The 57472-nt window shown below is 57.8% G+C and carries 57 protein-coding genes (1 of these 57 running past the window's edge); 50 read left to right on the top strand and 7 right to left on the bottom strand.

Going from position 1 to position 57472, the window contains the following annotated elements; translation table 11 throughout:
- The 7 genes in view from lpxD to BLU39_RS18390 are tightly spaced (at most 37 nt apart) and all read left to right on the top strand, a layout consistent with a single transcriptional unit that may run on beyond the window.
- Positions 1-734: the 3' portion of a UDP-3-O-(3-hydroxymyristoyl)glucosamine N-acyltransferase gene (lpxD, locus tag BLU39_RS18420; RefSeq protein WP_092715559.1), read on the top strand. It extends 322 nt beyond the left edge of the window; only the last 734 of its 1056 coding nucleotides appear in the window; the start codon falls outside the window, past its left edge; the stop codon is at positions 732-734.
- Positions 731-1225, top strand: a complete 495-nt coding sequence (fabZ, locus tag BLU39_RS18415) for a 3-hydroxyacyl-ACP dehydratase FabZ (protein ID WP_092715557.1) — start codon at positions 731-733, stop codon at positions 1223-1225. Before lpxD ends, fabZ begins: the two co-directional genes overlap by 4 nt.
- 1 nt (position 1226) lies before the next feature.
- On the top strand, positions 1227-2018 hold the full coding sequence (gene lpxA, locus BLU39_RS18410; RefSeq protein ID WP_092715555.1) for an acyl-ACP--UDP-N-acetylglucosamine O-acyltransferase: 792 nt from the start codon (positions 1227-1229) through the stop codon (positions 2016-2018).
- Complete coding sequence (gene lpxB / locus BLU39_RS18405; RefSeq protein WP_092715553.1) at positions 2002-3177, top strand: lipid-A-disaccharide synthase; 1176 nt, start codon at positions 2002-2004, stop codon at positions 3175-3177. The genes lpxA and lpxB overlap by 17 nt, the downstream gene beginning before the upstream one ends.
- Before the next feature lie 37 nt (positions 3178-3214).
- Entirely contained in the window at positions 3215-3853 is a 639-nt protein-coding gene (gene rnhB, locus BLU39_RS18400) for a ribonuclease HII (RefSeq protein ID WP_070304017.1), read from the top strand.
- Complete coding sequence (locus tag BLU39_RS18395) at positions 3850-4635, top strand: TrmH family RNA methyltransferase (protein WP_092715551.1); 786 nt, start codon at positions 3850-3852, stop codon at positions 4633-4635. The genes rnhB and BLU39_RS18395 overlap by 4 nt, the downstream gene beginning before the upstream one ends.
- 11 nt (positions 4636-4646) lie before the next feature.
- On the top strand, positions 4647-5864 hold the full coding sequence (locus tag BLU39_RS18390) for an aminotransferase class V-fold PLP-dependent enzyme (RefSeq protein WP_092715548.1): 1218 nt from the start codon (positions 4647-4649) through the stop codon (positions 5862-5864).
- Between the two features lie 37 nt (positions 5865-5901).
- On the opposite strand, the gene BLU39_RS18385 is transcribed toward BLU39_RS18390, so the two are convergent.
- Positions 5902-6750 (bottom strand): posphoenolpyruvate synthetase regulatory kinase/phosphorylase PpsR, encoded by an 849-nt coding sequence (locus BLU39_RS18385; protein ID WP_092715546.1) that lies wholly within the window; start codon positions 6748-6750, stop codon positions 5902-5904.
- Positions 6751-6902: 152 nt separating this feature from the next.
- Here BLU39_RS18385 and ppsA point away from each other — a divergent pair, with 152 nt between their 5' ends.
- The 5 genes from ppsA to BLU39_RS18360 all read left to right on the top strand — a co-directional run bounded on the left by ppsA (position 6903) and on the right by BLU39_RS18360 (position 12439).
- On the top strand, positions 6903-9332 hold the full coding sequence (gene ppsA, locus BLU39_RS18380; protein WP_092715773.1) for a phosphoenolpyruvate synthase: 2430 nt from the start codon (positions 6903-6905) through the stop codon (positions 9330-9332).
- A gap of 145 nt (positions 9333-9477) precedes the next feature.
- Positions 9478-9975, top strand: a complete 498-nt coding sequence (locus BLU39_RS18375) for a Dps family protein (protein ID WP_046684974.1) — start codon at positions 9478-9480, stop codon at positions 9973-9975.
- Positions 9976-10151: 176 nt separating this feature from the next.
- Entirely contained in the window at positions 10152-10568 is a 417-nt protein-coding gene (locus BLU39_RS18370) for an NfeD family protein (protein ID WP_092715544.1), read from the top strand.
- 15 nt (positions 10569-10583) lie between these two features.
- Positions 10584-11528 (top strand): SPFH domain-containing protein, encoded by a 945-nt coding sequence (locus BLU39_RS18365; protein WP_092715542.1) that lies wholly within the window; start codon positions 10584-10586, stop codon positions 11526-11528.
- 602 nt (positions 11529-12130) lie between these two features.
- On the top strand, positions 12131-12439 hold the full coding sequence (locus tag BLU39_RS18360) for an H-NS histone family protein (RefSeq protein WP_010397665.1): 309 nt from the start codon (positions 12131-12133) through the stop codon (positions 12437-12439).
- Positions 12440-12746: 307 nt separating this feature from the next.
- On the opposite strand, the gene smpB is transcribed toward BLU39_RS18360, so the two are convergent.
- A complete protein-coding gene (gene smpB / locus BLU39_RS18355; protein WP_034752217.1) occupies positions 12747-13196 on the bottom strand; it encodes an SsrA-binding protein SmpB in 450 nt (149 codons plus the stop codon).
- A 93-nt stretch (positions 13197-13289) separates the two neighbouring features.
- On the opposite strand from smpB, the gene BLU39_RS18350 reads away from it, so the two are divergent.
- The 5 genes from BLU39_RS18350 to BLU39_RS18330 all read left to right on the top strand — a co-directional run bounded on the left by BLU39_RS18350 (position 13290) and on the right by BLU39_RS18330 (position 18879).
- Entirely contained in the window at positions 13290-13721 is a 432-nt protein-coding gene (locus BLU39_RS18350; RefSeq protein WP_035818194.1) for a type II toxin-antitoxin system RatA family toxin, read from the top strand.
- Positions 13714-14019 (top strand): RnfH family protein, encoded by a 306-nt coding sequence (locus BLU39_RS18345; RefSeq protein WP_092715540.1) that lies wholly within the window; start codon positions 13714-13716, stop codon positions 14017-14019. Before BLU39_RS18350 ends, BLU39_RS18345 begins: the two co-directional genes overlap by 8 nt.
- A gap of 124 nt (positions 14020-14143) precedes the next feature.
- Complete coding sequence (gene guaB, locus BLU39_RS18340; protein WP_092715538.1) at positions 14144-15604, top strand: IMP dehydrogenase; 1461 nt, start codon at positions 14144-14146, stop codon at positions 15602-15604.
- Between the two features lie 70 nt (positions 15605-15674).
- The gene (guaA, locus tag BLU39_RS18335; protein ID WP_092715535.1) at positions 15675-17285 is read left to right on the top strand and encodes a glutamine-hydrolyzing GMP synthase; all 1611 of its coding nucleotides are present in this window, start codon (positions 15675-15677) and stop codon (positions 17283-17285) included.
- Between the two features lie 397 nt (positions 17286-17682).
- Entirely contained in the window at positions 17683-18879 is a 1197-nt protein-coding gene (locus BLU39_RS18330; RefSeq protein ID WP_092715771.1) for a tyrosine-type recombinase/integrase, read from the top strand.
- Positions 18880-18883: 4 nt separating this feature from the next.
- Here BLU39_RS18330 and BLU39_RS18325 read toward each other — a convergent pair whose 3' ends face one another.
- Entirely contained in the window at positions 18884-19285 is a 402-nt protein-coding gene (locus BLU39_RS18325) for a helix-turn-helix transcriptional regulator (protein ID WP_254789007.1), read from the bottom strand.
- Positions 19286-20099: 814 nt separating this feature from the next.
- On the bottom strand, positions 20100-20885 hold the full coding sequence (locus BLU39_RS18320) for a DUF1845 domain-containing protein (protein ID WP_139178364.1): 786 nt from the start codon (positions 20883-20885) through the stop codon (positions 20100-20102).
- A gap of 670 nt (positions 20886-21555) precedes the next feature.
- Between BLU39_RS18320 and BLU39_RS18315 the strand changes: the two genes are divergently transcribed.
- From BLU39_RS18315 to BLU39_RS18300, 3 genes are all read left to right on the top strand, one after another.
- Complete coding sequence (locus BLU39_RS18315) at positions 21556-22095, top strand: hypothetical protein (RefSeq protein ID WP_139178362.1); 540 nt, start codon at positions 21556-21558, stop codon at positions 22093-22095.
- Between the two features lie 342 nt (positions 22096-22437).
- Positions 22438-23460, top strand: a complete 1023-nt coding sequence (locus BLU39_RS18305) for a DUF7146 domain-containing protein (RefSeq protein WP_092715526.1) — start codon at positions 22438-22440, stop codon at positions 23458-23460.
- A 166-nt stretch (positions 23461-23626) separates the two neighbouring features.
- Entirely contained in the window at positions 23627-24688 is a 1062-nt protein-coding gene (locus BLU39_RS18300; RefSeq protein WP_092715767.1) for a DUF932 domain-containing protein, read from the top strand.
- A gap of 195 nt (positions 24689-24883) precedes the next feature.
- On the opposite strand, the gene BLU39_RS18295 is transcribed toward BLU39_RS18300, so the two are convergent.
- Positions 24884-25465 (bottom strand): hypothetical protein, encoded by a 582-nt coding sequence (locus BLU39_RS18295; protein ID WP_092715524.1) that lies wholly within the window; start codon positions 25463-25465, stop codon positions 24884-24886.
- Positions 25466-25540: 75 nt separating this feature from the next.
- Positions 25541-26239 carry a S24 family peptidase gene (locus BLU39_RS18290; RefSeq protein WP_092715522.1) on the bottom strand — a complete coding sequence of 233 codons (699 nt, stop codon included), beginning with the start codon at positions 26237-26239 and terminating at the stop codon, positions 25541-25543.
- A 301-nt stretch (positions 26240-26540) separates the two neighbouring features.
- Here BLU39_RS18290 and BLU39_RS18285 point away from each other — a divergent pair, with 301 nt between their 5' ends.
- The 27 genes from BLU39_RS18285 to BLU39_RS18155 all read left to right on the top strand — a co-directional run bounded on the left by BLU39_RS18285 (position 26541) and on the right by BLU39_RS18155 (position 53511).
- Entirely contained in the window at positions 26541-26933 is a 393-nt protein-coding gene (locus BLU39_RS18285; RefSeq protein WP_092715520.1) for a hypothetical protein, read from the top strand.
- A 7-nt stretch (positions 26934-26940) separates the two neighbouring features.
- Entirely contained in the window at positions 26941-27555 is a 615-nt protein-coding gene (locus tag BLU39_RS18280; RefSeq protein WP_092715518.1) for a FlhC family transcriptional regulator, read from the top strand.
- Positions 27556-27930: 375 nt separating this feature from the next.
- The gene (locus BLU39_RS18275) at positions 27931-28500 is read left to right on the top strand and encodes a hypothetical protein (RefSeq protein WP_092715516.1); all 570 of its coding nucleotides are present in this window, start codon (positions 27931-27933) and stop codon (positions 28498-28500) included.
- A 636-nt stretch (positions 28501-29136) separates the two neighbouring features.
- Positions 29137-30951 carry a MobH family relaxase gene (gene mobH / locus BLU39_RS18270; RefSeq protein WP_139178360.1) on the top strand — a complete coding sequence of 605 codons (1815 nt, stop codon included), beginning with the start codon at positions 29137-29139 and terminating at the stop codon, positions 30949-30951.
- 2 nt (positions 30952-30953) lie between these two features.
- Positions 30954-32867: a conjugative transfer system coupling protein TraD gene (gene traD, locus BLU39_RS18265; RefSeq protein ID WP_092715512.1), complete on the top strand. Its 1914-nt coding sequence runs from the start codon at positions 30954-30956 to the stop codon at positions 32865-32867.
- The gene (locus BLU39_RS18260) at positions 32861-33475 is read left to right on the top strand and encodes an IncC plasmid conjugative DNA transfer DtrJ family protein (RefSeq protein WP_092715510.1); all 615 of its coding nucleotides are present in this window, start codon (positions 32861-32863) and stop codon (positions 33473-33475) included. Before traD ends, BLU39_RS18260 begins: the two co-directional genes overlap by 7 nt.
- 154 nt (positions 33476-33629) lie before the next feature.
- Positions 33630-34136, top strand: a complete 507-nt coding sequence (locus BLU39_RS18255; protein ID WP_139178358.1) for a hypothetical protein — start codon at positions 33630-33632, stop codon at positions 34134-34136.
- Between the two features lie 89 nt (positions 34137-34225).
- Complete coding sequence (locus BLU39_RS18250) at positions 34226-34849, top strand: lytic transglycosylase domain-containing protein (RefSeq protein WP_092715506.1); 624 nt, start codon at positions 34226-34228, stop codon at positions 34847-34849.
- 137 nt (positions 34850-34986) lie between these two features.
- Positions 34987-35556, top strand: a complete 570-nt coding sequence (locus BLU39_RS18245; protein WP_175539355.1) for an OmpA family protein — start codon at positions 34987-34989, stop codon at positions 35554-35556.
- Between the two features lie 171 nt (positions 35557-35727).
- Positions 35728-36108: a hypothetical protein gene (locus BLU39_RS18240; RefSeq protein WP_254789006.1), complete on the top strand. Its 381-nt coding sequence runs from the start codon at positions 35728-35730 to the stop codon at positions 36106-36108.
- A gap of 44 nt (positions 36109-36152) precedes the next feature.
- Positions 36153-36452, top strand: coding sequence for a type IV conjugative transfer system protein TraL (traL, locus tag BLU39_RS18235; RefSeq protein WP_092715502.1), 300 nt, complete (start codon positions 36153-36155; stop codon positions 36450-36452).
- Positions 36453-36469: 17 nt separating this feature from the next.
- A complete protein-coding gene (traE, locus tag BLU39_RS18230) occupies positions 36470-37072 on the top strand; it encodes a type IV conjugative transfer system protein TraE (protein WP_175539354.1) in 603 nt (200 codons plus the stop codon).
- Entirely contained in the window at positions 37023-37829 is an 807-nt protein-coding gene (locus BLU39_RS18225) for a type-F conjugative transfer system secretin TraK (protein WP_217635090.1), read from the top strand. Before traE ends, BLU39_RS18225 begins: the two co-directional genes overlap by 50 nt.
- A 6-nt stretch (positions 37830-37835) precedes the next feature.
- On the top strand, positions 37836-39218 hold the full coding sequence (locus tag BLU39_RS18220; RefSeq protein WP_139178356.1) for a TraB/TrbI/VirB10 family type IV secretion system protein: 1383 nt from the start codon (positions 37836-37838) through the stop codon (positions 39216-39218).
- Positions 39202-39978, top strand: a complete 777-nt coding sequence (locus BLU39_RS18215; RefSeq protein ID WP_092715469.1) for a DsbC family protein — start codon at positions 39202-39204, stop codon at positions 39976-39978. The genes BLU39_RS18220 and BLU39_RS18215 overlap by 17 nt, the downstream gene beginning before the upstream one ends.
- A 2-nt stretch (positions 39979-39980) precedes the next feature.
- On the top strand, positions 39981-40652 hold the full coding sequence (locus BLU39_RS18210; protein WP_092715467.1) for a TraV family lipoprotein: 672 nt from the start codon (positions 39981-39983) through the stop codon (positions 40650-40652).
- Between the two features lie 27 nt (positions 40653-40679).
- On the top strand, positions 40680-43247 hold the full coding sequence (gene traC, locus BLU39_RS18205) for a type IV secretion system protein TraC (protein ID WP_254789005.1): 2568 nt from the start codon (positions 40680-40682) through the stop codon (positions 43245-43247).
- Positions 43248-43252: 5 nt separating this feature from the next.
- Positions 43253-43597 (top strand): hypothetical protein, encoded by a 345-nt coding sequence (locus BLU39_RS18200; RefSeq protein WP_254789004.1) that lies wholly within the window; start codon positions 43253-43255, stop codon positions 43595-43597.
- Positions 43594-44118, top strand: coding sequence for a conjugative transfer signal peptidase TraF (gene traF / locus BLU39_RS18195; RefSeq protein WP_254789003.1), 525 nt, complete (start codon positions 43594-43596; stop codon positions 44116-44118). The genes BLU39_RS18200 and traF (BLU39_RS18195) overlap by 4 nt, the downstream gene beginning before the upstream one ends.
- Before the next feature lie 12 nt (positions 44119-44130).
- Complete coding sequence (traW, locus tag BLU39_RS18190; protein ID WP_254789002.1) at positions 44131-44823, top strand: type-F conjugative transfer system protein TraW; 693 nt, start codon at positions 44131-44133, stop codon at positions 44821-44823.
- Positions 44820-45827 (top strand): TraU family protein, encoded by a 1008-nt coding sequence (locus tag BLU39_RS18185; protein ID WP_092715461.1) that lies wholly within the window; start codon positions 44820-44822, stop codon positions 45825-45827. Before traW ends, BLU39_RS18185 begins: the two co-directional genes overlap by 4 nt.
- Positions 45828-45876: 49 nt before the next feature.
- Complete coding sequence (gene trbC, locus BLU39_RS18180; protein ID WP_092715459.1) at positions 45877-46590, top strand: type-F conjugative transfer system pilin assembly protein TrbC; 714 nt, start codon at positions 45877-45879, stop codon at positions 46588-46590.
- A gap of 2 nt (positions 46591-46592) precedes the next feature.
- Positions 46593-47906: a conjugal transfer protein TraN gene (traN, locus tag BLU39_RS18175; RefSeq protein ID WP_092715457.1), complete on the top strand. Its 1314-nt coding sequence runs from the start codon at positions 46593-46595 to the stop codon at positions 47904-47906.
- Positions 47900-48313 (top strand): hypothetical protein, encoded by a 414-nt coding sequence (locus BLU39_RS18170; protein ID WP_254789001.1) that lies wholly within the window; start codon positions 47900-47902, stop codon positions 48311-48313. The genes traN and BLU39_RS18170 overlap by 7 nt, the downstream gene beginning before the upstream one ends.
- Positions 48310-49164 (top strand): conjugal transfer protein TraF, encoded by an 855-nt coding sequence (gene traF, locus BLU39_RS18165; protein WP_092715452.1) that lies wholly within the window; start codon positions 48310-48312, stop codon positions 49162-49164. The genes BLU39_RS18170 and traF (BLU39_RS18165) overlap by 4 nt, the downstream gene beginning before the upstream one ends.
- 10 nt (positions 49165-49174) lie before the next feature.
- A complete protein-coding gene (locus BLU39_RS18160; RefSeq protein WP_092715450.1) occupies positions 49175-50596 on the top strand; it encodes a conjugal transfer protein TraH in 1422 nt (473 codons plus the stop codon).
- A gap of 41 nt (positions 50597-50637) precedes the next feature.
- The gene (locus tag BLU39_RS18155) at positions 50638-53511 is read left to right on the top strand and encodes a conjugal transfer protein TraG N-terminal domain-containing protein (RefSeq protein WP_092715448.1); all 2874 of its coding nucleotides are present in this window, start codon (positions 50638-50640) and stop codon (positions 53509-53511) included.
- Between the two features lie 2 nt (positions 53512-53513).
- Here the strand turns inward: BLU39_RS18155 and BLU39_RS28295 are convergent, their stop codons facing one another.
- Positions 53514-53846, bottom strand: a complete 333-nt coding sequence (locus BLU39_RS28295) for a hypothetical protein (RefSeq protein WP_139178354.1) — start codon at positions 53844-53846, stop codon at positions 53514-53516.
- A gap of 152 nt (positions 53847-53998) precedes the next feature.
- On the opposite strand from BLU39_RS28295, the gene BLU39_RS28290 reads away from it, so the two are divergent.
- From BLU39_RS28290 to BLU39_RS18145, 3 genes are all read left to right on the top strand, one after another.
- Positions 53999-54568 (top strand): hypothetical protein, encoded by a 570-nt coding sequence (locus tag BLU39_RS28290; RefSeq protein WP_139178352.1) that lies wholly within the window; start codon positions 53999-54001, stop codon positions 54566-54568.
- Between the two features lie 32 nt (positions 54569-54600).
- Positions 54601-55599 (top strand): S49 family peptidase, encoded by a 999-nt coding sequence (locus BLU39_RS18150; protein WP_092715446.1) that lies wholly within the window; start codon positions 54601-54603, stop codon positions 55597-55599.
- A gap of 122 nt (positions 55600-55721) precedes the next feature.
- Positions 55722-56963, top strand: coding sequence for an RNA-guided endonuclease InsQ/TnpB family protein (locus BLU39_RS18145; protein WP_092715444.1), 1242 nt, complete (start codon positions 55722-55724; stop codon positions 56961-56963).
- The last annotated feature ends 509 nt before the right edge of the window (positions 56964-57472 follow it).

Below are 57472 nucleotides of genomic sequence, written 5' to 3'. Positions count from 1 at the left end.
GCGCCATCGTCGATGATGGCGCGCAGGTCGACGCCACTGCCTCGGTCGGGCCGCGCGCCGTGATCGAAGCGGGCGCCGTGATTGGTGCCGGCTGCGTCATCGGGCCTGGTTGCGTGATTGGCCGCGATGCCGTCATCGGCGCCGGCACCCAACTGTTCGCCAACGTGACCTTCCACGCGCGCTGCGTGATCGGCCAGCGCGGCATCATCCATTCGGGCGCCGTGATCGGCACCGACGGATTCGGCTTCGCCAACGAAGGCGGCGTATATATCAAGATTCCGCAGACGGGCAGGGTGGTGATCGGTGACGATGTCGACATCGGCGCCAACACCACCATCGACCGCGGCGCGCTGGCCGACACCATCATCGAAGATGGCGTCAAGCTCGATAACCAGATCCAGATCGGCCACAACTGCCACATCGGCGCGCACACGGCCATGGCCGGCTGCGTCGGCGTGGCCGGCAGCGCCATCATCGGCAAGTACTGCACCTTTGGCGGCGCCGCCATGGTGCTGGGCCATCTGACCATCGCCGACCGCGTCCATGTGGGCTCGGGCAGCATGGTCTCGCGTTCGATCGCGGAGCCGGGCCAGTACACGGGTTTTTATCCGCTGGCCAAGAACGCCGACTGGGAAAAGAGCGCCGCCATCGTGCGCAACCTGTCAAGCATGCGCGAGAAGATCCGCGCGCTTGAAAAAACAATTAAAACACTGACCACGCAAGACGAAAAATGACTACTGAAAAAAAGACCCTCGACATCCTCGCCATCAAATCGCTGCTGCCGCATCGCTACCCGCTGCTGCTGGTCGACCGCGTGCTGGACTGGGAAGCCGATAAAACCATCACCGCCATCAAGAACGTGACGGTCAACGAAGAGTTCTTCCAGGGCCATTTCCCGCACAAGCCGGTCATGCCCGGCGTGCTGATGATCGAAGCGCTGGCGCAGACGGCGGCCTTGTTGTCGTTCCTGTCGATGGGCGTGAAACCGGATGAAAATTCGGTCGTGTACTTTGTCGGCATCGACAATGCACGCTTCAAGCGTCCAGTCGAGCCGGGCGACCAGCTGAAGATGGACGTGGAAATCCTGCGCGTATCGCGTGGCATCTGGAAATACAAGGCCGTCGGTACGGTCGACGGCAAGCTGGCGGTGGAAGCGGAACTGATGTGCACCATCCGCAGCGCCCAGGATGCGAGCCAATCTGCGAGCCATCCAGCGGGGCAGTAACATGGCGGCCATCCACTCCACGGCAGTCATCGATCCGAAGGCCGAGCTCGACAGCTCGGTCGAGGTGGGTCCGTACACCATCATCGGTCCGCACGTGCGCATCGGCGCCGGCACCAAGGTTGGCCCGCACGTGGTCATCGACGGCCACACGACGATCGGCAGCGACAACCACCTGTTCCAGTTTTCTTCCATCGGCGCACAGCCGCAGGATAAAAAATGGGCGGGCGAGGCGACGCGCCTGGAAATCGGCGACCGCAACACGATCCGCGAATTTTGCACCTTCAACACGGGCACCGTGCAGGGCGGCGGCGTCACGCGCCTGGGCAATGACAACTGGATCTCGGCGTACGTGCACCTGGCGCACGACTGCCTGGTGGGCAACAACACCATCTTTTCGAACAATGCCCAGATGGCGGGCCACGTGGAGATCGGCGACTGGGTCATCATGAGCGGCTTCGCCAACGTGCACCAGTTCTGCAAGATCGGCGCACACGCCTTTGTCGGCATGAGCACCAGCCTGACGCAGGACGTGCCGCCTTTCGTGCTCCTGAACGGCAATCCGGCGCAGGCGCATGGCGTCAATATCGAAGGCTTGAAACGCCGCGGCTTTACGCGCGAGCAGATCAACGGCATCCGTACCGCGTATAAACTCATCTACCGCTCGGGACTGACCCTAGAAGAATCCAAGGCAGCCCTGTTTGAAGAAGAAGCGGCATCGTCGCCCGAGGTGGCGCAACACATTCGCGCCATGCGTGAATTCCTTGGCGTGGCCTCGCGTGGCATCGTCCGCTGACCATTCCAGCGACCTGTCGGTCGCCATCGTCGCCGGCGAGGTGTCGGGCGACTTGCTGGCCAGCCGGCTGCTGTCCGGCCTCGTGCCGCAGCTGCCCGGCGCGCGCTTCCATGGCATCGGCGGCGAGCACATGGCAAAACACGGGTTTGTGTCCGACTGGCCGCTCGAGAAGCTGACCGTGCGCGGCCTGTTCGAGATCATTCCCCGCTACCGCGAGATCAAGGGCATCCAGAACGCGCTGCGCGACCGGCTGCTGGCCGAGCGTCCCGCCGTCTTCATCGGCGCCGACTATCCGGGTTTTAACCTGGGACTGGAACAGCAGCTCAAGGAAGGCGGCATCCCCACCGTGCACTACATCGGGCCGCAGATATGGGCCTGGCGCGGCGGGCGCATCAAGAAAATCATCAAGGCCGTCTCGCACATGCTGGTGATCTTCCCGTTCGAGGAAGAAATCTACCGCAAGGCGGGCGTGCCCGTCACCTATGTCGGCCATCCGCTGGCCGAAATGATCCCCCTGCAGCCCGACGAAGCGGCCGCGCGCCGCACCCTGGGCTTGCCCGAGGATGCCAATGTGGTGACCCTGATGCCGGGCAGCCGCATGGGCGAACTCAAATACAATACGGCGGCCTTTGTCGGCGCCTGCAAGCTGCTGCTGGCGCGCGACCGCTCGCTGCGTTTCGTCGCGCCCATGGCCGGCGAAAAACAGCGCCAGTACTTCCTGCAATTGATCGCGGAAGCGGGCCTGAAGGACGTCGAGATACTGCTCACGGACGGCGGCTCGCACACGGCCATCTGCGCCGCCGATGCGGTGCTGGTGGCGTCAGGCACGGCGTCGCTGGAAGTGGCGCTGTACAAGAAGCCGATGGTCATCGCCTACAAGATGATGCGCGCATCGTGGGAAATCATGCGCCACATGGGCTACCAGCCGTGGATCGGCCTGCCCAATATCCTGGCGCGCGACTACCTGGTGCCCGAACTGCTGCAGAACGCGGCCAGCCCGGAAGCGCTGGCCGAAGCGATGTGGCAGCAGCTGAGCGACGTGCCGGGCCGTTTGCGCCTGGTGCAGCGCTTCACGGACATGCATCACAGCCTGCTGCGCGACAGCGCGCAGGAAAGCGCGAATGCCGTCATGCAGGTCATCGCCGCCAACCGCAAGTAAGCACCGTTTCAATCGCAGTTCCTACCAAAGATTCAACGTGAAAAATATCTATCCCGGCCTGTTTGACGACTTGCCATTCTCGCTCGATGAAATCATCTGCGGCGTCGACGAGGCAGGCCGCGGTCCGCTGGCCGGCCCCGTGTTCGCCGCCGCCGTGATCCTCGACCCGAACCAGCCGATCGACGGCTTGCGCGATTCGAAAAAACTCAGCGAAGCGAAACGCGATTTGCTGGCGCCGCAGATCAAGGCCAAGGCCCTGGCCTGGGCCATCGCCGAAGCGTCGGAAGAAGAGATCGACCGCCTGAACATCCTGCAGGCGTCGATGCTGGCCATGCGCCGCGCCGTCGAGGCTTTGGCGACCGTGCCGACCCTGGCCCTGATCGACGGCAACCGCTGTCCTGTGATGCCGATACGCGGCATGGCCATCGTCGGTGGCGACGACAAGGTCGATTCGATTTCCGCCGCCTCGATCCTGGCCAAGACGGCGCGCGACGCGGCCCTCGTGCACCTGCATGCGGCCTATCCCGAATACTGCTTCGACCAGCACAAGGGCTATGGCACCAAGCTGCACCTCGAGCGATTGCACCTGCACGGCGCCTCGCCCGTGCACCGGCGCTCGTTCGCGCCCGTGCGCAACGTGATCGCCCTGTTTGGCGGACAGGAGGTGGCGGCATGAAGACGATCACTTCGCGCGACAATGCGCAATACAAGGATTTGCTGAAACTGGCGGGCAGTTCGCAGGCGCGCCGCAAGTCGGGCCGCACCTTGCTCGACGGCGTGCATCTGTGCCAGTCGTACCTGCAGCTGCGGGGCATGCCGGAACAGTGCATCGTCAGCGAAAGCGCCTTGCAGAACCCGGAAGTGGCGGACATCGTCGGCCAGCTGGAAAGCCAGCGCGCGCACGTACTGGGCTTGCCCGACGCGCTGTACCACGCGGTGAGCCAGGTCGAACACGGCGTGGGCGTAATGTTCCTCATCGAGACGCCGGAACGGGCCGTCACGCAGCCGCTGAGCGTGTCGGCCGTGCTGCTCGATAACCTGCAAGACCCGGGCAACGTGGGGTCGATTTTGCGCAGCGCGGCCGCCGCCGGCATCACGCAGGTCTACTGCAGCGCCGGCACGGCCTTCTGCTGGTCGCCGAAGGTGCTGCGCGCGGCGATGGGCGCGCACTTCGTGCTCGATATCTTTGAAAACGTCGACCTGGCGGCGTTGGTCTCGGAGGCCAAGGTGGCGACCCTGGCCACCAGCGGCTACGCCACGAAGCGGTTGTACGACGTCGACCTGCGCCAGCCCGTCGCCTGGCTGTTCGGCCATGAAGGGCAGGGCGTGGCCGACGATTTATTGTCGATGGCCACGCACCAGGTGGTCATTCCCCACCTGGGCCAGATCGAATCGCTGAACGTGGCCGCCTGCGCCGCCGTCTGCTTCTTCGAGCAGCTGCGCCAGGGCCAGTCCTGAACGGGGTAACCATGTCTTTTCCTCCGCTTGCCGATGGTGCCGTACGTGACGAGGCCTGGTGGCGCCAGGTCGCCGCGTTTTATCCCGCGCCGCCTGACGCCATCGTCAATCTCGAACATGGCTATTTCGGCGCCATGGCCAGCCCGGTGCACGCGGCGTTCGAACAGGCCGTGCGCTACACCAACGAGCAATTAAGTCCCTTCGTGCGCGGCGAATTCACGCGCACGCACGTGGACATTCTGCGCCAGCGCGTCGCCGCGCTGATCGGTGCGCAGCCGCACGAAATCCTGTTGACCCGCAGCGGCACCGAGTCCATGCAGGTGCTGATCACGCAGTACCACGGCCTGGCGCCCGGCGATACGGTGCTGTGGAGTAATCTCGACTTTCCTGCCATGCGCACGGCCATGCGCTGGCTGGCGCAGCGCCGCGGCGTCACCAGCACGCAAGTTCAATTGAGCTTGCCCATCGGCGACGACGAGATCATCGCCAGCTACGCGCAAGCCATGCGCCAGGCAGTCAAGCCCAAGTTGCTGCTGCTGTCGCAGGTGACGCCGGCCAACGGCCAGCAACTGCCGCTCAATGAGATCATGGCGCTGGCGCGCGAACACGGCATCGACGTGCTGCTCGACAGCGCCCATGCGCTGGGACAGGTCGACGTGGACGTGCAGGCCATGGGCATCGATTTCGCCGGTTTCAACCTGCATAAATGGCTGGGGGCGCCGGCGGGACTCGGTGTCGTGTATATCCGCGCGTCGCAGCTGCACAAGATCGAGCCGCACTATGGCGACGATGACTATCCGCTGGACGATATCCGCAGCCGCCTGCACATGGGCATGCCGCCGATCGGCGCCATCCTGGCCGCACCGGCCGCGCTGGACTTCCATGCGCGCCTGGGCGGCACGCCGGCCAAGAATGAACGCCTGGCCTGGCTGCGCGACTATTGGGTCAGCCGCGCCGCGCAACTGCCCGGCGTGCGCATGTTGTCTCCGCTCGATGCCAGGCGCGGCACGGCGCTGGTCGCCTTTGCCGTCGATGGCATGAGCGCGCGCGAACTGCAGCAAGCCTTGCTGCAGCGCTTTGGCGTATTTACCGTGCAGCGCAATATCGGCGATACCGATGTCGTGCGCGCCACGGTGGCCGCCACGACCACCACCGGTGAACTCGATCAGCTGGTGGCCGCGCTGACGGTGCTCTCCAGCGAAGTGAACTCCAGCCTGGCGAACACCTGACTAGACCACGCGCAGCAGGTCTGGCCAGGCGCTTTTCTCAATACTCGCGGCGGTTCGGTTTGATTTCCTGGAGGATGGTCGTGGAGATCTCCTCGATCGACTTGGTGGTCGACGACAGCCAGCGGATACCTTCGCGTTTCATCATCTTTTCCGCCTCGTTGACCTCGTAACGGCAATTTTCGATGGCCGCATACTTGCTTCCGGCGCGTCTTTCGTTGCGTATTTCCGACAAACGTTCGGGCGTAATGCTCAATCCGAAAATTTTATTCTTAAATTCCAGCAGGGCCGATGGCAGCTTGTCACGCTCGAAATCGTCGGGAATCAGCGGATAATTGGCCGCCTTGATCCCGTATTGCATGGCCAGATACAGACTGGTCGGGGTCTTGCCAGAGCGTGAAACACCCACCAGAATGACATCGGCCGAAGAGAGGTTCTTGTGCGACTGGCCATCGTCGTGCGCCAGCGAATAGTTGATCGCCTCGATGCGGTTCTTGTATTCCTCGCTGTCGACGATGTTGTGCGAGCGCCCGATGGTATGGGTGGACATCACGCCCAGTTCCTGCTCCAGCGGGGCGACAAAGGTCTGTATCAGGTCCATGTGCATGCCGCTGGACTTGCGGATCACGGCCGACAGGTCGTTCTTCACCAGGGTGGAGAAAATGATCGGACGCTGGCCGTCGCTGGCGAAGGCTTCGTTGATCTTGCGCGCCGCCTCATGGGCCTTGTCCATGGTGTCGATGAAGGGCAGGCGGATCTGGCGGAAGCGCAGATCGAATTGCGTGAGCACCGAGTGGCCGAACGTCTCGGCGGTGATGCCGGTGCCGTCGGAAACGAAGAAGACGGTGCGGGCCGCGGAGGGCAGAGGAGGGCGTGGATCTTGTGTCATGGGTTTTCGGATCAAGATTGTGCGTCGTCAATTTGCGCCGCACAAGGTAAAATGGCTGTAACGGTATGATTGTGCTGCACGACGCCAAGAATAACAAGAAGACTGTCTGTGCGCCGCGCGTAAAGATTTCTATCATCAGTAAGGGTGTCATTATGACCAACGCAGTATCGCAACAGCAGGACAAGGACGCGGTGTATGTTGCCTCGTTTGAGCATTTGCGCATGACGGATGTCGAATCCGTCGGCGGCAAGAACGCCTCCCTGGGCGAAATGATCAGCCAGCTGGCGGAAGCCGGCGTGCGCGTGCCCGGTGGCTTTGCCACCACGGCGCAGGCATTCCGCGATTTCCTGTCGTATAGCGCCAACGGCGGCTTGCCGCTGGCCGAACGCATCGCCCAGCGCCTCGAAGGGCTGAACATCGATGACGTGCGCTCGCTGGCGCAAGCCGGTGCCGAGATCCGTCAATGGATCGTGGAAACGCCATTCCAGCCACGCCTGGCCGCCGAAATCGACCAGTTCTACGCCAAGCTGGTGGCCGATTCCGACACGGAAATGTCGTTTGCCGTGCGTTCCTCCGCCACGGCGGAAGACTTGCCCGACGCGTCTTTTGCTGGTCAGCAAGAAACCTTCCTGAACGTGGTCGGCATCGACAACGTGCTCGAGGCCATGAAACAGGTGTTCGCCTCGCTGTATAACGACCGCGCCATCTCGTATCGCGTACATAAAGGCTTTACGCACGCTGAAGTGGCCTTGTCGGCCGGCGTGCAGCGCATGGTGCGTTCCGACCTGGGCGCGGCCGGCGTGATGTTCACCATCGACACGGAATCGGGCTTCAAGGACGTCGTCTTCGTCACGTCCAGCTATGGCCTCGGCGAAACCGTGGTGCAGGGCGCCGTCAATCCCGACGAATTCTATGTGCACAAGCCGATGCTGGAAAAAGGCAAGTCGCCCGTGATCCGCCGCAATATCGGCTCGAAGCTGCTGAAGATGGAATTTACGAACGAAGCGAAAGCTGGCCGTTCCGTGAAAACCGTCGACGTGCCCGTCGAAATGCGCAACCGCTATTCGCTGAACGACAGCGAAGTGGTGGAACTGGCCAAATACGCCGTCATCATCGAGAACCACTACGGCCGTCCGATGGACATCGAGTGGGGCAAGGATGGCCGCGACGGCAAGCTGTACATCCTGCAAGCGCGTCCCGAGACCGTCAAGTCGCAGCAAAAGGCGACCGACGTGCAGGAACGCTTCAAGCTGAAAAGCACGGGCACCGTGCTGACGTCCGGCCGCGCCATCGGCCAGAAGATCGGCGCCGGCCCCGTGCGCGTGATCCACGACCCGGCCGACATGGAGCGCGTGCAGCCAGGCGACGTGCTTGTTGCCGACATGACGGACCCGAACTGGGAACCGGTCATGAAGCGCGCTTCGGCCATTGTCACCAACCGCGGCGGACGTACTTGTCACGCAGCAATTATTGCCCGTGAACTCGGTGTGCCGGCCGTCGTCGGCTGCGGCGACGCGACCGACGTGCTGAAAGATGGCACGTTCGTCACCGTGGTCTGCTCCGAAGGCGACGAAGGCAAGATCTACGACGGCTTGCTGGAAACGGAAGTGTCGGAAGTGTCGCGCGGCGAATTGCCGAAGCTCGACACCAAGATCATGCTCAACGTGGGCAATCCGCAGCTGGCGTTCGACTTCCAGTCCGTGCCGAATGCGGGCGTGGGCCTGGCGCGCCTGGAATTCATCATCAATAACAATATTGGTGTGCATCCGCGCGCGATCCTGGAATACCCGAACATCGATGCCGACCTGAAAAAGGCCGTGGAATCGGTGGCGCGCGGCCACGCTTCGCCGAAGGCGTTCTACATCGACAAGCTGGCCGAGGGCATCGCCACCATCGCCGCCGCGTTCTGGCCGAAAAAAGTCATCGTGCGCCTGTCCGACTTCAAGTCGAACGAGTACAAGAAGCTGATCGGCGGTTCGCGCTACGAGCCGGACGAGGAAAACCCGATGCTGGGCTTCCGCGGCGCGGCGCGCTACCTGTCGGCCGACTTCTCCGAAGCGTTCAACATGGAATGCGAAGCGATGAAGCGCGTGCGCAATGACATGGGCCTGACGAACGTGGAAATCATGGTGCCATTCGTACGTACCCTGGGCCAGGCCGAGAAAGTCATCGACTTGCTGGCAAAAAATGGCCTGAAGCGCGGCGAGAATGACCTGCGCGTCATCATGATGTGCGAAGTGCCGTCGAACGCCATCCTGGCCGACCAGTTCCTCGACCATTTCGACGGCTTCTCGATCGGTTCGAACGACCTGACCCAGCTGACCCTGGGCCTGGACCGCGATTCCGGCATGGAATTGCTGGCGGCCGACTTCGACGAGCGCGATCCTGCCGTGAAAGCCCTGCTGGCCCTGGCCATCAAGGCTTGCCTGGCACGCGGCAAGTACATCGGCATTTGCGGTCAGGGGCCTTCGGACCATCCTGACTTCGCCGTCTGGCTGATGGAGCAGGGCATCGAATCGATGTCGCTCAATCCCGACTCGGTAATCGACACGTGGCAAAAGCTCGCTGCGCTGAAAGCGTAAGCGTCCTTCCGCCCCTTTAAAACCCGCTGCCGCTGACCCGGCAGCGGGTTTTTTTATGCCTGTCACGCGGCGCACGCCAGTATCCGATGGGCTTGCGCCAGATCAGCTAAAATGATTCCACCAATACATTGAAACAGGAGTTCACATGGCAAGCAAGAAACCGAGCAAAGTGGCAAAGATCGACATCGGCATTTCCGAAGCGGACCGCGCGAAGATTGCGGAAGGCCTGTCCGGCCTGCTGGCCGACAGCTACACCTTGTACCTGATGACCCATAATTTTCACTGGAACGTCAAGGGACCGATGTTCAACACCCTGCACCTGATGTTCATGACGCAATACACGGAGCAGTGGGCCGCGCTGGACCTGATTGCCGAGCGCATCCGCGCCCTCGGCTACCCGGCGCCGGGCACCTACAAGGAATTCGTCAAGCTGGCCTCGATCAAGGAAATCGACGGCGTGCCGCCGGCGCTGGAAATGGTCAGCCACCTGGTGTCGGCGCAGGAAGCGACCGCGCGTACGGCGCGCCGCCTGTTCCCGCTGCTGGAAAAAGCCAATGACCAGCCGACGGCCGACCTGATTACGCAGCGCCTGGATTTGCATGAGAAGACGGCGTGGATGCTGCGCAGCCTGCTGGAAGAGTAAATGCCTTTCCGGCGGCGCTAATTCGCCCTTGGCTATTGACGCCACCCGGAATTGCGTTAGACTGCTTGTATATAGGTGTTGGCAAGAATAATATCAGGCAGTACAGCGCATTAAACCCCGTCGCTTATATAGGCTGCGGGGTTTTTTATTTTCGGATTCAATAGGACGGAGGCATCATGGCTGAATGGGTAGGCTGGTTTGTGGCGGCTGGCGTGGTATTGATCCTGGAATTGTTCACGGGCACGTTTTATCTGCTGATGATCGCCATCGGCGTCAGTGCCGGGGGATTGGTGGCGCTGGCGGGTGGAAATGGCAGCTGGCAGGCCGTGACGGCGGCCATTGTCGGCGTGGCGGCCACCCTGTTATTGCGGCGCAGCCGTTTTGGCAAGGCGGCGCGGCGCGATGCGGCGCAGGATCCGAATGTGAATCTCGATATCGGCCAAAGCGTGGCCGTGGCGCATTGGGTTGATGGCGTGGCGCGCGTCATGTATCGCGGCGCCTTGTGGGATGTGGAATTGATACCCGGCAGCGACGCGCAGGCCGGTCATTACACCATACGTGCCGTGCGCGGCAGCCGTTTGATTGTTGGATAACCTGGAGAGTAGATTATGGAAGTAAACATTGGAAGCGTGTCGCTGATCTTGTTATTGCTGGCATTGGTATTTGTCTTCAAGACCGTCAATGTGGTGCCGCAACAGCATGCCTGGGTGGTCGAGCGTCTGGGAAAATTCCATGCCGTATTGGGGCCTGGACTGAATATCGTCGTGCCGTTTGTCGACCGCATCGCCTACAAGCATGTGTTAAAGGAAATTCCGCTCGACGTGCCGCCGCAGGTGTGCATTACGCGTGATAACACGCAATTACAGGTCGATGGCATTCTGTATTTCCAGATTACCGACGCCATGCGTGCTTCCTATGGCTCGTCGAATTATATTGCCGCCATTACGCAACTGGCGCAAACGACCTTGCGCTCGGTAATCGGCAAAATGGAACTCGACAAGACATTTGAAGAACGCGACCATATCAACACGGCCATCGTGAATGCCATCGATGAATCGGCGGCGAATTGGGGCGTCAAGGTATTGCGTTATGAAATCAAGGATTTGACGCCGCCCAAGGAAATCCTGCATGCGATGCAGGCGCAGATTACGGCCGAGCGTGAAAAGCGTGCGCTGATTGCCGCTTCGGAAGGGCGCAAGCAGGAGCAGATCAATATCGCCAGCGGCGAGCGCGAAGCGGCCATCGCCCGTTCCGAAGGCGAGAAGCAGGCCTCGATCAACCGGGCAGAAGGGCAGGCCACAGCCATCGTCGCGCTGGCGCAGGCCAGTGCCGAGGCGTTGCGCCAGGTGGGCGCGGCCATCCGCGAGCCCGGCGGTGAAGATGCCGTCAACCTGAAAGTGGCCGAGCAGTATGTGGGCGCCTTTGCGCAATTGGCGAAAACGAATAACTCGATTATCGTGCCGGCCAATCTGGGCGATATGAGCGGTTTGATCGCCACGGCGATGCAGGTGGTGAAAACCCAGAAGCCGAAAAGCGGCGTGGCGATTCCCTGATTGTCTGGTGAATAGCAAACTCGTAGCAAGTTAGTCGTCAAAACTGCCCGCCGTATCGCGGGCAGTTTTCATTTGCGCTATTGGAATATATGCTGGCAGCGGGGTTCGTGTATCGGCGCTTGAAGCAATAGCGTTGAAAATCTTTTCTCTATGCTATGCTGTGCGCACTTTCGGGATTATATGCTGTCGTGCGACGTTTATCTTTTTGATTGAAGTAGAATCTGCTGCACCGATGTCCGCGATGGATGTCGGGACGAGTTTGGTGCCGGTGCGCAATGGTCGATAGTATCGGCTCCGAGTATATTTTGAATTGCAATTTAGAATTACTATAATTTGCAATGAAGTACTGCGGAATAAAGGCGGCCGATGATGTCGTATTGAATCGCCGCCGCACAAAGCAGAGCTGCTTGCACGGATGGGTCCATGTGCGATGTCCGCCCCTTGATTGAAGAACTGCATCGCTTGAAAGCCGGGGAAGTAGGATTTTTGGTAAAAGAATTGTAAAAAACAATCAAATCTTCAAAAAAATTACCTCAGTCGCGTTACAATTGGATAGAATTTAACTGTTCAGTTATATTTTTCAACTCACACAAGGAAATATCATGGATCTGTCCAGCTTATCCCTGTCCGAACTGCGCACCTTGCAGGACGACATCAAGAAGCAAATGAAGAAACGCGAACAGGACGATCTGTCCAAAGCGCGCGAACAAATCCTGGCGATCGCCCAGAGCGTCGGTGTTTCCGTCAAAGATCTGGTTGGTACGGGTATCCGCGCTAAAACCGGTACCGTTGCCGTACGCTATCGCAATCCGGACGATGCGACGCAGCAATGGACTGGCCGTGGCCGTCAACCGAAATGGGTCAAAGAGTGGACCGATTCGGGCAAGTCGCGTGATCTGCTGAAGGTGTAATGTAATACGCCATTCATTCGGATGCTTGTCCTGTGCGGTAGGGCAGGTGTGATACAAGGCAGTATGCAAGCATCCGGAACTTTCCTGATTTATCGTCTTTGGCCAGGCAGGCAAAGCTGATTCCCATCGATTATCTCCGCGGTATTTTCGCTAATACCAGTCTTATTCCGTCGTATCTCTTCCTTTTCCTGTTTTATTCCCGCCGCGCCCAGTTATTTCTCGCGTGCCACGCGCAATCGGCAAAATAAAACCCGGCATATGGCCGGGCTTGTTGTTGCGATCGCAGCGCGCTGCATGCGCTGCCGGATCAGCGGCGGTGCGACTTCATTGCCGCCTGCACTTCGCGCGCGCCATCGCGGTCGCGTTCCGCCGCCCGCTTGTCGTGCTGCTTCTTGCCCTTGGCCAGGCCGATTTCGCATTTCACGCGGCCGCCCTTGTAGTGCAGGTTGAGCGGCACCAGGGTGTAGCCGGAGCGTTCCACCTTGCCGATCAGTTTATCCATTTCCGTACGGTGCAGCAGCAGCTTGCGCGTGCGTACGGCTTCCGGATGGATGTGGGTGGAAGCGGTCGGCAGGGCGCTGATATGCGCGCCGAACAGGAAGAGTTCATCGCCGCGGACGACGACGTAGGCTTCCTTGATTTGTACGCGGGCGTCGCGGATGGCTTTGACTTCCCAGCCTTCCAGCACGATGCCCGCTTCGTAGCGATCCTCGATAAAGTAGTCGTGGAAGGCTTTTCTGTTGTCTGCTATGGTCATGAGATGGTAAATGTGCGCGGGTCGGTTAAACTACTGTCTCGCGCAAGCGCGATAAAATCAAATGTATCCAACATCATAGCAAATGGTTCTTCAATGGCAGTAGTACATAAATCAGTTTTTCTCGGCTATAGCGCCGAACAAATGTTCGCGCTGGTGGCGGCGGTGGAGGATTATCCCAAATTCCTGCCCTGGTGCGGCGCGGTCGAGATTCGCGAGCGGGGCGAGAACACGGTCGTTGCCAGCGTGGGCATACATTACCACGGCGTGCGCCAAAGCTTCACCACGTCCAACGAGAACGTGCCGCCGACTTCCATCAAGATGAAGCTGGTGGACGGTCCTTTCAAGACCCTCGATGGCGTGTGGACCTTCAAGGCCCTGCGCGAAGATGCCTGCAAGATCGAACTGGATCTGCACTACGAGTTTTCCAGCCGCGTGTTGGAACAGATCATCGGCCCCGTCTTCGGCATGATCGCCAACAGCATGGTCGATTCCTTCTGCAAGCGCGCGGAGACCGTGTATGGCTGAGGTCAGCACGCATGGTATCACCGTGCAAGTCTGCCACGCCTTGCCCGATAGCAGCTTCCTGCGCGCCCTGACGGTGCCTGTGGGCACCACCATCGAGCAGGCGGTGGCGCAGAGCGGCTTGCTGCAGACCATCCCCGGCATCGACCTGGCCGTCAATATGGTCGGCATCTATGGCAAGAAGAAGCCATTGGATACCATCCTGCGCGAGCATGACCGGGTGGAAGTGTACCGGCCCTTGCAGGCGGACCCGAAAGAGGCGCGCCGGCGCCGCGCCGGGAGCAAGCCTGCCAAGGGCTGAGCGGACAGGGCGGTCGCTGCCTGGTGAGCGCCATTTTTTGCTATTTCCAAATATCTTTTCTATGCTGCAAGGACGGAGGGCGTTTTTTTCTGTATAATCTGCTTTTGCGCCAATAGGAAATGCTATGCGTCTACTTCAAAAAGCACTCACATTCGATGACGTGCTGCTCGTCCCAGCCTACTCCAACGTTCTGCCCGCCGATACGTCCCTCAAAACTCGCCTGACCCGCAATATCACCTTGAATATCCCCTTGCTGTCCGCAGCCATGGATACGGTGACGGAAGCCCGTCTGGCGATCGCGATGGCACAGGAAGGCGGCATCGGCATCATCCACAAGAATTTGAATCCGAAGGACCAGGCACGTGAAGTGGCCCGCGTAAAGCGTTTCGAAGCAGGTGTGCTGCGTGATCCGATCACGATCCCGCCGGAAATGAAAATCCGCGACGTGATCGCCCTGACGGAACAATACGGCATCAGCGGTTTCCCTGTCGTCAAGGGCAAGGAAGTCGTCGGCATCATCACCAACCGCGATTTGCGCTTTGAGCAGGAACTCGACGCGGAAGCTTCCGCCAAGATGACCCCGCGCGAAAAGCTGGTGGTCGTCAAGGAAGACGCCGATACGGCCGAAGCCAAGCGCCTGATGAACAAGCACCGCCTCGAGCGCGTGCTGGTCGTCAACGACGCGTTCGAACTGCGCGGCCTGATCACCGTCAAGGATATCCAGAAGTCGACATCGCACCCGTTCGCGTCGAAAGACAGCCAGGGCAAACTGCTGGTCGGCGCTGCCGTCGGCGTGGGCGCCAAGGATGAAGAGCGCATCGACCTGCTGGTCGCTGCCGGCGTCGACGTGCTGGTGGTCGACACGGCCCACGGTCACTCGCAAGGCATCCTGGACCGCGTGAAGTGGATCAAGACCAAGTACCCGCAAGTCGAAGTGATCGGTGGCAACATCGCTACCGCCGCCGCCGCCAAGGCGCTGGTCGAATACGGCGCCGATGCGGTCAAGGTCGGCATCGGTCCTGGCTCGATCTGCACCACGCGTATCGTCGCCGGTGTGGGCGTGCCGCAAATCACGGCCATCTCGAATGTTGCCGAAGCACTGGAAGGCACGGGCGTGCCATGTATCGCCGACGGCGGTATCCGCTTCTCGGGCGATATCTCGAAAGCGCTGGCCGCTGGCGCCTCGACCGTCATGATGGGTTCCATGTTTGCCGGTACGGAAGAAGCACCGGGCGAAGTGATCCTGTACCAGGGCCGCAGCTACAAATCGTACCGCGGCATGGGTTCGCTGGGCGCCATGTCCGATGGTTCGGCTGACCGTTATTTCCAGGACGCCACCATGAAGGCCGACAAGTTCGTGCCGGAAGGTATCGAAGGCCGCGTGGCCTACAAGGGCAGCGTGCTGGCGATCATCTTCCAGCTGGTGGGCGGCGTGCGTCAATCGATGGGTTACTGCGGTTGCGCCACCATCGACGAACTGCGCGAAAAAGCGGAATTCGTGGAAATCACTTCGGCCGGCATGCGCGAGTCGCATGTCCATGATGTGCAGATCACGAAAGAAGCGCCAAATTATCGCTCCGAGTAAGCGGTAACGAAAGTCCAGACCGGCGCCCAGTGCGCCGGTTTTGCAATTGACCTTGAATAAAGCTCCGACCATGCATTCTAAAATCCTCATTCTCGATTTCGGTTCCCAAGTCACCCAGTTGATCGCCCGCCGCGTGCGCGATTCCGGCGTGTTTTCCGAAGTCTACCCGTATGACGTCAGCGACGAATTCGTGCGCAACTATGGCGCCGCCGGCGTGATCCTGTCGGGCAGCCACAATTCCACCCTGGACGGCGACTCGCCGCGCGCGCCGCAAGCCGTGTTCGAGCTGGGCGTGCCCGTGCTGGGCATCTGCTACGGCATGCAAACCATGGCGGCCCAGCTGGGCGGCAAAGTGGAAAACGGCCTGGTGCGCGAATTCGGCTACGCCGAAGTGCGCGCCCGCAACCACACCAAGTTGCTCAACGGTATCGCCGACTTCGTCACCGACGAAGGCCACGGCATGCTGAAAGTGTGGATGAGTCATGGCGACAAGGTGCTGGAAATGCCGCCAGGCTTCAAGTTGATGGGCAACACCCCGAGCTGCCCGATCGCCGCCATGGCCGACGAAGAACGCCAGTTCTACGGCGTGCAATTCCACCCGGAAGTGACGCACACGGTGCAGGGCAAGGCCATGCTCGGCCGTTTCGTGCATGAAATCTGCGGCTGCAAATCGGACTGGAACATGCCCGACTACATCAGCGAAGCGGTGGAAAAGATCCGCGCGCAAGTCGGTACCGACGACGTCATCCTGGGCCTGTCCGGCGGCGTCGACTCGTCCGTCGCGGCAGCGCTGATTCACCGCGCCATCGGTGACCAGCTGACCTGCGTTTTCGTCGACCACGGCCTGCTGCGCCTGGACGAAGGCAAGATGGTGATGGACATGTTCGCCAAGAACTTGGGCGTGAAAGTCATCCGCGTCGATGCGGAAGAGCAGTTCATGGGCCACCTGGCCGGCGTGACCGATCCCGAGCAAAAGCGCAAGATCATCGGCCGCGAATTCGTCGAAGTGTTCCAGGTCGAATCGGGCAAGCTGGTCAACGCCAAATGGCTGGCGCAAGGCACGATTTACCCGGACGTCATCGAATCGGCGGGCAAGGGCAAGAAAGGCCAGACCATCAAGAGCCACCATAACGTGGGCGGCTTGCCGGACACCATGAAGCTGAAATTGCTCGAACCCTTGCGCGAACTGTTCAAGGACGAAGTGCGCAAACTGGGCGTCGCCCTGGGCTTGCCGCATGACATGGTCTACCGCCACCCGTTCCCGGGCCCGGGCTTGGGCGTGCGCATCCTCGGCGAAGTCAAGAAAGACTACGCCGACCTGCTGCGCCGCGCCGATGCCATCTTCATCGAAGAACTGCGCAACACGCCGTATGAGCCGGTCGTAGTGCCTGGCTTCGACCAGGATAGCGTTCCGACCAACTGGTACGAAGCGACGAGCCAGGCTTTCGCCGTGTTCCTGCCCGTCAAATCGGTGGGCGTGATGGGCGATGGCCGCACCTACGAATACGTGGTGGCCCTGCGCGCCGTGCAGACGCAAGACTTCATGACAGCCCACTGGGCACACCTGCCGCACAGCCTGCTGGGCAAGGTCTCGAACCGCATCATCAACGAAGTGCGCGGCATCAACCGCGTCGTCTACGATATCTCGGGCAAGCCGCCGGCGACCATCGAGTGGGAATAATCTCCCATCCGGCACCGTAAGGTAACGCCGGGTCATTGAAACAGCTAAGCCCCTGATTTTTCAGGGGCTTTTTTTATTTTGTTTGGCAAACGCAAGCAAGCCACGGCAGAGCCAAGCGCGGCTTTTTGTGGGTATGTTTGTAGGTACTCAAATTGCCGTGAAGAATATTTAACATTTGGTTCTTACTGTCCATTTCCACGGCGAGGGTATCAATGAGGGTATTTTTTGTGCTAAGTAGTTGATTTTAAAGTTAATTTTAGGTTCCTGGAAACCTCGGCGGGGTGAGGGTATCTGGGCCTCGTCGATGGTGATCAAGGTGACTTTTTCGCACTCACTGATTGATTGTTTGAAATGCGTCCGGTGCCGGTACAGACTTGTGAATGAATGGGAGGTGCCCATGTTGACCGATACGAAATTGAAAAATCTGAAACCTGCAGAAAAAGCCTACAAGGTGCCGGATCGCGATGGTATGTATGCAACGGTCCTTCCCAGTGGCACGATCTCGTTTCGCTATAACTACCGCGTCAATGGCCGATACGAAACCTTGGTGCTTGGACGGTACGGGGCCGGTGGTTTGAGTTTGCAAGAGGCGAGGGAGCGCCTGCAGGAAGCGAAGAAAGCGCAATCGGAAGGCAAGTCCCCGTCGCGGCTCAAAGCCCAATCGCGCAATCAGCTGGCCGATGGGGAGCCTTTCAGCGTGTGGGCCGAACGTTGGTTAGTAAAGTACAAAATGGCGGAGTCGACGCGGGATATGCGGCGCTCGGTGTACGAACGCGATCTGAAACGCCCATTTGGCAGTCTCCTGCTGCATGAGATTACGCACAACGAGTTGCGTTCCGTCTGCGATGCCATCCTCGCACGTGGCGCCCCTGCGACGGCCGTGCATGCGCGCGATATCGTTAAACTGGTCTATAAGTATGCGGAACAACGAGGGCAACAACTCATCAACCCGGCGGATCTGGTGGCTCCTTCGTCTATTGCCGTATTTGAGCCGCGCGACCGCGCGTTGGGTGCCGAAGAGATCGCGCTGTTCTACGAATATATCGAATACGTGCAGTGCGCGCCGACCTTGCGCCTGGCTTGCAAATTACTGTTGCTCACCATGGTGCGTAAGTCCGAACTGACGGACGCAACATGGACTGAGGTCAATTTTACCGATGCTCTGTGGACCATTCCGGCCAGGCGGATGAAGCGTCGCAATCCCCATAACGTCTATCTGTCACGCCAGGCGCTCGATATGTTCGTCGCGCTACGTACCTGCGCGGGTACGTCCCCTTACATTTTGCCGTCGCGCTATGACCCGGATGTGCCGATGAATGGCGCTTCGCTTAATCGTATTCTGGTGTCTGTCTGCGCCATGGCGCGACACTGCGGGAAGCCGCTGGCCGACTTTTCGCCGCATGATTTGCGGCGAACGGCATCGACCCTGCTGCATGAAGCCGGTTACAACACCGATTGGATCGAAAAATGTCTCGCACACGAGCAGAAGGGAGTGAGAGCTGTGTACAACAAGGCTGAATACTCAGTCCAGCGCCGGACCATGCTGCAGGAGTGGGCAGACATGATCGACGCCTGGACAAAGCCGAGAGATTAAGGTGTTACTTGGAAGGGCGGCGTGGTACTGGGTGTGCCTGCGGCACGCCGGGCAGACGGGCGGCCGTCTGCTGTTCGGCGATCCATGCGTCCACCTCTTTGAGGTCCCAGGCAACCAAGCGCGAGGTAATGGTAAAGCGCCGGGGAAATTGCCCTCTTTTTTCAAGGTTCAGGATGGTGCGCTCGCATAGCGGCACTTTTTGCAGCAACTGGCGGCGTTTGATGAGAACCCGGCCCGGTACCTTGAGTTCGCTCTCGGTCAGGACACGTCCAACGCGAGGTGGGCGGCCGACTTGCGGGGTGGAGCGACGCCGGCGTATGAGACCGCCGACATATGCCCGCTGGCCAGCGGTAGGGAGCATCGAGGTGGCAAAGGGCGATGGGTTCGAAGGGGGGATGTATTTCATGATGACTTGTCTCCATGAGCGATGAAAGATGAAAGATGATTCTGCGCCATGGTGTCTGTGCTGATCATGGACATCAAGTTGAAAACCGGCTTAGTCAGCTGGCAATTCAAGGCATTTGGTGGTTGGCACGAGACCTATGTCAGTGACGCGTGGTGGATGGACGATCACTCTGTGAGAAACGGTTGCCGTGGCCATCGGCATAGCCTACGGGATGTCTTCTCCGCTCCGGACCCTTGTGAGGTGTCCCTGTGCGTCGAACACTGGTTACCGCGCTACTGCGATGCTGCTGACAGCGTAGGCCGGAACAACAGAGGTGGGCAGTGCGCTGGACGGCTTTTAGCGTTGGCACGAACATCTCTTTGAAAAGGTGGAGCGTGCCGGCACAGGAACGCCATTCAATACAGAGCGGCGCATGTGTGGCAATGATGTCCAGCGCGATGCTATGGCTGAGTCCGTAAAATTCCCGCTCTTCGTCTGTTAAAACCCCACATGCCAGCACCACCTTGTCGTGAGCATGGCACCATTCGATTAGGCGCCGGACATCCTGCGGGACGAACCTGGATACCTGCTCGATCACTATTGTTTCTATGCCGCTTGGTAGTTGCGGCATATCCAGAGGCGACATGCCGTCGCCCCCTGGTTCCACTCGATAGGACGGACCAAACGCGGTTTGCATCGCCGCTAAGCACCATGCCGGTGCTGCTGGCGCTTCACTGCGGAGTAACATTGTGAGGCACATGGCATCCTCCGTGCCGGCTGGTTGATGTAATAGTCTTCCTATCCGGGATGCCGGTAGGAAGGCTTGTAAGGCTCGTCAGGGGCTTGTCGGCACTTCGTCGCCAAACGGAGTGGCTGGAGTGCTTAAAACGCGCCCAGGGACCGGATTTGGCTCTGGGTGGTCTGGTGATTGATGCGCTCCATTGAAGGCGGACGAGCCAGCTGAGCCATCGCCCGGGGAGGGCGGAGTGCTCGGTGCGGTGGGTTTGCGCTCGGATACGGGCAGGGCATTGATGCGTTTGAGTAGACCGAGGGACAGCGCGCGCGTGGTGGCGGTCACTGCCCGTACGGTTTTCTTGATCTGCGATTTTTCGTTGATCAGTTCGCTTGTCGAGATCGCCTCATCAATGCACAAGGTTTCGAGCATGGGCATGAGCTGGTCGACTTTGCTGATCAATTCCAGTAAGCGCCTGCCGAACATGGAAAACACTTTCGCTTCGATGGCAAGTGGTTCGATGTCGTAGCTAGCCAAGTCGTTGATGTCGTGTTGATGGCACAGTTTTTCGAAAGCGACGATACGCTGGTTCGCCAGGGCGACGCGCGCGTCGAGCATGGTGCGCAATTCCTGTTCCACTTTGTCGACATCCTCGGCTGGTAATTTCATCCTGGCAAAGACGGAAATAAAATGGAAATTCGCTTGTGATACATAGAAGCAACGCAAGTACAAGCGCTTGCCTTCTGGACTGGCGAGCGTGATATTGACTTTGCGGCTCGCTGATTCGACGCGTGTCAGATCGGCGACGGCCTCCTTGGCCAGCAACTTCCTGTTGGTTTCGCCTTGATCACGCGTGACGATCAAATGGGTGGGAGCTGGGTGGTTCATGATGATGTCCTCAATAATGCCCATGGGGCTACATGACATGGTGTACTCGCTATTCTGGTGATTCAAGAGGAATGCACGGAGCTTTGGACGCGTATTTGCGAGTACTACGTACGTCAGCTAAGGAATGTCGAAAGACGTTCTGATGCGTATGCAACAGCGTGTTTCTACATCCGCCAATGTGCCGGTAGCATTTTTCGTCGAACCTAAGTTGACACGCAGGTGAGGGCAGCCTAAAGTCAGTCAATGTTCGCAGTAGCTAGCCCTGCATCGTCCGGCAAGCCTTATCAATTGCGCCTAGCGCGCCGCAGTACCGATTGGATAGTCTCCTGTTACCAGGTGCGACGTCCGTATTCCTGAATGCCGAGAGTGTTTTGACGCGCCACGCGCACCGCGCAGTTACGTCAAAGCACTTTGCATGCGTTTTCAGGACGGTAGCTGGCATCCCCGCCGAAACGGCATCAGCCGACAGTATCAAGCCAGTCAATTGAAGTTCCGGTGCGTCGCAGCAACCGGATGATTTATTTCCCCCTTTGGGACGATGCGTCCCGCGAGGGAGTCGCCTCGTCTCTCTTTCTTGTGCGAGGCAATCATGAGCAGATCTCAGATCAACCATTGTCGCGTCCTTCAGGGTAGGACCACACCTTCCCGTCCGGGCGTGTTACGGGCACCTGTGAGCAAGGTATCGGCGTGCGAAAGCCACGACGATGTGATTGAATTTTCAGAAGAGGAGTTGGTGGCATTGCACTGGTGGCTATTACGCAAAGTAAGTTTGCTCAGCGACCCACGCACGCCGCTGGATGAGAAGTTTGAACTGGTTCGTTGGGTGTTCACGGATCCGGTTCGCGATACGCAGCCGTTTTCCTTCGTCAATTGCGTGAAGGTGGTGAGTGGTAGTCCGTTGTCGCAGCTGCCGTTCATTGGCGCCGTTGATGCGCAGGAAGTGCGCGATTGGATTGGTTCCCATTTGTGCCGCTGGTTTATGAGTGCGCTGCACGACTATCCTGCGTGGGTTCGCCAAGCTGTCATGGCAAAGCCGGATTGGATTTCGGAGAACTTATTCAAAAATCCACAATGGATGAATGAGCAGATCAAGCTTCATGAGTCCGATCTTTTTGCTTCGTTGAATTTAACGGAGGATGTGGATTGCTTGAATGGCCATGGCGCTAAGGATGAACGCTTGGCTGGCAAGAAGGGAGAGCGCCATGCGTGATGCCACCATTGCCGTCGCATTTCCTCCCGCGCGCTTTTGTCGGATACGGGACATCGACGATTTGACGTTCAGCGTCAAGGAAAGCGAGATTGTTGCTGGACAGCAGGGTCGTGTTTTCTACCTCGGACAAGCACTACGGTCAGTACGGTTGTCCCTGGTGCCGGGTGGCTTTCAGGTCGACCCACAGCGTGGCCGGCCGGAGCGAAGAGAAATATTTCTCACTTTTAACGAACTGCTGTCGGGGCGAGTTGGCCTTGCCATTGAGCATGGGGGGCTGTTTACGCGTCGCGTGTCGTACAGGAGCGTAGGCAATTCTCTCGGGGTCTACCTGGGGAGGTCAACATGAATAGAAGCAAGGAAGAATTCAACGCGCATTTTCAGCAGGTCAAAGAGCGCGCGTTCGGCCGGTGGAAGGAAATCCTGCTGGCGCTGGGCGTGGATGCAAAAGTGCTCAACCAACGCAATCAGCCGTGCCCATTGGGTGATTGCGGTGGCACTGACCGGTTTCAATACACGGACAAGTTTGGCCACGGTAATTATATTTGCCGTGGCTGCGGCGCCGGTGGCGGCTTTAAGTTGCTGATGGGCTGCCTAGGACTGAATGCGGTTGATGCGCTGAGTAGGGTGGATGCCTACCTTGGTACTACTGCGCCTAGGCCGCTGATCTCGCTCGCTCAGGACTCCTGCGCGGAACGCAAAAGCTTGATTCGGAAAATGTTGGCCGAAACGGTGCCAGTGTCGCCGGGAGACGAGGTTGACAGGTATCTACGGAACCGTGGGGTGAGCCTGGAGCGGTATCCAACGACGCTGCGTATGCATCCTGCGTTGGGTTACTACGAGCGCAATTTCGCCACTGGCCAAGCCGTGATGGTTCGACGGTACCCTGCCATGGTGGCCTGCGTGCAGGACAAGAGCGGCCACACGGTGTCGTTGCATCGGACATATTTAAGCAATGGCGAGAAGGCCCGCGAATGCGCGGTCAAGAAGCTGCTGTGTGCTGGGATAGGTGGTGCGGCAATTAGACTCGCGCCATCCACAGAGGAATTGGCGGTGTGTGAAGGCATCGAGACGGCGCTGGCGGTCATGAAGCGCTCGCATCAGCCGGTGTGGGCGGGGATGAGTGCTGGAAACCTGGAAAAGCTGTGGATCCCGGAAACAGTCAAACACCTACGAATTTATGCCGACAACGATGCGCATGCATTTTTTGATGGGCAGGCTGCGGCCTATAGCCTTGCGCGACGCTACCTAAAATCCCATGCAGGGCGGGCAGGGAGATTGGCCGAGGTGTTTGTGCCGAAGTCGGCGGGCGCCGATTGGGCAGAGGTGCTACTGACGATTTCACACCGTACGTGCCATGCGGCGTGAGGTGCTCAGCGCAAAGCAGTGAAGTTGGCGCGGCGGCCGTTTGGTCGCCGCATGTTGGCGCAATAGTGCGCCCACGTGGAACTCAGTGAATTCCGCGTGCTTGACCCTGCGGGGGATGCGCTCCCGCCAGGGCGTTGCATCGCCCGCTTTTTTCATGGAGGTTGTGATGAAAACAGGACGTCCTTTGGAACAACTCGTCGTCGAACTTGAGCGGCAGGCGGCGCTCAAGAAGGACATGATCGTGCCGGCGACGAAGCTGGTGAGCGAGACGACAGCGGCAGGGCAGTGCAATCTCGTCATTGACGAACCCTATGGCAAAAAGCGCTACCTGATGAACGATTTTGCCTGCGCGCAGCTGGCAAAGAAACTGGATATCCCGCTGCTGTATTTTAAGCGCATGCGTTCGTTTGATACGGAACTGCTTGATGAAAATATCAATGCGTGGTTCAGAATTTGCGCCAAAGATAGCTATATGGTGCGTACCTTGGCGGGACGGGCCAGAGCCTTTTTGTCGTCGCGCTTCCGTCGGCTGGACAACATCGATCTGGCCCAGAGTATTTTGCCGATCTTGCTCAAACTGCCCGGTGCCCGTTTTGAGTCGGTGGAGCTGACTGAAACCAAGATGTATTTCAAGGTGGTCAGTGCCGAGGTGACGCATGAAGTGGCACCAGGTGACGTATTGCAGGCCGGCGTGGTGGTCAGCAACTCGGAAATCGGCGTGGGACGGCTGCGGGTCGAGCCGTTGATTTATCGCCTGAAGTGCAGCAATGGGCTGATCGCTTGTGAGCGCTCGATGCGGAAAAATCATGCTGGGCGTTTACTGGAGTGTGGCGATGACGTTGTTCTGCAAGATGACACAGTCGAGGCCGAAGATCGCGCGATCTTTCTGAAAGCGCGGGACATGGTGCAGACTGCGGTGTCGGAGACCACCTTTCAACTGATATCGGAGAAGATGCGCAGGACCATGGGCATCACATTGACGGGAGATCCGGTGAAGGCAGTGGAGGTATTAGCGAATCGCTTCGTATTAAATGAGTCGGAGCGGGCAGGCGTGTTACGCCATTTGATTGCCGAACAGCAGCTGAACGGCTATGGACTGCTCAATGCGGTGACAGGTTACTCGCAGGAAGTGGATGACTATGATCGTGCCACTGAGTTCGAGGAGATCGGTGGAAAGATGTTGGAGTTGTCGGGTAAGGAATGGCAACAGATCGTCGAAGCTGCCTAATTTGGTCGCGGCATGGTTGAAAAACCCCGGGGGCGTCTTTTCGCCACCGGGGAGTAGTATTAAGCGACTGCGGAGCAACGCACATTGCCATCACACTGTAGATCGATGTCGTGTTCATCTGTGGACCGGAATTTGATCTCCTACAGGTGTTTGAAATCAAAGGATCGAAGGGCTGGCATCTTGGAGGAAAAATGATTACTGCGCTGCTTCAAGTAGCGCGCTGCGATATGATTTTTTCAATGACATAAATGCTGTTGGACATAGGTTTTCAGCTGCTTTGAAGGTTTTAGCACAGTAGTTTGGCTTGTCGCCCTCTAGTAGCGCTGCGCCGCTATCGAGCACTGTGAGCGTTGGCCCGAAATGGATTCCCTTGCTCAGCTCATTCAGGGCGCCTAACTGATCCGAATTGCTCTGCATGATGCAAGCCATCACTCCGAATTCCTGTAGTTTTCGAAGCTCTGCTGACCTGACATCGCAGTGCGATTCCATCGTGCCAAAATCATAAAGAACGGCACTATATGCGGCCTGAAGATCCACATTAAGAGCCCTACTGTTGTTTAGAATTGCTACTAGTCCAATGGGAAGAATGACGACTGCGCATGCTAGTTGGAAGATCGGGTTCGTCAGGGAGTCAACGATGCCCGAATACCAAGCAAGAACGGCATATGCGGTTGTCAGAGCAATTGCAAGTGCAGCGATTAACTGTCCATGCCAGAGGGCGGTTCCTGTAGAAATAAGACCAATAATAAGTAATACCGAAGCTACGACGCTGTGCATGTGTTCTCAATTAGATGAATTATTACAAGATATTGAATGGGACGTTAGCTGCCTATTGGCCCGTAGATTGTGATGTTAGAGGGTTGAAAAATTTAGTACATTCTTGACGCGCCCGACGATTTTTAACGTGCTTGCGACTTTGGCCATTTTCACCATGGTTGGTTTGTAGCGCGGGTTCTCGCAGCGTAGGAGTAGACCGTCGCCCACCACGATCTCTACGTGTCTCACAAATACCTTTTCCTGATATTCAAGTACGTAGATGCCATTGATATCTATTTCGTGGACACACGCATCAAAGAAATACAACGATCCTTCCTGGATTAACGGGGCCATGTCATCGCCACGCATTAGGCCGGCTAAGTCGGTGTCATTGAGCGATGCAGCCTTTGCCAGTAAATGGCCGATCCAGTCAAAGGGCGGAACCGCCTGGCCATACACTTGTTGGCGCACGCCAGGCGTTAATTGTTGCCGTGGGAAAGGGATGCGATGCGACGTCAATCCCAGTATCCAGTTTGCGTCCATATCGAGCTGTAGGCAGACAATGGCGAGGGATTTTAGGTCGGGCAGACCTGGTTTTTCTTCGTCGATCCAGCGTGCCACTGTTTGCAGCGCTCGCCCGGTAATGTCACTGAGGAAGTGCTCGCGCTGGTTTGGAAGTACTTCCCGTCGGTCGAGTTCTGCAATCAGCCGTTGCCGGACACCAGGGACGATATCAACGTCGAGTTCGCGGACGGCATCTTTAGTAAGCGGGATGTTATTGCTTATCGTCACCATTTTTGTCTCCTGGCAGGGGTAAAGTGAGAGACCTTGGTTTATTTGTAGATTATTTGTAGCAGTTGTTACGATCAGGTTTTCATTTGGTTGAGTTTGATTTTAGGGCGGGAATCGCATTTCCTCCAGCGAAATTTTGCCAAAGCGCACATAAATATTTTAATTCGATTAGCAGTTGCTATTGACCTTTGGATTTTTGCGGAGTAGTCTTTTTTAATGTGCTATTGCCTTTGCGCGCAGTCCTCGTACCCATGACTTCGCCTATCAGTTGAGCGACACGGCAGATGTGCACAGCGGAAACCGGATGAATGACCACGCCCCGCCATTGCGGGGCAAAGCGGGGTGGACCATGGAAGACGCGATTCGATACACGGAAGTGCAGTACCTCAACTTGAATTATTTACTCACTATCCAGGTGGGTCTGAAGCATGACCCCCTGGCCACTTGTTGCACCTATCACCTTGACACTGCATCAGCCGAGACGCTCGCGGCAATGAGTGTTGACTCATTGCAACTATTGGCTGCGAACATGTCGCATGAAAGCCTGTTTAAGCCGATCGCTAATTTTAAAACTCTCCTTGAAACGCCGCCCGTTTTGGCCATGACGTTGTGCCGCGTCGGGAATATTGATCCGGTTCTCGCCCGTGGCGCAGCGCGTGTCGGCCAGGCCGCTGCAGCTCAAGTTCGTATGCCATAGGTGACCTATGGCATACGAACATGCGGAGCGGCACATACAGGCCCTGCAGCTTGCAAAGTCCTGTGTCGAACTGGGTGCGCGGATGAAAACCGTCGCCTACTTGACCGGATTGAGTGGAACACTGCTGCGAGAATATTTCTACAATGACCGGGCGGCCACCGGAGGGCGATGGCCTAGTTCGCAGGATTGGTACCATATGGCAACGCTGGTGCAACGTGCTGAGGCGTCACTGATTGCTACTATTTTTCAGTTTTTGCGCGCACAACATGCATGTTCGGCACGCAAGGCCATGGTCTGCGCCTACAAGATGTATCGAGAGCGATGGAACGGTCGCTCCAGTATCTCGTTCGACCGTGCTTTCGAATTGATCGCTAGTGTGGAGGGGATCTGGACCCAACAATCATCGCAGTTGGCTCTGCATATCTGCGCGCGGTGCCGTTGTCGTTATCTGATCGCGCTCGGGGACACATCGGCGGATCACACCGGATGCGTTTTTTGCAAGCTCGTCAAACGCTATGCCACTGATTCCCGTATCCAATCGAGCTTTGCTGGCAAACCTGACTTACGCATGTCCCCAGTACGGATTCAATCACCGGATCGCCTGCTCAGTGATTCCCTATAGTTGAGCAGTAGTGGTTGTGCGCATTTACCGAACATTAGGTTGAGTGCACGGAACAACTATCGTACTTGCTCTGAAAGTAACAACCTCGTACACTCCGCCATTTTTATGGTCCGCTATCGGCCTATTGTGTTGAAAATGTCGAGCGGCAACCATTTCGGGATGCCTAGAACCTCTAAGCAGTCGGTGATCGTTCAATAGCGGCGGTTCTGGCCAGTCGAGGCTGACAGGTTTTCTATCTAAACATCAACGTACCGGCGTTTTTCAACACAATAGGCCAGGAGCGGCCATTCCCCGTGCCGTCAACTCGACTACTTAGACGCTGCGCGTTTCGGCGATAGTACTCTTAACATTTGGACCACTTAGGAGATTTTACTGATGTTCAACTTTTTCAAGAAGCCGCTACCGCCATCGCCGTTAGAATCCCAGCCGAAACCCCGCGCGGTGCTTCCGACCTATGTGACCGACAAGGTTGTCGTGCTGAGCAAGGCCGGTCCGAGCATCCGCAATACATATGAAATCCGGCTCGCGTTATTTATGGCTAAGTCTCGAAATCTCCGCTTCATTCTCGCGGTGCGACCTTGCACCTTGGTTGAGACATCCGTTCGGGATCTACTGGCCGAACATGATGGGCTGATTGAGGAGACACAAATGGGTGATTTTTGTGTGTCCGTTGGGTGGGGCTACGAAGAGGGGGAAAATGAGGGGTGGGTACTTGGAGACGCTGCGGCGCTTGCTGCCTTAGTGGGAGAGGTCCGATCCGGTCGCCTGCGGGAATTTCTTATTCCGGGGGGGCGCGTAGCGGGAGCAGATCTCACCGAAATGGCAGCGGAGCTGCGGCAAGAGAGCTTGTCTGCTACGAACATCGACAAGGAGCCAGTGCAAGAAGCCCTTCTAAGCCTGATTGCAAACGCAAGCAGGAATGGCGGCACCCTGTTCATTCAATAGTCGGGCTGCGGCGACGCTAATGCGGTAGTTGTATAACTCTAGAAAAAAAATGCCCCTTTGGGCCCAACTCGGCACTTGAACGGTGCGCCGACCCGGCTGCAGCGTTAGCTGGCACCATGTGGAAAGATACGCATGAAATTGCTTGCGAGGTTTGAGCAAGGCAAGCTGCCCACCAATTCGTGTGCGAATGGCTGCTTTGGGGGCGAAAGCGGACGTACACGGCAGTCAGGCATAGAACGGCCAGCGTGCTCTTTGTAGAGTAGTCCCGCTTGTTTCAGCATTGCCGACCGATAAGCTCCGATCTAATGTCGCGGCTCACCTTTCTTTAGATCTAGCGTCGCCAATAGGTGGTTCGCTACCTATCAATGATCAAACCAAGTTGAGCGGTATCTTGTTCGTGCTCTGATCTGAAATATCTTGGGTGTATTTGCCTGCCGCGCGAGCTCGGACGAGGGAGCAGCAAGCCCTACTGGCGTCGACGACACGAATGGAGCAGCCGGAATCTTGCAGGGGGATTGTAGCGGCGAATTCCTCTATATGTTGTCGATGAATGATCGCAGTAGAAGTCAGGCTTTCACTTGGATGTAGGTCGATTTGCATAGCCATAATGCTCATGTAGCCACGTGAGTGATCCTTATGGCCGCTGTGAATTTCCTCAAATACCTGGGTTGGCTTGGCCGCAATCGTCAATATGATCGCGGCCGTCAGGCCGCGCCCATGTGTCCGCAACGTTCACTGCCCCAAACTGGTCATGCGCGTGACGGCGGGATGCGTCCCCGCAGTGTCGATGCGATTTTGGACGACAATCGGGATATCCTGGGGCGCATCAAATTGGCTTATGGAGGCGACGCGAATGCCTTTGCCAAGGAAATGCTTCCGCTCATCAGGAATTACACTGCCTACGTGAGTGTGTTGCCGGCGACGCAGGACAGTTTTTTTGCTCGCTCCGGAGGCCTACTACGATTATCTCTGGAGACCGCATTCTTTGCATTGCAAGCGACCGATTCGCAGATCTTTGCTGGGAGGGCGACGATATCGACTCGTCGACAGTTGGAGCCACGCTGGCGCTTTGGCACCTTTATCGCGGGACTATGCGCGTACCTATTCCGTGCGCTCGACAGCGTCGTCGTTAGTGATGCGCATGGAACCGTATGGCAACCATACCTGATAGCCCTAGGGGAATGGACCCACAAACACGAGGTGGGCCGTCTGTTTGTCAAATGGGGGGAGGCCAGGCAGGAATGCCGCTCCCTGTCGTTGTTCGCGCTACCGATGATCCTACCGACAGATGCCTTGGCCTACCTGACCCAGGACGGTTCGACGATCGTCGCCCATATGCTCGCAGCGATCAGTGGAGAAGTGAGGTATCAGGATCACAACGTCATTGACCATCTCGTCAATCGAGCATCGACTTTGGTGATACACCGCGACTTGCGCGACGCTGATGCGCCGGCAGGTAGGGCGCGGGCGCGGGCCTACCTTGCGAGGTTTCTCCTAAACGCGATGCGCGAGCTGGTGCAGTCTCATCAGGGATGGGTGCCCAATGCGGATCGATCCCGCATGTGGCTCGGGCGGGATGGTTTGTTTCTGGTGTGGCCGAACGGTGTGAGCGACATACTCACCTTGTTGGAGGACGAGGGATTGCACGGCTTGCCGGCCTCTCCAGTCGAGGCCATGGAAATTTTGAGCGATGCCGGGATCGTCCTGCCAAAGAATCCAAATGAGTGTGTTTGGTCTATCCGGCCACCAAGCGCCCCTGAACCCTTGGAGGCGTTGAAGTTGGTGACGCCCGGTTGTGTCCTAGCTGTCTTACACCCGCCACCAGTGGCGCTGGACATGGATATTTCTCTCCACTGCTCGGATGAAGACGTGCAGGCCGCGGAGCATGACACCAAACCTTGGCAGGTGAAGGCGGCGCCGTCCCAGGCTCAGGGAGAGAGCGGGGCACAGGAGATGCCGCCCGATGCTAGCGATCATCAATTGTCGTTGCCAACCATCGCACCGATACCAACTGCGGGAGAGACAGGTATCGAACCAAGTACAGATGGCCGCCAAGGAAAGGTGAAGAAAGTCAAGGATACCAAGTCAAGCCAGCCAGCAACGGAAACATACGCGTTACGCGCACCGATTCGCCTACATCCAGGCATTGCCAAGGTATTGCAGGCGATCGTGCAGTCTCTCAATAGGACGAGCTTGCCACCAGCATGCTATCCCCTGGCGTCCGGCCTGTTTGTCCCCTTAGACGCCTTCGTGGCGCGACAGGTGGATGCGAAGATGGCGCTACGCGCACTTGCCGATGCCAACATGCTGGTCGTGGGACCGGCAGGAACCGAATCTGTTGAATACCGCAACCCGCATGGCAAGCAACTGGCTGGAATGGTTATCGCTCGTCAATTCATCGAGGGCATGGATGGAGTAGGGGAGACCCCAATCAATTCGAACGCAGGTTGACCATGTTGCTGCGACAGTATGAAATGCCATGGCGTAGTCCCATTGAGGCCGTTGCCGCCCTGGCATGGATGCTCGCCGCCGCCATTTTTTACTTTCTGATACCCGATCATTTGCCACCGCGTGCGGGTTTTCTTCTCATCTTTTGTTCAATACTCATAGCGTTGATCCGCTGCCGGCAAGCCTTGCGCGTAGTACGTACGCGTGCCGCGCTGTCTGGCCGCGCGATGGAAATGGTTTCAATTTCCCGGCTCACCACATGGACAGGCGATCCTGAACAGGTCGTATTCGGTTTGGGCTTTATCTGGTTGCCACTACACTCTCAGCGGCTTTACGAGTTGATCAAGATCGATTATCGCGCGATGACCATTTCTCCCTGGCTCATACGCGCTCTGGGATATCAACCCAATCCACAATCAGACGCAGAGATTGGCTTGCCCTGGATTCATGGTGTTGAGTCGGAAGAGCACTTGTTGATGCGGCCGCTTCAGAACTTTGAAGGGGGTACATTGGTGGTCGGAACCACGCAGTCCGGCAAAGGGGTATGCCTTGGCTGGTTGATTTTTCAGGCTATCCGTCGTGGCGACGTCGTCATTATTATTGATCCGAAAAATTCACGCCGCCTCAAGCGACTGGTCATGAAGGCCTGTCAACTGTATCGCGAGCCAGACAGTTTTCTTTGGTTTCATCCAGCCTTTCCGGAAACGGGTGTTCGTCTCGACTTCACGTTCAATTGGCAAAAACCTACCGAAGTCGCTTCCCGTATTCAGTCAATCATGCCACCGGATACAGCTGGAACGTTCAGCGCATTTGGTTGGGACGCTGTGAATGTCGTCGTGCAAGGGATGGTGCAACTGGAGAAGCGTCCGAATTTGGCGAAGCTGAAGCAATACATTGAAGGAGGTGTCGAACCGATCCTGGAACAGGCACTTGAGCGTTTTTACGAACAGCTCCTTGGCATGCAGTGGCGTAGTACGCCCGACATGGCGCGCTTGCTCGATAAGGCGCGGAGAGGGCAGATCAAATCGCCGACACCCGCCGCGAGCCATGAACTCTTGGCGTATGTCACCTACTACGATCACCATGTGCATGAGGCCAGGCGTGATCCGGTGGTCAGTTCGCAAGTCCGGGTATTCCAGCATAACCGCGAACATTATCAAAAAATAACCGCCAATCTCTTACCGATCTTGTCCATGCTGACATCCGGGGATCTTGGAAAAAGCCTGTCTCCCGACCCGTTTGATGCGGATGATCAGCGGCCGATCATGAATCTGGAAAAGATCGAGCGCGCGGGACATGTACTACTTCTGTGTCTGGATTCGTTGCCGGATCCTTCTGTTGCAACGGCAATCGGCGCCATGGCGCTGGCCGACCTGGCTGCCCGTTCAGGAATTCGCTACAACCTGGGAGGAGAGCGGCGCATTTCCCTGTTTGTGGATGAGCTATCGAACGTGATCAATCAACCATTAATCGAAATACTGAATAAAGGTGCCGAAGGAGGGCTGTACACCACGGCTGCCATGCAGACGATTGCCGACCTGGCGAAACGCCTTGGCAGCCAGGAGGCGGCACGCATGGCATTGGGGAACTTGAACAACCTCATCGCCTTCCGAACCAAAGATCAGCCGACTCAGGAGTTCATCAATGAAACACTGGGCCAGACCACCATCCATAGCATGAAATTCGGGCACAACACGGCCAGGGATGGCCATTTTACGGATTTTACGGCAGTCGATTCAACGCAGTTGAGCGAGGAAGTCAACGAGTTGGTACCGGCATCGATTCTGGGTAAATTACCCAATTTGCAGTTCTTCGCCTCAGTGTCTGGCGGCCATGTCTACAAAGGGCGGTTTACGCTAATTGACCCGGGCGCGGACGATGTAAGCCGCGATCAGAAGGAGGAGGGTGAAGCATGTTGATTCGGTTGATGGCCATTGTTTCGCTGAGCGTGCTCCTGATGCTGGTGCTGTACCTGCCGTCAGCCTTCCCGCCTCAGCGATTTGTCGCGCAGATCCGCGCGGAGCATATGGCCGGTGCTGACTGCTGGGGCGATCTGTACGCACGCCGCGTGTTGAGCCGCTTGTTTCAGTATCAAGCGGCATTGGACTCCCAACCGGCATCGGCCAACGTCCACGAGGTGACGCGCGATCCGGTAGCACAACCCGTCGCCGATAGCCTGGGCCGGGTGCGTCTGCAGCTATTTCGGAACAGCTATTTTCGCTCGCTCGATACGCTGACCATGCTGGCGCTGTATAGACTGGCAGGCCTTGTGCAGTGGTGGGCACCGTTCCTGGTGCTGATCACAGCCTGCATCGTGGACGCCTTGGTGCGCCGGCGTATTAAACGTTTGGAGTTCGCCAAGCAGCATCCTGAGTGGTTCGCGGCAGCCATGGGCATGGCGATTTTGCTGATCTGTCTGATGGCAGTAGCGTGTGTGCTTCCTGTTCAACTGTCCCCGCTTCTGTTGCCCGCCATGTTGTGTGTGGTCGCGTGGCTGGCAGGGCAAATGGTGGCGCAGTATGCGTGAGTGTGAAGGTAGAAGTCCCGTAACTGTGGCTACATGCCGAGGGGGACTGGGTTCATCCAAATAGTCCACAAAAAACGCGACTTTTTGGACAAACATTGAGGCTGCGATACGCTAGCATGATGTCATACGCAGTCCATTTTGATTTCGAGTCGCCATGAATACTGAATTTCGCTCGACGCCATCCTCATCTTCTGCTCACACGGCCGCTGCCCATCGTTCTGCTGTCGCATCCACGCGGTGCGAGGACACAATCGGGACGCTGGTATGGATGGAGGAATTTCGTCACTTAGACCAACTGTTCAGCCATCAGCACAATTGTTCGCCAAAGTTGCGGCATCCCGATCTGATTAGTGCGTGTGTTGCGATAGTGTGCGCGCAGACGGAACATGCGAAGCAGATTTTTTCTTTTTTGCATACCCAGTTGGTGTTGCGCGATCAATGCATGCCGCGTCGACAGGAGGAAATTTGGCGTGCCCAGTATGTATTGTTGCTGGCGCTGCAGAAGTCAGAAATGAACCGGCATCCCCATCCTCGATTCGACTTGGGGCAGTTTACGACCGCATGCATCGCCCTGGCCCTCCAGGAAGAGGGGGCGCAAGGGAAAATATTTGAACAGGCACGGCGCAACATCGCCGAGCGAGCAATATCGCATCTGCCATAAAGGGCAGGTGCAAGGCATACCGTCAACGGATATGCGACCCGAAGTGACCCTGCCAGGCTGATGCCAGGCTTACCCGATGTGCACCCTCGATGGTCTGGCGCCTGCGCGCGCCGGGTGGATCAACGCTTTCGGGTTTATGCCTGCTCCTTGCCATGGAACGACCTCTTTCATGCTTCATAGCGCTCCTCGTCGTTTGTCCGGGTCCTGCCTGGGCTTGCTGGGAACAAGCCGCCGTTCGCCACAATGTGCCGGCACCGCTGCTCTATGCGATTGCTCAAGCGGAATCGTCACTGGATGCGAACGCCGTCAATCGCCGCCATCTGCGCCAAACCGGTACCGTGGATATCGGCTATATGGGTGTCAATTCTGATCCACGAGTCCTACGCAATTTGGGGGTGACCGAGCAAGAACTGCATGAGCCCTGTAAAAACATTCATGCTGGTTCCCGCATTCTCGTGGAAAAGCTGCATAGGTACGGCAATACCTGGGAGGCGATCGGCGCATACAACGCCTCGTGTACCAAACTTGATGCGGCCCAATGCCAGGCTACGCGCACCCGCTACGCCTGGCGCGTATACGGCTTTCTGACCAATACCAAGCCGCCGGCAGTACACCGCGCTACGCCGCAGGCCAAGTACCGGACTCAGAAAAATGGGCGAGCTGAGTCGGTCGTCCCAACGCAGCCCGCGCTGGTGGCAGTGGGGCTGACATGAGACGCACAATTGCTCATGCCACACTAGCTGCCACAGGAATGGCTGCAGCCAGCTTGCTGATGGCCTCCTGCGAAAATGTGCCTACCCATCCACAAGCTGCAGGACTGTCTACTCGCGCGGCCACGCCTGGGTCCCACATGCAGCACATCACCCAGCTTCACTACGGTAGACAGGCACGCTACGGCCTGTGTATCGATCCAGCTTGCCCTACGCGCACGCCCAAGACGCTGGCAAGACGGGATGCGCACATTAAAGAGGTGCCGCAAACCATGAGCGCGGCAGCCAGCACCCAGCGGACACTGGCAGGGGCACCCGTAGGTACCAGTGCAGCGAACGAAAGTGATTTGTCTGATGTCACCGAACTTGCGGTGTACTTTGCGCCGGGCTCATCCCGTCTCGATAGAACGGCCCAACAGGTTCTGCAGCAATTTCTCACGCTGGTGCAGCCAGCATCCCATATTCGTATCGCTGGCAGAACAGACAACACCGGCACGGCGGCCCTGAACGATGCCATCGCACGCCAGCGCGCGGCCAGGGTCGAGCGCTATCTGCGCCGCCATCTGCACGTGCCTGCCGTTCAGCTTGAGGTGGGAAGCAGCGGCGCCTGCTGTTACGCCGCCGCCAATGCGACCGAAACGGGCCGCCAGAACAACCGGAGGGTGGAGCTCAGCCTCACCGCCGACGCGCCTCGGCAGGTGAAGAGATGAGGACTCAAGCTCGCCTGATCAACCTGACCTCGGCATGGGTAACGTGCTGGCCGGGCAAGATCGCGTGGTACTGCCCCGTGCGTGGTCCCCCTGTGCCGCCATGCCGCAGCACCTAGCCGCCCGCATAGACAATTTTAGGCAATTTTCTTCACGATCATGATTGGAATGCACATGAACACCCTGCAATACGTCACCGTTCTCCCTTTTAAACACCACGGCAAGCGGCCGCTTGGCCTGCGCGTCTCCACTGCGGCCAAGGTCCTGGCACTACTGACCTTGATCACACTGGGTCTGCTCGCCGCTATTCCCGCCACCGCCATCGACCTCGTCGCGTTCACCGGCATCACCGGCCCGCTGACGTCAGCACTGACGCAATTGGCCGCACTGGCCCCCGGCGTAAAAGCACTGGTCGGCTTCATCGGCTTCGTGGTGGCCCTGATCTCGCTGACTGCCCTGCGCAATTTCAGTCCGGTGCTGTTCTACATCGGTATGGCGGTTTTCGGCGCGGTCGGGCTGATCATCGGCGGCTCCATCATGGGCGCCACGATCTGAACCAGGCTGGCGCAGACACCGTACATTGAGAAAAGGAGGACGCCATGCAAGCCGACACCTATATTCCCCGGCGGCTAGACGACCAATGGAAGATTGGCCTATGGGACTTTGATGTCGCCTTTCCCGTCCTCCTTTCCATCTTTGTCGGCTATCTGGCCAGTAGCAAACTCGGATTTTTCCTCGCGGTCTGCGCCGGCGTCGCCGTGTCGCGCTGGCTCAGCCGCAAAAAAGCGGACAAGCATCCGGCCTTTGTCCTGCACTGGGCGTACTGGTATCTGCCTGTCAGTCCGTTGACGTCCATGCGCTCGACCCCGCCATCGCATATTCGCAAGATGGTTGGATAGCGAAAAGGAGAGCACCAGTGAAACTGGAAACCTATCAGGATGATTTGGCCGCCCTGCGGCGCCGCGTGTTCGACCAGCGCCTGGCTATTGGCATCCTTTCCGTTTGCCTGATGCTGGCGTTGACCATCATTGTCCGCATCGCGGGCACGGAACGCACTGTCATTGTGCCGCCGGCTATCCATAAAACGTTCTGGATCGAGGACGGCAAGGCCAGCAACGACTACCTGGTGCAGATGTCCGGCTTTATCGCTTACCTGATGCTGGACGTCACGCCGAAGTCCATCGAATGGAAGAAGGACATGCTGCTCAGCTGGTGCCTGCCGGAGAACGCCGGCAGCATCAAGACACGCCAGGATCTGGAGGCGGCAAGACTGAAAAAACTCAACGCGAGCACCTACTTCCAGATGCAGCAACTGGTGCCGGACGAAGAAACGCAATCGGTCACGATGACCGGCTATCTCAAAACCCAGGTGAACGGGGCCAATACCTCTGACAACCTCAAGACCTACCGTGCGGACTTCGTCTTCCGCGGCGCGCGCGTGCATTTGAAAGATTTTCAGGAGTTACCACATGGAAAACCGGATACTGCCACTGGCGTGGCTGATGCTGGGGCTCGTTGAGCTCCCCGCTTGGGCCGACCAGACCAGAGAGGTCAGGGACGGCGCCACCATCGAGGCGGTGATCGCCGCACATGAACCGACGCGCATCCGCATCGAGGGCGGCAAGATCATCGACGTCGTCGGCAACATTTATTCAAGCAGCAACTGTGCGCCCAAACCAGCCGACGCCAGCCTGTCGGTAGCGCCTGGCGCCGGCACGGCCGTCAATCCCGGCGGCCAGCTGTCGCTTGCCTGCGACCTGGCCAAAGGCGAAATCTATATTCAGCCGGTGGGCACTGCTGCCAAGCCGATCAACCTGTTTATTTCTTCCGCCACAGCCACCTACACCTTGCGCCTGAACCGCGGGGAGGTTCCGGCGGACACCATCGTGATCTCGGACAAGTCGGCCAGGCGCCAGGCCAGGGCCGCCATTGCCGGCAGCGCGGCACCGGCGAGGTCCGCCACGTTCATCCGCTCCCTGAAATCGATGCTGATGTTCATGGCTTCCGAGCAGGTGCCCGACGACGTTCGGATGGAAGAGCGGGACGAAGCGCGTCTGCTGTGGGCGGAAGCAGAAATGAAGCTCATCCGCCAGTTTGAAGGCCGTGGCCTCATCGGCGAGACCTATGCACTCAACAATATCAGCGATGCGCCGCTGGTGCTCGCAGAACAGGAATTTGACCGCGACGATGGCGATGTCCTGGCCGTCGCCATCGACAACCTCAACTTGCGTCCGAACGAGAGCACGCGGGTTTATGTCATCAGGGCAGGGGAGTGATCCGCCATGCGCATCATGCAAACATTGAAATCCTGCACGGCACGGTTGACGCCCCGACAGCAGCAGTACCTGGCCGCCGCCAGTATCGTGACAGCCTGCATTGGCGTCCTGTGGGCGGTATTGGTCTATTCCGAGTCCGGCAGCCCCGCCCGGCAGCTTCCCAAGTCGACCGACAAACGCGCCACCGTCAATGTGGATGGTGCCAACATGATGGTGCCGGGCCAGATATCGCCCGAAGATCAATGGGTCGGCAATGCCGGCAAGAAGCTGGCCCAATATGACAGTGACAAGGAAGTGCAAGACAAAATCAACAGTGATCGCAAGGCCGTCGAAGCGGCCTTGCTCAAACGCCTGGCGGATCTGGAAGCAAAAACGGCCACCACCGCAGAGCAAGCGCCGCCACCAGCGCCACCCGCGCCCGTCACACCGCCCATTCCCCAGCCATCGGCGCCGGCTCCGTTGCAGTACCCTCCCGGCACGCCACTCGGTGGCAACGCGCCGCCAGGACCACCCGCCACCGACGTAGCCAGTGGCAACATTGGCGTACTGCGGCCAAACGCGCCACCGGAGACGCTCGCGCCGATGATCCGCGTGTCCCTGGGCGCCGCGACAGACTCCAGCGGGAACACCGGGGCCGCCAAGGAGGCTGGGGCCAATGGCGTAAAACCGGCCAACACGCTGGACGACTTCCTGCCAGTCGGCATCCTGCCGGGAGAACTGCTCGGCGGGATCGATGCGCCGACGGGCGGGCAGGCCCAAAGCAATCCGCTGCCGGCACTCATCAAGATTTCAGCCGCTGCCATCCTACCTAATCAGTTCCGCGCGGACGTCAAGGAATGCTTTGTGGTGGCCTCTGGCTATGGCGACATCAGTTCCGAACGGGCGTACCTGCGCACCGACGTGCTCTCCTGCATCCGCTACGACCGCTCGGTGGTCGAGGTCAAGATCGAGGGCAACATCTTTGGCGAGGACGGCAATCTGGGATTGCGCGGCACGCTCGTCTCCAAGCAGGGCCAGCTGCTGGCCAACAGCCTGCGCGCAGGCATCGTCAGCGGCATCGGCCAGGGCTTCGCCCAAGGCAACAGCTCATTTACGACCTCGCCGTTTGGCACCCTGTCGACGACGACCGGCGGCACCGCCGACCAGTTCCGACGCGGCATTGGCAGTGGCATGGGGAGCGCACTCAACAACCTGGCCAACTATTACATCCGGCTGGCCGAACAGACGTTTCCCGTCATCGAGGTGCATGCGGGCCGCAAAGTGGACGTGGTGCTGACCCGAGGCGTGCGCATTCCCGCACGTCCAATGTCACGCAGCGACGCGGACCGGCAGGATCAGCTCGGCCTTGCCGAGCGCACGATGGAGGTTCCCAATGAAGATGCCGACTAGACTGGCCCTCGCCGCACTCGCCTGCACGGCCGCGCTTGGCACACAGGCACGCACCACTGAAGACATACTGCTCGCAGCGCTCAAGCAAGCCTATCCCGGCACGGCCTTTGATACGGTCACGGCGACGCCGATCCCCCACGTCTTCGAGGTGTGGATGGGAGACAACGTCGGCTTCGTCGCCGATACACGCCCTGACTACATGATCTTTGGCCGGCTGGTCGATCTGCGCGCCATGCGCGACTTGACCGCGCCGAAACTAGAGCAGCGCGCCAACGCTGCCAACCCGGCAGCGCCGACGGTAGCGGCTATCGATGTACGCCAGTTGCCGTTGGCCGATGCGATCGTCACCACGCAGGGCAAGGGAGAGCGCGTCCTTTATCTCTTCACCGATCCACATTGTCCGTATTGCCGCCAGCTCGAACCGGAACTGGTCAAGGTACCCAACCTGCGCATCTACAACTTCATGGTGCCTTTCCAGGACCAGGCTTTACCTCTGCGCATCTGGTGCGCTACCGACCGCCTGGCCGCCTGGCGCAGCGCCGTCAGCGGTACGTTGGACGCGCAGGGCGCACCCGCCCAATGCGCCGATCCGCTCGACCGCAACCTGGCCCTGGCCAGCAAATTGGGCGTACAGGGCACGCCGACCCTCTTCTTTGCTGACGGCTCGCGGGAAACCGGTTTGATCAGTGCCAACGAAATTGAAGCCCATCTGGCGCAAGCCGCCTCCAGCCTTCCATCCGGCAAGAATCTCAAGGAGTAATCATGCAACGGATCCCATCGATTTCATTCCGCGTCAACAACCTGTCCGCCGCAACGGTATGTCTGACGCTCCTGGCCGGATGCGGCGACATGACAGGCCTGGGCGGCAAGTCGGAATATGCCTGCAAGGCGCCGGAAGGCGTGCAGTGCAACTCCGTATCCGGCAATTACTACAATACGTTTCCATCGGGCGGCGGCGCGGCGGCCAAATGGGCCCCGACAAAAGGAACGCCACGTGCAGCCCCGCGCAGCATGTACACCATAGCCAAAGCCGCCTCCAGCGGCAGTTCCATGCAGGGACAGCCTGCATTCGAACCCGCCGCGCTGCGCTCGCCGCCGCGCGTCATGCGGCTCTGGATCAAACCGTGGGAGGACAGCGACCATGATCTCCACGATCAGTCTTTTGTCTACCTGCAGACAGACCCAGGCCGGTGGCAGATCGCCCATGCACAGCGGCAGATACGTGATGCCTATGCGCCCCTGAAACCGCCAGCTTCGCCGCAAACAGCGGCGCCGGAGCCTACGGCCGCTACCGCGCAGGCGAGTACGAACGCCGACACCAGGCCAGCCGCGCCGGCGGCAGTAGGCTTTGCCAGCACGCCAGCCGATACCAGTACGCCCGCGCCAGAAGTGTCACCTGCGCCGGCGCCGATGCCAGCGGCGAACCACCCATAGCCCCTGCGGGATACGGAAAGGAACGATATGTTCACATTTTTTACAGCGGAAACCGGCGGCGACGGGATTGGTGCCGGCGTGCGCGACATGTTTGGCTTGAACCGGGGTGACGGTTTCGCCCCCGACCAGTTTGCCAGCTGGCTACCGTACGGTCCCTATGTCGACAGCGAGCAGCTGTTCATCAATCGCCATCACCGGCTCGGTTTCATGCTCGAACTCATGCCCCAGGCCGGTGCCGATGAGCGCATGGTGGAAGTGCTGCAAAGCCTGTATACCAACTGTCCCGCCAACACGGGTGTGCAATTTCACCTGTTTGGCTCGCCGGACATCCGCGCCCCGCTGATCCAATATGCCAACATGCGCATGGAAGACGCGGATCAATATGAAAACTCGCAGCAGTGGGGCCGGCCGGCCCGGAACAGCAACCTGTACCGCCAGCTGGCACGCCAGCGCGTGCACCATCTGCTGGCCGGAAGCCAGAAATCCCTGACCAAGGGATTTCATTTTACGCTGCGCGACTTTCGACTGATGATGAGCGTCACGACGGATGGACGCGCCGATGATATCGGCAAGCGTGAAGCGGCCATCGGTTTGCGCGACTCGATGGCAAGCACCCTTGACGCCGCTTCTTTTCCCAGCACAGTATGCGATGCGGCCGACTTAATCAACTGGTGCGCACTGTTCACCAATCCACATCGGCTCGCAGACGGTGTCACCCCATGGATTCACTACGATGAGGGAAGGGAACTGCGGGATCAGATTGTGGACTTCGATACCGTCCAGGAACCGACCAACGAAGGCATCCGGTTTTCGAAGCCAGGCAAGCCGCAGCACGTGGAAGCACGTTTCTTCTCCATTAAATCGTTTCCTGGACGTTTCCCCCTCTGGCAGATGGGCGCGCTCATCGGCCATGTCATGCAACCGGCATTGCAGTACCGTGCGCCGTTCCTGCTCACCATGGGCGTGCACATCCTCGATACGAACACGACGCGCACATTGATCACTGCGAACCATATCCGCGCGACGCAGAACGCGGGCAGCAAGATGGCCGCCATCATGCCGGACGTGCAGAAGAAGCAGGAAGACTGGAATGCAGTCGCCAACGCCATGGATGTCGGCGGCAACCTCGTCTCAATGTACCACCAGCTGGCCATTTTCTCGTCACCCGCCGAGGCGGCGACGGCGGCAGAAGCGGCCAAGGCCATCTGGCGTGCCAGCGGCTTTGAACTCAATGCTGATGTGTACATGCACCGCCAGGCGCTGCTGGCGAGCTTGCCCATGACCCTGACGCCCGCATTCCACAATGACATGAAGAAGATGAAGCGGGTGACGCGCAAATCCACGGCGAACGCCATCCATCTGGCGCCCCTGCTGGCGGAATGGCGAGGAACCGACACGCCAACGCTCATCTTTGCCGGCCGCCGCGGCCAGCTCGTGACGCTGGACCTGTATGACAACGACCTGGGCAACTATAATTTTGCCGTCGTCGGCGCCCCAGGGTCCGGCAAGTCCGTCACCCTCAACGAGATCGCCTGGTCATACCGATCCGGCGGTGCGCAAGTACGCCTGCTGGATCTCGGGCGCTCATTCGAGAAGCTGTGCAAGAAAGCCAATGGCACGCATGTCGAGTTCAGTCCCCGCTCGAAGATCATATTGAACCCATTTACGGCGGTCAATGACATTCACGAAGACATCGATATGCTGTTGCCCGCCCTGGCGAAGATGTGTTCGATGAGTCAGCAATTGCAAGAAGTGCAATACAAGGCCATTTCAACGGTCCTGCTGAAGCTATGGAAATCCTACGGCAATGATTTGACGATCACCGCTTTGCGTGATGAATTCAAGACCGGCAATATCGCGGAGCTCGAAATCAAAGGGGATGACCGCATCCGCGATCTTGCCATCATGCTCAATCCGTACGCGAAAGGCGGGCAATATGAACGATTCTTCGAGGGCAAGAATAACGTCGACTTCTCGAATGACTTCGTCGTGATCGAAAACGAAGAACTCAAACGCAAGCCAGATCTGCATGCCGTCGTCAATATCCTGCTGATGTACCAGATCACCGGCGAGATGTACCTGAACCGCGATCGCAAGAAGCTCCTGATCATCGATGAACTCAAGCAACAGCTTGGAGAGATCGGTGCGGACGACCCGGTCAAGGCCGCCGTGGTGGAAGAAGCCGCCCGGCGTGCGCGCAAGTATGGCGGTGCACTGGGCACCGCGACGCAGGGTGCCGATGACTATTACGGTTCGGTGCAAATGACAGCCGCTTTCAACTGCTCTGACTGGGTTTTCCTGCTGCGGCAAAAACCGGAGTCGATTGAAATCCTGGAAAGCAACAAGCGCATCGTCATGGGCGCCGCCAAGAAACGGCTATTGAACTCGCTACGCACCGAGGCAGGCGCCTTTGCGGAAATGTATGTCTCGTCGCCGATCGGCGAAGGCGTTGTACGCCTGGTCATTGATCCAGCCACGCAGCTGCTGTTCTCGAACAAACTCGCCGATAACAAGCCGATTGATGCCTTGCGTGCCCAGGGCTACTCCATCGACGAGGCCATCGCCCGGGTACTGGCCGACAGGGGACTCCAATGAGACTCATGCTGATCAACATCTTCGTATCGGCTTGCTTCGTGGCGATCGGTATTGCGGCATATGACCGGCTGGTGCTGCGGCCGATGCTGGTCATCGGGGTCGTCGACGTGGCGAACGTCTTCAATGCAAAGCAGGAACAGGTCTTTAAAGCCATGACGAGCAGCCGTACCGACATAGAGCGGCGGCAGGCGATCTCCGATGCTGAACGATTCGTCCCCCGTTTTGCTGCTGCGTTGGCGCAATTGCCGCAAGAGTGCGCATGCCTGGTGGTCGACAAAACGGCGGTGATCGGCAGCCGCGCGACGCTGATCGATCTCACGCCTTTGCTCAGAAAAAAGGTGAAACTGTGACCCGCGATTTCTTTCAGCATGTGCGCAGACGCTGGTATCTGTACCTGGTGCTGGTCGTGATCTGGACACTCGCCTATGTGCGTCTGTTTATCGATGCCACACCGCGCTTGCCTATCCTGTTTAACGTGACCCCCAGCTTGCCCTACGTGGTCGCAGTGGTCGACTACCGGGCGGACGGCATCCGTCGCGGGGATTATGTGGTCTATGCATTCGAAGGGGCGGCTTACCGCATCTTCCCTGGCCTGTACCACCAGCCGTTCTTCAAGATCGTGCGCGGCGTGGCCGGCGACAAAGTAACCGTCCGGGATCGCCACGTGTTCGTCAATGGCCAGGAGGTCGGCATTGCCAAGACGCATACCACCGTCAAACATCTCCGGCTCGACCCCATCGCCGACATGGTGATTCCGCCATCGTATTTTTATGTACAAGGCACCAGCCCAGACAGCTTCGATTCGCGCTACAGCATCAATGGCCTGGTACGTGCCGAGGCGGTCCTGGGCGTCGTGATTCCGATCTTTTGACGCGAGGAGAAAATGATGGCATTGCTTGAGCCGACACCTGCGACACGACGCTTCCCCTGCCTGCCATGCGGTGAACTGGCCATGCGCGCCTTGTCGATCCTGTTGCTGGCCAGTGGCCTCATGGGCGTACTTGCAAAGGCCGAGGAGCTGGCCGCGATCGGGCCGACGTATCCGATTGCCGAGCAAAACCTGCTCGAGATGATTGCCCAGCGCCTGCGTACGTTGGAAAAGAGCGGCCAGCTTCACGCACTGCAGGAGCAGGCGATCGCCAAAGGCAGGGCGGCCGTGGCCAACCCGGCACCGGTGGCAGGCTTGACGCCGGCGAAGGAACTGCGAACCCTGTACGTTGACCCCACCTATGTGCTCGACAAGAACATGCTCGACGCACAAGGTCACGTCCTGTTCCCCGCAGGCACCCGTACCAACCCGCTCTCGATCACGTCCATGTCGAAAAAGCTGCTGTTTTTTGACGCGCGCGATCCTGCACAGACAAGGATGGCGCGCAGCCTGCTCCAGCGCGATGGCGCGCGGATCAAGCCGGTACTCGTCGGCGGTTCGTATCTGGAGCTGATGAAACAGTGGAAAACGCGGATCTACTTCGATCAGCAGGGCAGATTAGTAGGGCGCTTTGGCATCCGGCATGTCCCCGCATTGGTGTACCAGGAAGGCATGCGTCTTCGGATTGATGAAATGGTGGCGAAATGAACCTATTCAAACATACGATCGCAGTGATCCTGCTCCTCATCGGGGCAGGCCATGCCCAGCCGGCGCCGGTCGGTACCTGCACTGGCGCCTTTCCGAATCCGATCACGGATATCTGCTGGTCATGCATCCTGCCGATCTCCCTGGGTAGCGTCACTCTGGGCAACCTGGGCGGCCAGGAAGACACCGCCAATCCGTCCAGTCCGATTTGTTCGTGCAAAGTCAATCCGGTGATCGGCCTGTCCATCGGCTTTTGGGAACCCGTGCGCCACGTGGAAGTGGTGCGCAAACCGTTCTGCCTGGTGTCCCTCGGTGGCATCGATCTCAATCCGGGCATCCCTGCGCCGGAAGCCGCCCGGGCCACGGACGCAGGCGGCGCCCAGGACGCCTTCTACCAGGCGCATTTTTATGTGAATCCTGTCATGTACTGGCTCAAGGCGGTCGCCGACTTCCCCTGCCTGGAGGCCGGCTCTTTCGATATCGCCTACATGACCGAGGTCGACCCCCTATGGGACGATGACGAACTTACGCTCATCATTAATCCGGAAACGGTCCTGTTCGCCAATCCGGGCGCCGTCGCCGCCTGCGCTGCCGACTGCGTGGCCGCCACGGCGGGATTTGGCCGCCCGGAATTGTTCTGGTGCGCCGGCTGCCAGGGAGGTCTTTTCCCGCTCGATGGCCACGCGGCCTACCACGTGGGCGGGGTGCGCACCGCCGAACTGATGATGCAGCGCCTCACCGCCAAGATGCACCGCGAGCTGCTGACGTGGGGCATGCATGGCCAGAAAGGGCTGTGCGGTCCGTACTTCCTGCCGGAAATGGACAAGACGGCCTACAAATCCCAGCTGACATATCCCATTCCGGCCACCGACAAGGAACTGGGCAAATGCTGCCAGCCTTTTGGCCGCACCACCATCGCTTGGGGAGCGGGCAAGGAATACCCGGTCAAGGGCGAAGATTTTGCGTTTATGTTATTTCGTAAAAGGAACTGCTGTGTCGGCTACTAATCCAATCCAAGTGCCCCTTGCGGGCGCCAGGCCTGCTGCGCTGCGTGCCATGGCAGGGCTAGGCGCACTGTTCCTGGCCCAGGCCGTGGCGGCGCAGGCGATACCAACGATCACCGACGCGGACATCGAACGCGCCAAACAGCTGCAGCCGGTCATCACCGAGCAGGATATCGCTCGCGCGGTACGGGCCAATCCTGTGCCGCAAGACCTGCCGCCAGGGCCAACTCCCACTACGCCACGGATGCGGATCGACGCCTTGCCCCAGCCTCGGCCAACGCCACCCGTCGATCTGGGCGCCATTGCCAAAGGCTACGAAGCGGCATCCAATCCAATCACGCTCTCTGCGTTGAATGGCGACCGGCTGCTGGTCTTTGTGACCTTCGCTATGCCGGAAGCCGCTCTTCATATGCTGGCGCTGCAGGCCGCGAAGCTGCACGCGACCCTGTTACTACGGGGTTTGGACGACGGATCACTGGTCAAAACTGTGGCGCATGCCCAAAAGATCATGGGTGAGCGCAAGGTGGCATGGCAAATCGATCCGCAGGCCTTTGAGCGCTTTGCCGTACGCCAGGCACCGACCTTCGTTTTGCTACGTGCCGGCGCACCCGCCCAGGCCTGCGGGGCAGGGAGTTGTTTCGCACCGGATGCCTATGTCCGCGTCGCCGGCGATGTCTCGCTTGAGTACGCGCTCAAAACTATCCAGCAACGCGCACCGCGCTTCGCCGACAGCGCCGGCCGCTTCCTGGACAAGATGGGGAAATAGCCATGCGCCGCCTGATCACCTTGACGACCGCCTGCTGCTTGAGCAGCATGCCGCCTGCCATTGTCCTGGCGCAAGTCAACCAGGATCTGGCCGGCGCCACGGCTGCCAACCAGGCGGCCCGGGCCAGCGTCACTACCCAGAGCGCCACTGCCCACGTGCCCGGCTATACGCTGTCGCCACCCGAAACCGTCTACCACGGCAAGAGTAACCTCAAAAGCGATGCCAGTACCCACCTGGCGGCCTGCGCCCTGACACCCGGCGACCCAGCCTGCGCGGCGCAAGTGGGTGCCCTGAACTCGGCCAACACGCCGCGCCCGCCCGTGCTGGCCACCGATCCGACCATCTCCGCCGCGCAAGCCATCGCCCGCGATCCCCTGAGTGCCGAGACGACGCTGGCCGCGTACACCACCAGCTGCCCCGCTGGCGCTACTTGTGCGCCAAAAACGTTCTGCCTCGGTACGCAATGCTTCAGTACCAGCTATACGAATGACGTCGATTTCGCGCAGGTCATGACCTACATGGAGGCCGTGCGCGAGGCAGGCGTCTATCTCGATCCGAAGACCATGACCTTGTTCAATGGCGAGGGAAATACCTGCCGCAACCGGCTCCTCAAAAACTGCTGCTATACCGATGGCGCCGGGGCCCACTTTACTAACCAGTCCCTGTTTGGCATCGGCTCGCGCCTGGTATTCGACATCCTGATGAACAGCGGCAACCGCGAGTTCATCACGCAAGGCGCCAAGGCGCTGCTGACCAGTGGCGGTTTTAGCGGCAGTTATACAACGTTCGGTGTGACGGTGGCCGTCAATGGCACGGCGCTGCCGGCGGGATCGGTCACGCTGGCCACCACCGAACACCTGGCGATCGCGTTCAATCCCTGGAGCCTGGCGATGACGGCGGTGATGTACATCGCGGTCTCGATGATGTCCTGCAACGCGGGCGAGGGCAAGCTGGCGATGAAGGAGGGCGCCCAGCTATGTCACACCATCGGCACCTGGTGCAGCGCCTGCATCCGGGTATTAGGGAAATGCGTGGCGTGCATCGAACACACGACCTCTAAATGCTGTTTTAACTCGCGCCTGGCCAGGATGATCAACGAACAGGGGAGGGCGCAGCTCGGCATGGGATGGGGAGCACCCAAAAATCCAGCCTGTTCCGGCTTTAACGTGGATCAATTGCAAAGCATCGACTTCGCCAAACTGGATCTGACCGAGTTCTATGCCTCGATCGTGCCGACGCTGCCCAACGCGGCGGCGCTCAAGGACGCTGCCGCCCAGCGCGCGCCGACCTGTTATCTGGGGAGAGGGAAATGCTGAATCGAACCACGACGTGCAGGGTTGCGCTTGCCCTCTACGCTGCCATGCTCTGCGCCGCAACCTGTGCGGCCTCGGACGCCACACCCCGCGTGGGGGTGAACGATCCGAAGGTACTGATGTTGGCGGCCATCGATGCACCCGACGGCCGCGCAGCCGGCATGTTGACCGGAGAACTGGCGGACGCGATCACCCGGCGCTTTTCCGCCACCTCCGCAGTCTTCATGGATGTCACGACACTGGCCCGTTACGCCCAGGACGGCTGCCGCCGGCTCAACGTCAGATTTTGGCAGGAAGGCGTCAGGCTCGCCGCAGAGCAGGCACCACACAAGCAGACGATCGATATCGGTATCAATTACTGCCGCAATGGCCTGCCGCCCGCCAGTCTGCGCCTGGAGAAAACGCCATGATCAGGTACCAATATTGTCTGGCAGTGCTGCTCGCCTGCGGAGCCGTACACGCTCAGGTTCCCGCCAGTGTCCCGGCAACAGGCCACGCTGCTGGCGCGCAGGCCGATGTGCGGCGCGGCTGGCATTTCTATGACGACCCGGCAGTGCACGAACCGCAGAAGGAAGTAGTAACGCCTGCGCCAGTCGCGCTACCAAAACCCACCACGCCGCAGCCACCGCCTGAAGTCAAGGCGCTGCATGAGCTGCAGCTGCAACTGGAACAGCTCAAGGCCGTCGCCGTCATGCATCCCACTGTCGCCAACGTGCGCCGTTACATGGAGCTCGAATCGAAGGTCCTCAGGAATGCCTCGCTGTTCGCCGACCTGTCGCAGAAAGTGGCGTGGGCCAATCCGGACCTGGACCCCACCACGCAGGGCCGCCCCGTGAATGCCCAGGCGCTGGAGGTATTTGAACAGGTACAAATGCAGGAGAGATCTTCCGCCCTCGCCAACATCGGGAGCGACCACATCCTGATGTTCTTCTTTCGTGGTGATTGTCCGTACTGCCATGCCTATGGGCCGGTATTGCGGGCATTTTCCACGAAGTACCGTATCCAGGTGCTGCCAGTCAGCCTGGATGGTGGCGCGGTGCCGGGTTTTACCAATGCCCGCACCGACAACGGTACCGCCGCCACGCTCAACGTCAAGCAAGTTCCGGCGCTGTTTTTGGCACAGCCCATCACCGGCAAGATCATGCCGGTCGGTTTTGGTGTGCTGTCGGAAGGCCAGCTGGTGGAACGGATCGACGCCCTGCGGCCGCGCGCCGCAGAAGCCGTCGAAGCGCCGCTGACAACCAATTACTCATCTCGTTAAGGAGCTCATCATGCCTATGCGCAAACTCATCATCGCATTATCCCTGTCCACCAGTACCCTGTACATCCATCCGGCCTTCGCCGGTGACCTGAATGCCGAAGTCAACAAGATGTTCAACGACCTCGGCGCCATCGGCAACTACTCGGCGCCGGGCGCTTTCCGTGGGCAGGTCTACAACACCTATAGCGGCGGCAGCTTGATGCTGCGCGCGCCGAACAAGACGTATCAATTAATGGCAATTAATTACCCGACGGCCAAAGCCGGCTGCGGTGGCATCGATCTTTTCGGCGGCTCGTTCTCCTACATTTCGGCGGCCGAATTCAAGAACATGCTCAAAAACGTCACCTCCGCGCTGCCAGGCGTAGCGTTTCAGCTCGCGCTCGAATCGGTGTCCCCGCTACTCGGTGGTATCACCAAGTGGACCAAAAACCTCGAGTCCATGATGACGAATGCGCAAATCAATTCCTGCAACACCGCCAAATCCCTGGTCTCGTCGGCCGCCGAGGCCACGGGGTTCAGCTCCAGCAAGGCCTGCGAGGACATCGCCGTCTCGCTGGGCCTCGAATCGGACTATGCCGCCGCAGCCGTCCGCTGCAAATCCGACAAAGGTTCCATTCTCGAGACGGCGCGCAAATCTTCCGATCCCCTGGTCAAAAACAAGGCCCCGTTCGTCGGTAACCTCACCTGGGAATCGCTCAAGCTCGCCGGCAACTACCTGGACGACAAGGAGCGAGAAATGATCATGAGCATGGTCGGGACCATTATTTTCTATTCGGAGGGGCGAGACCCGAATCCGATCGCACCGACCTTCACGTCGATCTCCCAGCTGCTCTATGGCCAGTCGGATGCCGGGAGCGGCAACGTCCACCAAACGGTTCTGCGCTGCAACAACTACACCAACTGCGACCAGGTCACCGTCGACCCCGAGTACGTCCATACCCCGTTTACAGTCAAGGTCGAAAAGCTGATGCGTTCGATCGCCTACAAAATCGAGACGCGCACACCGATTCCCAACATGTCGCCGGAGGTCGGTTTCGTGAACCAGACCAGCGAGCCTGTCTACCGCATGCTGTCGATCGGCGCATCGTTTCCTTCTGCCACAGCCAATGAGCAGCTGATTGCCACGTATCGGGATGTGATTGCCGCGGATTACGCCTACATGTTTCTGGAGAAGAACCTGCGGTTGGGGATGCAAGCCCTGGAGAAGGATTTTAATTTGAACAAAGATCAAATAGAGCGATCCAAGGTCATCCGCCGGCGAACCAGTGACATGCTGGCCCAGCTGTCCCGCGAAAAGGCCCTCGTCTACCAGAAAGTAGGTTCCATCACGGTGGTGTCTAACCACCTGGAACAACTGTCGCGGCAAATGCGCGCCAATATGCCGCAGCAGGTACTCGATCTGCTGGGACGCCAGGCCGCCTATCTGCGGTGATTAAAAGGTGGGGAAATATAAGGTAGAGGAGGTAAATAGTCATGTGGGAAATTTTCGCATACCAGAACTCGGACAGTTTGTACGGGTTGATGAATGCAGTGGCCGCCATGGTCGGCGCCAACACCTACCGAAATGCCCTCGGCATCGTCGCCATGTGTGGCTTCGTGGCCGCACTGGTGGGCTATGCCTTCGCCCCGGAAAAGATGGTGGGCTGGAAGTGGCTCGCCTCGGTTGTCCTGGTATTTTCAGTGCTCCTGGTGCCGAAGGTCACTGTCGGTATTGTCGACAAGACGGGAGGTTCGGCCGAAGTCTTCGTCGACAACGTCCCGTTCGGCCTGGCGGTGCTTGCCTCGCTGACCAGTACGGTCGGCAATAGTCTGACGGAACTCGAAGAAACGGCCATGCAGGTGATCCCGGGGCCGGCCGGCATGCCGGACAAGCTCACGTACCAGCAAAACGGACTGATGTTTGGGAGCCGGATGGTGCGTGAGGCTTCCAAAGTGGTATTCCAAAGTCCGTATTTCCGAACGGATCTTATCAATTTTATACATAATTGTACTATTTATGATCTGGCCTCTGGCTACCTGTCACCGGACGCATTTGCGACCTCGGGCGATGTGTGGAGTCTCATGGGCGACCCGAATCCCGCCCGGTTTAGCAGCGTCACGAATGCGGCCGGTGCCTCGGAAGTGCTCACCTGTCCTCAGGCATATACAAAGCTATCGGCGAAAATGCCGGCCGAAGTTCAGCGCATCCAGGGCACATTGGCATTCCGCATGAATCCGACGCTTCCTGGGACGGTAGCCTCGGCCCTGATCGCGGACCAGATACAGCAAGCCTATCTGAAAGCAAAAATTGCCGACGCCTCGGCCACCGCTGCCGATATTATTCGGCAAAATGCGCTCATCAATGCTGTGAACGACACTAGCCTTCTGGCTGGCCAAAAGGACAACGATCCGGCCACGATGCTGCTGGCTGTCGGCCGCGCGCAGGCGGTGGTTCAGACCAATGCTGCGTGGATCAATGCTGGAAAAATAGCTGAACAAGCACTGCCCGTAATCCGCAACGTGGTCGAAGTGGTGGCGTACGCGATGTTCCCGCTGCTGATCCTGCTCCTTATGTTGGCTAACGGCAAAGATACCGTGGCTGGCTTCAAGAACTATGCGTCTGTGCTTATTTGGATCCAGCTTTGGCCGCCGTTGTATGCCATCCTCAACTACGCTGCGACCATGTATGCAATGCGCGATTTGGCCGCCGCGGCCAGCGTAGGCAACGGGGTGAACGCCCTGTCGCTGACTACTTCCTCGACCATTTTTTCCAGCGCCATTTCGGGCGAAGCCGTCGTCGGCTATATGACCATCAGCATTCCTTTCATTGCCTGGGCTGCCCTTAAGCGCATGGAGAACTTCGGCACCGCGCTCGTCGATGGCATGCGCCTGTTGCAAAGTAATGTGACCACTGCCACCAATTCGGCGGCAACAGGCAACGTATCCATGGGAAATGTCGCCATGGACCAGATGACCTTGGCGCCTGTCCGCTCGTCACCGTTCTTCCGAAATCGGCAAAACGATCTTTCAGGAAATAGCTACACATCCAACGCGTTGTCTGGCCTGACTGCGGTTAAGGCGTTGGCCAATGAAGGGCCAGTATCCAGAACAGTGGAGGGGAAAGTCACGGAAAATCATGTCGCCACCGCGACACGGTTAATGGCAGCAGCAAAATCAGACGCCGTCGTTGCCTCCAGAGAGAGAGCCACAGCTTTATCCACTGCCCTGGTGCAATCGGTCGGAACTACCGCGGCGGACATTAAGTCAAATGGTACAACCCACGCAAACACTGAAAATTTTGGGACACGCACTAATGAGCTTCGACAAATTGCAAGTTCAATTGCCAAGGCCATCGGCGCCACCGAACAACAGGTCGCAAATGTCGCTTTTGGTGCAGAAGCCGCTTTGAGTGTTGGTACTCCGGCGCTCGGTATTATTCCAGGCACAAAACTTGGCATCTCTGCCGAAGGCGGCAAGAACTATTCCGCTGGAATAGATAAAAAGATTTCAGATATTAACAGCCATTTGAAAAATGATGACGTTTCAAAGTTCAAGGAGTGGGCAGATGCGGTGACAAACAATACCAGCTTACTAACCACCGTTACGACAGATAGGAGGAGCGCAACAGAAAATGCGGCACGCATCACCAAAACGACCGCCAAATCAATCCGGGCGGAGGCGACGCTGCGTGAACAAACGGAATATGCAGCCAGCCTGTCGGCCGCATACTCGCGCGGCGAGTCGTTTCATTTCGATCTATCCAAAGACCCTCAAAATAGTCAATTTTTTGAATCCCTCTTGTCGAATAACAAAACAAGTGCTGCAGCCAGAACAATAATTGATTCGTATCTAGGTAGTATCGCAAAAACGCCGATATTGCCGACTGCGACAAGTAATTTTCCTCACTCCTTCCAATCCATCAAGGAAAATTACGAAGAAATAAATGGTGATCCGTCACTTCATCCTGACATTGACAAACAACACCAGAATAATATGACACATGTACGTCAAGAAAATTCAAGAGATTCTGAAAAAGGGACAACAGATCATGGCGCATCGCTAAAGCCAACACACAGGGGGAAGAGGAATGGGGTAGTAATAAATAGCGTTGAAACATCGTCTTCTAACCTGCATTCGGAACTAAACCAAAAATGGGAGAAAGCCGATAAGGAAATAGAGCAGGCGCGACAAAGCGAAAAAAATGATACAGGGGTTACAGAAAATCCTTCCGGACATATTTCATCCAAAAAGTCTCTTTTTCTTAAGGCAAATGAACAAGTGAAAGAAGATCCTGACCTTATAGCGGAACGTCTCAAAGAGTTAAGCGATCAAGCAAAAGAAAAAGTAAAGGATATTTTAAAAAAATAATTTCACTTTCCTTCTGCAACATTTTTCGTTACATCGATGCCACAATTCTCGTCCATATCGATCTTAAAAATTCTTGTTTTAGAATTACTATCGCGAAGAAACAAAAAACCATGCCATCCACTAAATCCAACAGGAAAAACAAATACCCAGTCATTAAAAATTATTTTCCCAACGAAAACCAACAAAAAAACTATGATATAAAGTATCCATATAAATATAGCGCCCATAGAAGAGCCAATTGCTATGCCTAATAAAGAATCTTCAAATCTTAAAAAAATACATCCGAAAATTGCACCAGCAAAACCACATGCCAAAAATTGCTTGAGTGTTTTCATCGCCAACCTCGAAATAGATGGGAATAGTTCAATAATAATACAAAATATTTTAAATTTTTCAAGGTTATTGCAATAATTTATTCTTATCAACTTAATTGTTGAGTGTTGTCAAATGCACATGATCACTAATATCGACTACTGAGGTTTTTTAAATGAAAAAAGTTATCTTTATTATTTTTCTTGCTTCAGGGCTTCACCAAGAGGTAGCGTACTCGGTATCTTTGGCGAACCGTGAAACAGATGATAGTGTCTGCGATCTTTCACCGCTAACTACGTACCGACTAGGGCTGAAACCCTTTGTGCCTGCCGGAACCCGCGACGAGTCGGAAATTTATTTTCGTATCGCAATGAAGTTCATCACGGAAAAATGCACTAATAACCAGATTCTGCTTTTGCATTCGGAGATGGGAACGTCATTCGACGAGGGCTATTTCCGTAAGGTAAGTTATCAAGTGTGCAAACCTGTAGAATTTCAGCGACAACCTGCTGGAACCGAAGACTATCCTCAAGGTTTTATGGTTCGCTGCCCAATCTCAAAGCTCAAAGAAGCCACCGCGGCATTAGCCGAAATGGAAAAAGCAAAATCGACGGAAGCCATGATCGCGCAAGGTGCACCGATGCGAAGTGCACAGCCAAACCGGAGAGAAGAAGAAAAAAAAGCGTGTGGTGACAAGATGACCTGGGAAACTGTGGTACTGGGTTGGGGGGGCAGTTGTCGCTAACTTATCGCGCCTATCCCCCTCAAGGAAACGCCATGGAAAATAAAGACGATAAGAGTCAACCCGAACTGCAGGCCAGCAATCTCGCACTACTTATGTTGGTCGAGATACGCGAACAACGCGCGGGATTCCGGGAAGAACGCCTGGCGCTTGAACGGGATCGAAAATTTGCTCGCCGCCTCACCTTGACGCTGAAGTCGTTGCTCGTTCTCATGCCACTCCTGTTCGGCCTGTACTTTTTCATGCAAATGTTGCAGTTTAAAATAGGTCCCTTCAGCCCGGTCATAGGCATTGTGCACATCGAAGGCGAGATCGCTGCAACCTCACTCGCGTCCGCAGACAAGATTGTGCCGGCCCTGAAGCGGGCGTTTGAGTCCAGCAACGTTACGCAGATCGTTCTGGTGATAGACAGTCCCGGCGGCGCTCCGGTCGAGGCCGAGCGTATCGGAAACGCGATTCACTCGTTCAGGAAAAAGCACCCGAAACCGGTAGTGGCGGCGATCAGCAACGTTGGCGCCTCGGCTGCCTACATGATTGCCTTGCACGCCGACAAGATCATCGCCGGGAAATACAGTCTGGTGGGATCGATCGGCGCCATTATCGCGCCATGGCAACTGTCGCGTGCGTTGGACCGCCTGGAAATTTCGCAGCAGGTATATGCATCCGGTCACCTAAAGGCATTCTTGAATCCGTTCACACCACCTAGCCAGGATGCGCAAGCCAAGGCGCAGGATTTGGTGGACAGGGTAGGGCGAACCTTTTTGCGCGAACTAGAGGAACGGCGCGGCCGCGTCCTGCGGCACGACGTCAATTACGCCAGCGGGGAAATCTGGAGTGGGTTAGAAGCAAAGGAAATCGGCCTGATCGATGCCATCGGCACGGTGGATGACTTCGTGGATGCTCAGAAGGATGTGACTGCATTCAACTTTGGACCACACCCTGGCGGATTTGGTCAAATGGGTACCCTGATCTCAACCTCGATCACTTCTGCGTTCGACGACATCATCGCGAGGCAGGAGTTTAAGCTTAGATAGGGGAGGGAGAGCGGAGCTGCAATTCAGTACGGTATGCGACCCATGTCAAGCCAAAATACGGCGCAAATTGGTTAGCTTTCTTGTGGCCGATACTGACTTCGCAGGAGTAAGCTTGAAGAATCATGGAAAGATATCAAGCCTACAGGTTCGAGTTGAGACCAACCGGCGAACAGGAACGCGCCATGCGCCGCTTTGCCGGATCGTGTCGGTTCGTCTACAACAAAGCCTTAGCTCTGCAAAAAGAAAATCACGCAGCTGGCAACAAATTCATCGGCTATGTGGCCATGTCGAAATGTCTGACAGCATGGCGCAACGGTTGCGAAACTCCTTGGCTTGCTGCCTCACCTCGTTCAGCACTTCAATATGTGTTGAAGGACTTAGAGAAAGCTTACGCGAATTTCTTTGCTGGCCGTGCAAAATTTCCAAGATTCAAGCGCAAGGGCGACAGGATTTCCTTCCGCGTGGCAGCAAAAGGGGGAATTAGAATCGAACAAACCAACAGCCGCCTGCGTTTTCCCAAATTAGGATGGCTACGGTACCGCAAGAGCCGGGACATTGTTGGTGAACCAGTGAATGCGAGCATAAGCCAGGCTGCCGGCAAGTGGTTCATTTCAATACAGACCCGGCGCGAGGTGGATCCGGTGGTTCCTATCGCTACGAGTGCAGTTGGGATAGATGTCGGCATCGCCCGCTTTGCCACCCTGAGCAACGGCAGCTTCATAGCGCCGCTGAACAGCTTCAAGAGACACCAGCAGCGCTTGGCGCGGTACCAGCGCCGCATGGGCCGCAAGGTCAAATTCAGCAGCAATTGGGAGAAGGCGAAAGCGCGCGTCCAGAAGATTCACACCCGCATCGCCAATGCCCGGAAGGACTTCTTGCACAAATCCTCAACGACAATCTGCCAAACCCACGCGCTCGTCTGCCTTGAGGATTTGCAGGTACAGAATATGTCCAGGTCCGCCAAAGGCACTGTCGAACAGCCGGGCAAGAGGGTGCGTCAGAAAGCCGCGCTGAACCGTGCCATTCTCGACCAGGGGTGGGGCGAGTTTAGACGGCAGCTCAACTACAAGATGGAATGGAGTGGCGGCATGCTGCTTGCCGTGCCACCGCACCACACTAGCCTGACGTGCCCGACTTGCAGGCACGTATCAAAAGACAATCGGCAGACCCAGGCGAAATTCCTATGCGTCAATTGCGGCTACGCAAATCACGCCGATGTAGTTGGAGCCGCAAATGTTTTAGAGCGGGGGCACCGCTTGCTAGCCTGTGGAGAGATGGCGCAGTCAGGCCGCTCGAAGAAGCAGGAACCCTCCGAAGCGCGTCGCGTCTCATCGCGCCACGCCGTAGAAATCCCTGTCCTTTAGGCAGGGAGGATGTCAATTTAGCCTGTGGAGAGATGGCGCAGTCAGGCCGCTCGAAGAAGCAGGAACCCGCCGAAGCGCTTCGCAACTCATCGCGCCGCGCGTAGAAATCTCCGTCCTTTAGGCGGGGAGGATGTCAACAGGGACAGGAGGGCCAGTAACGACGCGTACGCCACCGCTTGAACAACAAGCTGCTCCCAATCCTACAAAAAGCCTAATTTCAAGCGACTGGCGAGCGTCTAGTGAATTCGTGGCGATTCACCCATCAGCTTTTTGTCAGTTTAAGCTCACTCCATTTCCTGCTAAGAGCTCTCTGCCGGTTTGAGCAAGTGAGGCTACCGAGCTTGGCAAGGATAAAACCTTCAGGCTGTTTTCCTCTGTGGCGTATTAACTTGCACTCCATGCAGAGAGTGCAACCGTTTAATCTTAGGTAATACCTCTGCCAGCCGACATTATTGTTTAGTGGATGGAAGTGGCCACAGTGATTGGATGAAACCTATATTGCTCACAAG

The sequence above is a fragment of the Janthinobacterium sp. OK676 genome (assembly GCF_900103595.1).
GTDB lineage: Bacteria > Pseudomonadota > Gammaproteobacteria > Burkholderiales > Burkholderiaceae_D > Janthinobacterium.
This window is presented reverse-complemented; position numbering and strand designations above follow the sequence as displayed.

Coding starts and splice junctions, on each gene's coding strand:
- fabZ (WP_092715557.1), top strand. CDS start 731: ATGACTACTGAAAAAAAGACCCTCGACATCCTCGCCATCAAATCGCTG.
- lpxA (WP_092715555.1), top strand. CDS start 1,227: ATGGCGGCCATCCACTCCACGGCAGTCATCGATCCGAAGGCCGAGCTC.
- BLU39_RS18395 (WP_092715551.1), top strand. CDS start 3,850: ATGAAGACGATCACTTCGCGCGACAATGCGCAATACAAGGATTTGCTG.
- BLU39_RS18390 (WP_092715548.1), top strand. CDS start 4,647: ATGTCTTTTCCTCCGCTTGCCGATGGTGCCGTACGTGACGAGGCCTGG.
- BLU39_RS18385 (WP_092715546.1), bottom strand. CDS start 6,750: ATGACACAAGATCCACGCCCTCCTCTGCCCTCCGCGGCCCGCACCGTC.
- ppsA (WP_092715773.1), top strand. CDS start 6,903: ATGACCAACGCAGTATCGCAACAGCAGGACAAGGACGCGGTGTATGTT.
- BLU39_RS18375 (WP_046684974.1), top strand. CDS start 9,478: ATGGCAAGCAAGAAACCGAGCAAAGTGGCAAAGATCGACATCGGCATT.
- BLU39_RS18370 (WP_092715544.1), top strand. CDS start 10,152: ATGGCTGAATGGGTAGGCTGGTTTGTGGCGGCTGGCGTGGTATTGATC.
- BLU39_RS18365 (WP_092715542.1), top strand. CDS start 10,584: ATGGAAGTAAACATTGGAAGCGTGTCGCTGATCTTGTTATTGCTGGCA.
- BLU39_RS18360 (WP_010397665.1), top strand. CDS start 12,131: ATGGATCTGTCCAGCTTATCCCTGTCCGAACTGCGCACCTTGCAGGAC.
- smpB (WP_034752217.1), bottom strand. CDS start 13,196: ATGACCATAGCAGACAACAGAAAAGCCTTCCACGACTACTTTATCGAG.
- BLU39_RS18350 (WP_035818194.1), top strand. CDS start 13,290: ATGGCAGTAGTACATAAATCAGTTTTTCTCGGCTATAGCGCCGAACAA.
- BLU39_RS18345 (WP_092715540.1), top strand. CDS start 13,714: ATGGCTGAGGTCAGCACGCATGGTATCACCGTGCAAGTCTGCCACGCC.
- guaB (WP_092715538.1), top strand. CDS start 14,144: ATGCGTCTACTTCAAAAAGCACTCACATTCGATGACGTGCTGCTCGTC.
- guaA (WP_092715535.1), top strand. CDS start 15,675: ATGCATTCTAAAATCCTCATTCTCGATTTCGGTTCCCAAGTCACCCAG.
- BLU39_RS18330 (WP_092715771.1), top strand. CDS start 17,683: ATGTTGACCGATACGAAATTGAAAAATCTGAAACCTGCAGAAAAAGCC.
- BLU39_RS18325 (WP_254789007.1), bottom strand. CDS start 19,285: ATGAAATACATCCCCCCTTCGAACCCATCGCCCTTTGCCACCTCGATG.
- BLU39_RS18320 (WP_139178364.1), bottom strand. CDS start 20,885: ATGAACCACCCAGCTCCCACCCATTTGATCGTCACGCGTGATCAAGGC.
- BLU39_RS18305 (WP_092715526.1), top strand. CDS start 22,438: ATGAATAGAAGCAAGGAAGAATTCAACGCGCATTTTCAGCAGGTCAAA.
- BLU39_RS18300 (WP_092715767.1), top strand. CDS start 23,627: ATGAAAACAGGACGTCCTTTGGAACAACTCGTCGTCGAACTTGAGCGG.
- BLU39_RS18295 (WP_092715524.1), bottom strand. CDS start 25,465: ATGCACAGCGTCGTAGCTTCGGTATTACTTATTATTGGTCTTATTTCT.
- BLU39_RS18290 (WP_092715522.1), bottom strand. CDS start 26,239: ATGGTGACGATAAGCAATAACATCCCGCTTACTAAAGATGCCGTCCGC.
- BLU39_RS18285 (WP_092715520.1), top strand. CDS start 26,541: ATGAATGACCACGCCCCGCCATTGCGGGGCAAAGCGGGGTGGACCATG.
- BLU39_RS18280 (WP_092715518.1), top strand. CDS start 26,941: ATGGCATACGAACATGCGGAGCGGCACATACAGGCCCTGCAGCTTGCA.
- BLU39_RS18275 (WP_092715516.1), top strand. CDS start 27,931: ATGTTCAACTTTTTCAAGAAGCCGCTACCGCCATCGCCGTTAGAATCC.
- mobH (WP_139178360.1), top strand. CDS start 29,137: ATGGCCGCTGTGAATTTCCTCAAATACCTGGGTTGGCTTGGCCGCAAT.
- traD (WP_092715512.1), top strand. CDS start 30,954: ATGTTGCTGCGACAGTATGAAATGCCATGGCGTAGTCCCATTGAGGCC.
- BLU39_RS18260 (WP_092715510.1), top strand. CDS start 32,861: ATGTTGATTCGGTTGATGGCCATTGTTTCGCTGAGCGTGCTCCTGATG.
- BLU39_RS18255 (WP_139178358.1), top strand. CDS start 33,630: ATGAATACTGAATTTCGCTCGACGCCATCCTCATCTTCTGCTCACACG.
- BLU39_RS18250 (WP_092715506.1), top strand. CDS start 34,226: ATGGTCTGGCGCCTGCGCGCGCCGGGTGGATCAACGCTTTCGGGTTTA.
- BLU39_RS18245 (WP_175539355.1), top strand. CDS start 34,987: ATGCAGCACATCACCCAGCTTCACTACGGTAGACAGGCACGCTACGGC.
- BLU39_RS18240 (WP_254789006.1), top strand. CDS start 35,728: ATGAACACCCTGCAATACGTCACCGTTCTCCCTTTTAAACACCACGGC.
- traL (WP_092715502.1), top strand. CDS start 36,153: ATGCAAGCCGACACCTATATTCCCCGGCGGCTAGACGACCAATGGAAG.
- BLU39_RS18225 (WP_217635090.1), top strand. CDS start 37,023: ATGGAAAACCGGATACTGCCACTGGCGTGGCTGATGCTGGGGCTCGTT.
- BLU39_RS18220 (WP_139178356.1), top strand. CDS start 37,836: ATGCGCATCATGCAAACATTGAAATCCTGCACGGCACGGTTGACGCCC.
- BLU39_RS18215 (WP_092715469.1), top strand. CDS start 39,202: ATGAAGATGCCGACTAGACTGGCCCTCGCCGCACTCGCCTGCACGGCC.
- BLU39_RS18210 (WP_092715467.1), top strand. CDS start 39,981: ATGCAACGGATCCCATCGATTTCATTCCGCGTCAACAACCTGTCCGCC.
- traC (WP_254789005.1), top strand. CDS start 40,680: ATGTTCACATTTTTTACAGCGGAAACCGGCGGCGACGGGATTGGTGCC.
- BLU39_RS18200 (WP_254789004.1), top strand. CDS start 43,253: ATGCTGATCAACATCTTCGTATCGGCTTGCTTCGTGGCGATCGGTATT.
- traW (WP_254789002.1), top strand. CDS start 44,131: ATGATGGCATTGCTTGAGCCGACACCTGCGACACGACGCTTCCCCTGC.
- BLU39_RS18185 (WP_092715461.1), top strand. CDS start 44,820: ATGAACCTATTCAAACATACGATCGCAGTGATCCTGCTCCTCATCGGG.
- trbC (WP_092715459.1), top strand. CDS start 45,877: ATGGCAGGGCTAGGCGCACTGTTCCTGGCCCAGGCCGTGGCGGCGCAG.
- traN (WP_092715457.1), top strand. CDS start 46,593: ATGCGCCGCCTGATCACCTTGACGACCGCCTGCTGCTTGAGCAGCATG.
- BLU39_RS18170 (WP_254789001.1), top strand. CDS start 47,900: ATGCTGAATCGAACCACGACGTGCAGGGTTGCGCTTGCCCTCTACGCT.
- traF (WP_092715452.1), top strand. CDS start 48,310: ATGATCAGGTACCAATATTGTCTGGCAGTGCTGCTCGCCTGCGGAGCC.
- BLU39_RS18160 (WP_092715450.1), top strand. CDS start 49,175: ATGCCTATGCGCAAACTCATCATCGCATTATCCCTGTCCACCAGTACC.
- BLU39_RS18155 (WP_092715448.1), top strand. CDS start 50,638: ATGTGGGAAATTTTCGCATACCAGAACTCGGACAGTTTGTACGGGTTG.
- BLU39_RS28295 (WP_139178354.1), bottom strand. CDS start 53,846: ATGAAAACACTCAAGCAATTTTTGGCATGTGGTTTTGCTGGTGCAATT.
- BLU39_RS28290 (WP_139178352.1), top strand. CDS start 53,999: ATGAAAAAAGTTATCTTTATTATTTTTCTTGCTTCAGGGCTTCACCAA.
- BLU39_RS18150 (WP_092715446.1), top strand. CDS start 54,601: ATGGAAAATAAAGACGATAAGAGTCAACCCGAACTGCAGGCCAGCAAT.
- BLU39_RS18145 (WP_092715444.1), top strand. CDS start 55,722: ATGGAAAGATATCAAGCCTACAGGTTCGAGTTGAGACCAACCGGCGAA.